Annotated in this window: 65 protein-coding genes and 1 tRNA gene (2 of these 66 running past the window's edge); 43 read left to right on the forward strand and 23 right to left on the reverse strand. The window is 39.3% G+C overall.

The window, feature by feature from the left end; all coding sequences use genetic code 11:
* Positions 1–1,557: the 5' portion of a PAS domain-containing sensor histidine kinase gene (locus HCO57_RS06985; protein WP_167988418.1), read on the reverse strand. It extends 627 nt beyond the left edge of the window; only the first 1,557 of its 2,184 coding nucleotides appear in the window; the start codon lies at positions 1,555–1,557; its stop codon lies beyond the left edge, outside the window.
* A 214-nt stretch (positions 1,558–1,771) separates the two neighbouring features.
* Between HCO57_RS06985 and HCO57_RS06990 the strand changes: the two genes are divergently transcribed.
* A complete protein-coding gene (locus tag HCO57_RS06990; RefSeq protein WP_167988419.1) occupies positions 1,772–2,767 on the forward strand; it encodes an App1 family protein in 996 nt (331 codons plus the stop codon).
* Positions 2,768–2,810: 43 nt separating this feature from the next.
* Here the strand turns inward: HCO57_RS06990 and HCO57_RS06995 are convergent.
* The 5 genes from HCO57_RS06995 to HCO57_RS07015 all read right to left on the reverse strand — a co-directional run bounded on the left by HCO57_RS06995 (position 2,811) and on the right by HCO57_RS07015 (position 9,408).
* Positions 2,811–2,884: transfer RNA gene (locus HCO57_RS06995), tRNA-Asp, on the reverse strand.
* A gap of 123 nt (positions 2,885–3,007) precedes the next feature.
* Positions 3,008–3,937 (reverse strand): DUF58 domain-containing protein, encoded by a 930-nt coding sequence (locus tag HCO57_RS07000; protein WP_167988420.1) that lies wholly within the window; start codon positions 3,935–3,937, stop codon positions 3,008–3,010.
* 68 nt (positions 3,938–4,005) lie between these two features.
* Positions 4,006–4,323 (reverse strand): thioredoxin, encoded by a 318-nt coding sequence (gene trxA / locus HCO57_RS07005; protein WP_136949366.1) that lies wholly within the window; start codon positions 4,321–4,323, stop codon positions 4,006–4,008.
* A 100-nt stretch (positions 4,324–4,423) separates the two neighbouring features.
* Entirely contained in the window at positions 4,424–8,812 is a 4,389-nt protein-coding gene (gene dnaE / locus HCO57_RS07010) for a DNA polymerase III subunit alpha (protein WP_167988421.1), read from the reverse strand.
* A 140-nt stretch (positions 8,813–8,952) separates the two neighbouring features.
* Complete coding sequence (locus HCO57_RS07015) at positions 8,953–9,408, reverse strand: ferritin-like domain-containing protein (RefSeq protein WP_167988422.1); 456 nt, start codon at positions 9,406–9,408, stop codon at positions 8,953–8,955.
* Between the two features lie 266 nt (positions 9,409–9,674).
* Between HCO57_RS07015 and HCO57_RS07020 the strand changes: the two genes are divergently transcribed.
* Genes HCO57_RS07020 through HCO57_RS07035 form a run of 4 tightly spaced genes read left to right on the forward strand, consistent with a single transcriptional unit; the run spans position 9,675 to position 12,744 of the window.
* A complete protein-coding gene (locus HCO57_RS07020) occupies positions 9,675–10,259 on the forward strand; it encodes a 30S ribosomal protein S16 (protein ID WP_167988423.1) in 585 nt (194 codons plus the stop codon).
* Positions 10,260–10,269: 10 nt separating this feature from the next.
* Positions 10,270–10,800, forward strand: coding sequence for a ribosome maturation factor RimM (gene rimM, locus HCO57_RS07025; protein WP_167988424.1), 531 nt, complete (start codon positions 10,270–10,272; stop codon positions 10,798–10,800).
* Positions 10,800–11,516 (forward strand): tRNA1(Val) (adenine(37)-N6)-methyltransferase, encoded by a 717-nt coding sequence (locus HCO57_RS07030; RefSeq protein WP_167988425.1) that lies wholly within the window; start codon positions 10,800–10,802, stop codon positions 11,514–11,516. The genes rimM and HCO57_RS07030 overlap by 1 nt, the downstream gene beginning before the upstream one ends.
* 49 nt (positions 11,517–11,565) lie before the next feature.
* Positions 11,566–12,744, forward strand: a complete 1,179-nt coding sequence (locus HCO57_RS07035) for an acyl-CoA dehydrogenase family protein (RefSeq protein ID WP_167988426.1) — start codon at positions 11,566–11,568, stop codon at positions 12,742–12,744.
* A 70-nt stretch (positions 12,745–12,814) separates the two neighbouring features.
* Here the strand turns inward: HCO57_RS07035 and HCO57_RS07040 are convergent, their stop codons facing one another.
* The 4 genes from HCO57_RS07040 to HCO57_RS07055 are packed head-to-tail and all read right to left on the reverse strand — an operon-like array spanning position 12,815 to position 19,219.
* Entirely contained in the window at positions 12,815–14,077 is a 1,263-nt protein-coding gene (locus HCO57_RS07040) for a PQQ-like beta-propeller repeat protein (RefSeq protein WP_167988427.1), read from the reverse strand.
* A gap of 22 nt (positions 14,078–14,099) precedes the next feature.
* On the reverse strand, positions 14,100–14,813 hold the full coding sequence (locus HCO57_RS07045) for an Ig-like domain-containing protein (RefSeq protein ID WP_167988428.1): 714 nt from the start codon (positions 14,811–14,813) through the stop codon (positions 14,100–14,102).
* Entirely contained in the window at positions 14,810–18,790 is a 3,981-nt protein-coding gene (locus tag HCO57_RS07050) for a M4 family metallopeptidase (RefSeq protein WP_167988429.1), read from the reverse strand. Before HCO57_RS07050 ends, HCO57_RS07045 begins: the two co-directional genes overlap by 4 nt.
* Before the next feature lie 6 nt (positions 18,791–18,796).
* Positions 18,797–19,219, reverse strand: a complete 423-nt coding sequence (locus HCO57_RS07055) for a hypothetical protein (protein ID WP_167988430.1) — start codon at positions 19,217–19,219, stop codon at positions 18,797–18,799.
* Between the two features lie 172 nt (positions 19,220–19,391).
* Between HCO57_RS07055 and HCO57_RS07060 the strand changes: the two genes are divergently transcribed.
* Genes HCO57_RS07060 through HCO57_RS07070 form a run of 3 tightly spaced genes read left to right on the forward strand, consistent with a single transcriptional unit; the run spans position 19,392 to position 22,370 of the window.
* Positions 19,392–21,422 carry a sensor histidine kinase gene (locus HCO57_RS07060; protein WP_167988431.1) on the forward strand — a complete coding sequence of 677 codons (2,031 nt, stop codon included), beginning with the start codon at positions 19,392–19,394 and terminating at the stop codon, positions 21,420–21,422.
* On the forward strand, positions 21,412–22,047 hold the full coding sequence (locus HCO57_RS07065; protein ID WP_167988432.1) for a response regulator transcription factor: 636 nt from the start codon (positions 21,412–21,414) through the stop codon (positions 22,045–22,047). The genes HCO57_RS07060 and HCO57_RS07065 overlap by 11 nt, the downstream gene beginning before the upstream one ends.
* A gap of 23 nt (positions 22,048–22,070) precedes the next feature.
* Positions 22,071–22,370: a trehalase family glycosidase gene (locus HCO57_RS07070; RefSeq protein ID WP_317171137.1), complete on the forward strand. Its 300-nt coding sequence runs from the start codon at positions 22,071–22,073 to the stop codon at positions 22,368–22,370.
* 23 nt (positions 22,371–22,393) lie between these two features.
* On the opposite strand, the gene HCO57_RS07075 is transcribed toward HCO57_RS07070, so the two are convergent.
* The 6 genes from HCO57_RS07075 to HCO57_RS16805 form a co-directional block, all read right to left on the reverse strand.
* Positions 22,394–23,071 carry a hypothetical protein gene (locus tag HCO57_RS07075; protein ID WP_167988433.1) on the reverse strand — a complete coding sequence of 226 codons (678 nt, stop codon included), beginning with the start codon at positions 23,069–23,071 and terminating at the stop codon, positions 22,394–22,396.
* 59 nt (positions 23,072–23,130) lie between these two features.
* Positions 23,131–25,422, reverse strand: coding sequence for an FdhF/YdeP family oxidoreductase (locus HCO57_RS07080; RefSeq protein ID WP_167988434.1), 2,292 nt, complete (start codon positions 25,420–25,422; stop codon positions 23,131–23,133).
* A gap of 1 nt (position 25,423) precedes the next feature.
* Complete coding sequence (locus tag HCO57_RS07085) at positions 25,424–25,789, reverse strand: DUF7009 family protein (protein WP_136949351.1); 366 nt, start codon at positions 25,787–25,789, stop codon at positions 25,424–25,426.
* Between the two features lie 290 nt (positions 25,790–26,079).
* Complete coding sequence (locus tag HCO57_RS07090; protein WP_167988681.1) at positions 26,080–29,094, reverse strand: DNA polymerase III subunit alpha; 3,015 nt, start codon at positions 29,092–29,094, stop codon at positions 26,080–26,082.
* 115 nt (positions 29,095–29,209) lie between these two features.
* Positions 29,210–30,424 carry a DNA polymerase IV gene (gene dinB, locus HCO57_RS07095; RefSeq protein WP_080318052.1) on the reverse strand — a complete coding sequence of 405 codons (1,215 nt, stop codon included), beginning with the start codon at positions 30,422–30,424 and terminating at the stop codon, positions 29,210–29,212.
* Positions 30,425–31,157: 733 nt separating this feature from the next.
* Entirely contained in the window at positions 31,158–31,229 is a 72-nt protein-coding gene (locus HCO57_RS16805) for a hypothetical protein (RefSeq protein ID WP_167988682.1), read from the reverse strand.
* A gap of 107 nt (positions 31,230–31,336) precedes the next feature.
* Between HCO57_RS16805 and HCO57_RS07105 the strand changes: the two genes are divergently transcribed.
* Complete coding sequence (locus HCO57_RS07105) at positions 31,337–31,525, forward strand: hypothetical protein (protein ID WP_167988435.1); 189 nt, start codon at positions 31,337–31,339, stop codon at positions 31,523–31,525.
* 407 nt (positions 31,526–31,932) lie between these two features.
* Positions 31,933–32,121 carry a hypothetical protein gene (locus HCO57_RS07110; RefSeq protein ID WP_167988436.1) on the forward strand — a complete coding sequence of 63 codons (189 nt, stop codon included), beginning with the start codon at positions 31,933–31,935 and terminating at the stop codon, positions 32,119–32,121.
* Here the strand turns inward: HCO57_RS07110 and HCO57_RS07115 are convergent.
* Positions 32,118–32,615, reverse strand: coding sequence for a helix-turn-helix domain-containing protein (locus HCO57_RS07115; RefSeq protein WP_167988437.1), 498 nt, complete (start codon positions 32,613–32,615; stop codon positions 32,118–32,120). The two genes, HCO57_RS07110 and HCO57_RS07115, sit on opposite strands and share 4 nt — an antisense overlap.
* A gap of 80 nt (positions 32,616–32,695) precedes the next feature.
* Between HCO57_RS07115 and HCO57_RS07120 the strand changes: the two genes are divergently transcribed.
* The 24 genes from HCO57_RS07120 to HCO57_RS07230 all read left to right on the forward strand — a co-directional run bounded on the left by HCO57_RS07120 (position 32,696) and on the right by HCO57_RS07230 (position 43,885).
* Complete coding sequence (locus HCO57_RS07120; protein WP_167988438.1) at positions 32,696–32,917, forward strand: hypothetical protein; 222 nt, start codon at positions 32,696–32,698, stop codon at positions 32,915–32,917.
* A complete protein-coding gene (locus HCO57_RS07125; RefSeq protein WP_167988439.1) occupies positions 32,917–34,911 on the forward strand; it encodes a kinase in 1,995 nt (664 codons plus the stop codon). The genes HCO57_RS07120 and HCO57_RS07125 overlap by 1 nt, the downstream gene beginning before the upstream one ends.
* Before the next feature lie 12 nt (positions 34,912–34,923).
* Positions 34,924–35,979, forward strand: coding sequence for an ATP-binding protein (locus HCO57_RS07130; RefSeq protein ID WP_167988440.1), 1,056 nt, complete (start codon positions 34,924–34,926; stop codon positions 35,977–35,979).
* 6 nt (positions 35,980–35,985) lie between these two features.
* Positions 35,986–36,612 (forward strand): ATP-dependent serine protease, encoded by a 627-nt coding sequence (locus tag HCO57_RS07135; RefSeq protein ID WP_167988441.1) that lies wholly within the window; start codon positions 35,986–35,988, stop codon positions 36,610–36,612.
* The gene (locus tag HCO57_RS07140) at positions 36,609–36,983 is read left to right on the forward strand and encodes a hypothetical protein (RefSeq protein ID WP_167988442.1); all 375 of its coding nucleotides are present in this window, start codon (positions 36,609–36,611) and stop codon (positions 36,981–36,983) included. The genes HCO57_RS07135 and HCO57_RS07140 overlap by 4 nt, the downstream gene beginning before the upstream one ends.
* Positions 36,983–37,240 (forward strand): hypothetical protein, encoded by a 258-nt coding sequence (locus tag HCO57_RS07145; protein ID WP_167988443.1) that lies wholly within the window; start codon positions 36,983–36,985, stop codon positions 37,238–37,240. The genes HCO57_RS07140 and HCO57_RS07145 overlap by 1 nt, the downstream gene beginning before the upstream one ends.
* Positions 37,231–37,467 (forward strand): hypothetical protein, encoded by a 237-nt coding sequence (locus HCO57_RS16590; RefSeq protein ID WP_209066061.1) that lies wholly within the window; start codon positions 37,231–37,233, stop codon positions 37,465–37,467. Before HCO57_RS07145 ends, HCO57_RS16590 begins: the two co-directional genes overlap by 10 nt.
* Positions 37,403–38,050, forward strand: a complete 648-nt coding sequence (locus HCO57_RS07150; RefSeq protein WP_167988444.1) for a DUF3164 family protein — start codon at positions 37,403–37,405, stop codon at positions 38,048–38,050. The genes HCO57_RS16590 and HCO57_RS07150 overlap by 65 nt, the downstream gene beginning before the upstream one ends.
* Positions 38,050–38,214, forward strand: a complete 165-nt coding sequence (locus tag HCO57_RS07155) for a hypothetical protein (RefSeq protein WP_167988445.1) — start codon at positions 38,050–38,052, stop codon at positions 38,212–38,214. Before HCO57_RS07150 ends, HCO57_RS07155 begins: the two co-directional genes overlap by 1 nt.
* A gap of 2 nt (positions 38,215–38,216) precedes the next feature.
* The gene (locus HCO57_RS07160) at positions 38,217–38,384 is read left to right on the forward strand and encodes a hypothetical protein (RefSeq protein ID WP_167988446.1); all 168 of its coding nucleotides are present in this window, start codon (positions 38,217–38,219) and stop codon (positions 38,382–38,384) included.
* Positions 38,385–38,745: 361 nt separating this feature from the next.
* Positions 38,746–38,904, forward strand: a complete 159-nt coding sequence (locus HCO57_RS07165) for a hypothetical protein (protein WP_167988447.1) — start codon at positions 38,746–38,748, stop codon at positions 38,902–38,904.
* Positions 38,905–38,909: 5 nt separating this feature from the next.
* Complete coding sequence (locus HCO57_RS07170; protein WP_167988448.1) at positions 38,910–39,332, forward strand: hypothetical protein; 423 nt, start codon at positions 38,910–38,912, stop codon at positions 39,330–39,332.
* A 3-nt stretch (positions 39,333–39,335) separates the two neighbouring features.
* On the forward strand, positions 39,336–39,473 hold the full coding sequence (locus tag HCO57_RS07175; protein ID WP_167988449.1) for a hypothetical protein: 138 nt from the start codon (positions 39,336–39,338) through the stop codon (positions 39,471–39,473).
* Entirely contained in the window at positions 39,470–39,643 is a 174-nt protein-coding gene (locus HCO57_RS07180; RefSeq protein WP_167988450.1) for a hypothetical protein, read from the forward strand. The genes HCO57_RS07175 and HCO57_RS07180 overlap by 4 nt, the downstream gene beginning before the upstream one ends.
* Complete coding sequence (locus tag HCO57_RS07185) at positions 39,633–39,908, forward strand: hypothetical protein (protein ID WP_167988451.1); 276 nt, start codon at positions 39,633–39,635, stop codon at positions 39,906–39,908. Before HCO57_RS07180 ends, HCO57_RS07185 begins: the two co-directional genes overlap by 11 nt.
* Entirely contained in the window at positions 39,899–40,222 is a 324-nt protein-coding gene (locus HCO57_RS07190; RefSeq protein WP_167988452.1) for a hypothetical protein, read from the forward strand. Before HCO57_RS07185 ends, HCO57_RS07190 begins: the two co-directional genes overlap by 10 nt.
* Positions 40,222–40,671: a hypothetical protein gene (locus tag HCO57_RS07195; RefSeq protein WP_167988453.1), complete on the forward strand. Its 450-nt coding sequence runs from the start codon at positions 40,222–40,224 to the stop codon at positions 40,669–40,671. Before HCO57_RS07190 ends, HCO57_RS07195 begins: the two co-directional genes overlap by 1 nt.
* 17 nt (positions 40,672–40,688) lie before the next feature.
* A complete protein-coding gene (locus tag HCO57_RS07200; protein WP_167988454.1) occupies positions 40,689–40,898 on the forward strand; it encodes a hypothetical protein in 210 nt (69 codons plus the stop codon).
* Positions 40,895–41,596, forward strand: a complete 702-nt coding sequence (locus HCO57_RS07205; RefSeq protein ID WP_167988455.1) for a hypothetical protein — start codon at positions 40,895–40,897, stop codon at positions 41,594–41,596. Before HCO57_RS07200 ends, HCO57_RS07205 begins: the two co-directional genes overlap by 4 nt.
* Positions 41,597–41,609: 13 nt before the next feature.
* Complete coding sequence (locus tag HCO57_RS07210; protein WP_167988456.1) at positions 41,610–41,966, forward strand: hypothetical protein; 357 nt, start codon at positions 41,610–41,612, stop codon at positions 41,964–41,966.
* 13 nt (positions 41,967–41,979) lie between these two features.
* Positions 41,980–42,312, forward strand: a complete 333-nt coding sequence (locus tag HCO57_RS07215; protein WP_167988457.1) for a hypothetical protein — start codon at positions 41,980–41,982, stop codon at positions 42,310–42,312.
* A gap of 113 nt (positions 42,313–42,425) precedes the next feature.
* Positions 42,426–42,905 (forward strand): hypothetical protein, encoded by a 480-nt coding sequence (locus tag HCO57_RS07220; protein WP_167988458.1) that lies wholly within the window; start codon positions 42,426–42,428, stop codon positions 42,903–42,905.
* Positions 42,906–43,026: 121 nt separating this feature from the next.
* Complete coding sequence (locus tag HCO57_RS07225; protein ID WP_167988459.1) at positions 43,027–43,569, forward strand: hypothetical protein; 543 nt, start codon at positions 43,027–43,029, stop codon at positions 43,567–43,569.
* Between the two features lies 1 nt (position 43,570).
* Entirely contained in the window at positions 43,571–43,885 is a 315-nt protein-coding gene (locus tag HCO57_RS07230) for a hypothetical protein (RefSeq protein ID WP_167988460.1), read from the forward strand.
* Here HCO57_RS07230 and HCO57_RS07235 read toward each other — a convergent pair.
* Genes HCO57_RS07235 through HCO57_RS07260 form a run of 6 tightly spaced genes read right to left on the reverse strand, consistent with a single transcriptional unit; the run spans position 43,882 to position 49,845 of the window.
* Positions 43,882–44,328, reverse strand: a complete 447-nt coding sequence (locus tag HCO57_RS07235) for a hypothetical protein (protein ID WP_167988461.1) — start codon at positions 44,326–44,328, stop codon at positions 43,882–43,884. The genes HCO57_RS07230 and HCO57_RS07235 overlap by 4 nt on opposite strands.
* Positions 44,329–44,844, reverse strand: coding sequence for a phage virion morphogenesis protein (locus tag HCO57_RS07240; protein ID WP_167988462.1), 516 nt, complete (start codon positions 44,842–44,844; stop codon positions 44,329–44,331).
* Positions 44,844–47,453 (reverse strand): DUF935 family protein, encoded by a 2,610-nt coding sequence (locus HCO57_RS07245; protein ID WP_167988463.1) that lies wholly within the window; start codon positions 47,451–47,453, stop codon positions 44,844–44,846. Before HCO57_RS07245 ends, HCO57_RS07240 begins: the two co-directional genes overlap by 1 nt.
* 22 nt (positions 47,454–47,475) lie before the next feature.
* A complete protein-coding gene (locus HCO57_RS07250) occupies positions 47,476–47,886 on the reverse strand; it encodes a phage protein Gp36 family protein (RefSeq protein WP_167988464.1) in 411 nt (136 codons plus the stop codon).
* On the reverse strand, positions 47,880–49,385 hold the full coding sequence (locus HCO57_RS07255; RefSeq protein ID WP_167988465.1) for a hypothetical protein: 1,506 nt from the start codon (positions 49,383–49,385) through the stop codon (positions 47,880–47,882). Before HCO57_RS07255 ends, HCO57_RS07250 begins: the two co-directional genes overlap by 7 nt.
* A gap of 1 nt (position 49,386) precedes the next feature.
* A complete protein-coding gene (locus tag HCO57_RS07260; protein WP_167988466.1) occupies positions 49,387–49,845 on the reverse strand; it encodes a YfeC-like transcriptional regulator in 459 nt (152 codons plus the stop codon).
* Between the two features lie 172 nt (positions 49,846–50,017).
* Here HCO57_RS07260 and HCO57_RS07265 point away from each other — a divergent pair, with 172 nt between their 5' ends.
* From HCO57_RS07265 to HCO57_RS07300, 9 genes are all read left to right on the forward strand, one after another.
* Entirely contained in the window at positions 50,018–51,016 is a 999-nt protein-coding gene (locus tag HCO57_RS07265) for a phage protease (RefSeq protein ID WP_167988467.1), read from the forward strand.
* A 34-nt stretch (positions 51,017–51,050) separates the two neighbouring features.
* Positions 51,051–52,175, forward strand: a complete 1,125-nt coding sequence (locus HCO57_RS07270; RefSeq protein WP_245167554.1) for a hypothetical protein — start codon at positions 51,051–51,053, stop codon at positions 52,173–52,175.
* Between the two features lie 70 nt (positions 52,176–52,245).
* On the forward strand, positions 52,246–52,674 hold the full coding sequence (locus HCO57_RS07275; RefSeq protein ID WP_167988468.1) for an N-acetylmuramoyl-L-alanine amidase: 429 nt from the start codon (positions 52,246–52,248) through the stop codon (positions 52,672–52,674).
* A complete protein-coding gene (locus HCO57_RS07280; RefSeq protein ID WP_167988469.1) occupies positions 52,664–52,984 on the forward strand; it encodes a hypothetical protein in 321 nt (106 codons plus the stop codon). The genes HCO57_RS07275 and HCO57_RS07280 overlap by 11 nt, the downstream gene beginning before the upstream one ends.
* A 3-nt stretch (positions 52,985–52,987) precedes the next feature.
* Positions 52,988–53,365, forward strand: coding sequence for a hypothetical protein (locus HCO57_RS07285; RefSeq protein ID WP_167988470.1), 378 nt, complete (start codon positions 52,988–52,990; stop codon positions 53,363–53,365).
* A gap of 28 nt (positions 53,366–53,393) precedes the next feature.
* Entirely contained in the window at positions 53,394–53,915 is a 522-nt protein-coding gene (locus HCO57_RS07290; protein ID WP_167988471.1) for a hypothetical protein, read from the forward strand.
* The gene (locus tag HCO57_RS07295) at positions 53,915–54,406 is read left to right on the forward strand and encodes a hypothetical protein (protein ID WP_167988472.1); all 492 of its coding nucleotides are present in this window, start codon (positions 53,915–53,917) and stop codon (positions 54,404–54,406) included. Before HCO57_RS07290 ends, HCO57_RS07295 begins: the two co-directional genes overlap by 1 nt.
* Positions 54,407–54,510: 104 nt before the next feature.
* On the forward strand, positions 54,511–54,633 hold the full coding sequence (locus HCO57_RS16740) for a hypothetical protein (RefSeq protein WP_262887813.1): 123 nt from the start codon (positions 54,511–54,513) through the stop codon (positions 54,631–54,633).
* A protein-coding gene (locus HCO57_RS07300; RefSeq protein WP_167988473.1) for a hypothetical protein crosses the window boundary here: on the forward strand, positions 54,633–55,686 show its 5' portion. Its footprint extends 2,225 nt past the window's final position; only the first 1,054 of its 3,279 coding nucleotides appear in the window; the start codon lies at positions 54,633–54,635; the stop codon falls past the right edge of the window. Before HCO57_RS16740 ends, HCO57_RS07300 begins: the two co-directional genes overlap by 1 nt.

The raw sequence follows: 55,686 nt of genomic DNA on the forward strand, positions 1-55,686 counted from the left end.
ACGTAAATTGTGCGATACAATATGAGCAAAATTGAGTAAACTTTCATTCTGTTTAGAACTAATATCTAAAAGACCTTCTAATTTTTTCTTTGTTTCTTTTAGATTAGTGATGTCTACTAGTTGCACCACTAGATGGGTTACATTGTCGTTAAAATTTTTATAGGGAGTTACATTTAAAATTACATTAATGGTACCCCCCTCTTTATTTAAAAACCTTGTTTCTTCTTGATAGTTATCTAGGCGACCATTTACAACTTGCTTAATGCTTTCTCTTCTTTTTAAATATTCATCCGGATGTACAAAAGTTCTAATGTTTTTACCTATTAAGTAGTTTTCTATATAACCAAAGCTCTTACAAAATGCGGTATTTACTTGTTTTATTACACCTTCCGTTTCTACTAAAGCCATACCTACTGTAGAGTTATAAAAAGTAGTTTCCATACTTTTTTCTACGGTACTCAACTTTAATTGAGTACGCCTAATTTCAGTAATGTCTTCAGAAACGCCAATTACCTTTATTTTTTCTCCTAGAGAATTAAATAGAATAGTCCCTACCGCTTTAATCCATCTAATACCTTCACCAGGCTTATCAAACATGTAGGTTGCATTGTATTTATTATTTTCTGGAGTGGCCTTGTCTACTGCTTCATATATTTTTTTTAATTCGTTTTTAGAAATATTTTTTTTCCAATATTCAAAAATATTAACATAATCTTCCTTTTGATAACCAAATATTTTGCAAAGCGTTTCATCCCAAAAAACTTCTTGAGATTTTAAATCGAACTCCCAAATGCCAATACCTGTTTTAGCAGTTGCCAACGTTAATCTATTGGCCATTTTTTGATATTCTAATTCGGCTCTCTTTTGTGCATCTATATCTTGAAAAGTACCAAACAAACGTACACATCTACCGTTTTCCCTTTCTGCATCGCCTTTTGCATGCACCCATAAAACTCTACCTTTTTGCGTAACAATTTGCAGTTCTACATCCCATGGTTTCCCTGTTAAAATACCTTCTTCAACACATTGAGTAATGACATCTCTACTACGCCCGGCTTTATAAAAGTTAATTCCAGTTTCTAAGCTAGGAACATAATCTAGTGGAACTTCATGAATAATCTTGGTCATGTCTGACCAATACAAGGTATTGTTTATCAAATCTGCTTCCCAGCTACCTGTACGTGATACTTGTTCAGAAGTTTTATAGAGTTCCTCTGCAATTTTAGATTTAGTATGGTTCTCTATAGTAATCAATAGGGTAATATCTTCTTCCTTTACGGTAGTAATTTCCCATTTATACCATTGCAATTTACCTTCCTTAGATACTAATTTCCCTTCACCATATATTACATTCTTAGACCATAGCGCTCCCTCTACATCCTTAATTAAATTTTCTGGTAGATTAGAAGATAGATTTTTTAATGACAATCCTAAAATTGCGGCCTCGGCACTAAATTCTTTAAGAAAACCATCTGAAAATCCTTGTATCACAAAGTTTTCATCTAATAAAAGAAAAGGTACAGATAGTTTGGTGAAAATCGATAGACTTTTAACCATGGTGTGGGACGTTATAGGATGTGTAGCAATATTTTAACCTACAATATACAATATATTAAGTTTTTCCGTAAGTTTATTCTTAAAAAGAACAATATTTTCCTACATAAAAAGCTACTTTTTAATGTCTAAAAAACAATCCAATACAATAGCATCCGTTTTAAATGGAATACCGTTACTCATGCCTTATCATTACAGCTAAATTGCAATAAAAAATATGTTTCAGTTTATCTCTCGCCTCATAGACGACCCAGATCCAGTAATCATTATCCCATTTGGAGGTTACGCTAATAATGATAGAATTTATGGTCAGGCTAGAGTTTTAGAGGACGAAGGTATTACGCACGAAGAAGACGATGGCTTTTTAAAGAATTTATATAACAGCTATAAACGTTATGAAAGCGATGAGAAAGAAGGCGTTGTAGTTACGGTAACCGCTAACAACTTTAATACTATTCTTACATCAGATGCAGAAGGCTATGTATATTTAGACGAAGCATTTAAAACAAATTCTTTTGATAGGGAGTGGCATTCTATACACTATTCGTTAAGTTACGGAGGCAAACCCTTTACGATAAAAGACGAAATTCTTAAACCTCTATCTTCTGCACAATACGGTATTATTTCTGATATGGATGACACCGTAATACGTACGGGCATATCTTCGGCATTTAAATGGAAAGTTATTGTTAACTCCTTTTTTACCCACACAAACCAGCGAATGCCTTTAGAGGGCGCTCAAGAATTTTATCAAATGTTGCGCAAGGGTATAAGTGGACAAGATGACAACCCCTTCTTTTACCTATCTAACAGCCCTTGGAATTTATATGAATATCTTGCAGAGTTTTTAAACTATCAGAAATTTCCTAAAGGTGTACTCTTGTTAAGAGACATGGGGTTGGAAAACAAGAAGAAATCCAACTTTAAAGAAGAGAACAAATACGTAAAAATAACACATCTATTAAATTCCTATCCCAATCTACCATTTGTTTTGATTGGTGATGCAGCAGATATTGATCATGATATTTACATGGCCATCGCAAAACAATTTCCTAACCGCATTAAAGCCATTTACATACGCACCGTCACGGACCAAAATAAGATGAAAGACATTAAAAAGCGAATAGAAGCAACCACCGATATTAATATTCAGCTGATTAGCCACACAGACGAAGCTGTAGTACATGCCAGAGCAAACGGATTTGTTAGATAACATACAGAAACAAAAAAGCCTCAACTTACATTGAGGCTTTTTGCGGTCTGGACGGGACTCGAACCCGCGACCCCCTGCGTGACAGGCAGGTATTCTAACCAACTGAACTACCAGACCAAGAATTTTATCTTATTTAACTAAGACTCCTGCATCAGCGGGATTCAAATCTTGTTACATTTGCTTTTCAAAAGCGAGTGCAAATATACACGCTGTTTTTAATTACACAAAATTTTTTTTCATTTAAACAAAATTTCTTCGCTCTACTAAAAATGTATTTAACACGGTTGCAAAATCTGAATCCACGTCAACTGCCACATACTTAATCTTATACTGCATACATTTTAACTTTATCGCTTCCGTATAGGCAGCAATTTCTTTTTTGTAATTTTCTTTGACTCCTTCTGCATACACATCTATTTTTTGCCCAGTTTCAACATCAACAAATTGCTTTGGTCCATCTTCAAAATCAAATTGCTGTTCTAACTTTTTATTTAATACGTGGAATAAAACCACATCATGCTTATTATATTTTAAATGTCTTAAGCCCTCAAATAATTTTTCTTGCGTTACCTGTATCTGCAACATATCTGTAAACAAGAAAACTAAACTTCTACGATGTAGTTTTTCGGCAATTTGATGCAGATAAACATAGGTTTGCGTTTCTCTATCTCCTTCTATGGTATTAACTACGGTATTCAATTGGTCTAAGAGCATGTGCATATGTCGTTCACTGCTTTTTTCTGGAGCATAATAATTATAACCTTGGCCATATATACTTAAGCCTACTGCATCACGCTGTTTTTTAAGCAGGTTCATTAGTGCTGCAATAGCCAACACCGAAAATCCCATCTTATTTAAATTTCCTATCTGTTGTTGCTTTAATTTTGGAAAATACATAGAGGCTGAATTGTCCAAAATCATATGACAACGTAAGTTGGTCTCTTCCTCATAGCGCTTGGTGTACAGCTTATCTGTACGTGCAAACAGCTTCCAATCTATATGCTTGGTACTTTCGCCATTATTATAAATTTTATGCTCCGCAAACTCGGAAGAAAAGCCGTGAAAAGGACTTTTATGCATGCCATTTATAAACCCTTCTACCACATACTTGGCAAGTAGCTCTAGGTTTTTAAATAATTTTGCGCCTTGTAATTGATTTTTAATATCCATTTAACCCCAAGATAAAAAGAAAAGGCCCGGTTTACACCAGGCCTCTTTAAAAATCTTATTGCTTTGTTTTATAACAAACCATCAATAGCATCTGTGTATACTTTTTTAGGAGAAACACCTACTTGTCTATTTACAATTTCACCATCTTTAAATACTAATACGGTTGGGATGTTTCTTACCCCATATTTAGCAGCAAATTCTTGGTTAGCATCTACATCTACCTTACCAACTACAGCTTTACCGTCGTATTCTTGGCTTACCTCTTCTATTATAGGGCCTACCATTCTACAAGGTCCGCACCATGCAGCCCAAAAATCTACCATTACTGGCTTATCACTTTTTAAAACAACTTCTTCAAACGTTGCATCTGTTATCTCTAGTGCCATGTGTATTTATTTATATTAACGCAAAGTTAGTCAAATATAACTCGCATTCCTTACTCTTATTGTATTTGTTTTCATTATCAGGCAATTGAGAAAAACTATACTAATTAAGTTTGTAATGCACCTCTTGCGCTTCTAGTGTATTTAATAGTGCTGTGGTAATGTTTACTTTTTGTTTTCTACTGGATAGATTAAGTTTTATTTTTTCTTCTTGCTCATACACCACAAAATTTAACGTATGGCTCCCAGCATGCTCTAGTATTGCTTCTTTTAAATTCTTTATACGTTGCTCCTGAAGCGCTGCTACATCTAATTTTATGGTAAGTTTTTTAGCATAGCTCTCCATTACATCTTGCAACTGTTTAAACTCATTAAACTGCATTCTAGGATCACCTTTTTTACCAGTATCTTTATTAATCCAACCTTCTTTGATGAATACTTTTATGTAGATAAAACTGTTTATCATTAAAAAGTGACGGTATTTTAAGTATTCCTCACCAAACATTCTAAACTCGTAGGATTCATTGTAATCCTCCACCGTAAATAGCGCCCAACCTTTTCCATTTTTAGACACCCTGTGCTGCACATCTGTGATAACACCTGCAAAAGATAATTCCCTATTTACAACCTGGTTTAAATCACCATTAAAGTAAGAGAGGTCTGCATTACAAAATGCCCCAATTTCTTTTTTAAAGTCGTCTAAAGGGTGGCCAGATAAATAGATGCCTACTACGTCTCTTTCTCTACGTAATTTTTCCATGGTACCCCAATCGTCACAAGGTGGTACAATGGGTTCAGGAATTTGCACTTCACTAGCATCACCAAATAAACTTACTTGAGAAGAGTTTTCGTTTTCTTGAAATTTAGCTCCGTATTTTATCACCTTTTCTAAAAATACAATACCATCCCCTTCTTGATGAAAATATTGTGCGCGGTGAGCACTCCCAAAAGAATCGAACCCACCCGCTAAAGCTAAATTTTCAAATGCTTTTTTGTTTGCTGCGCGAAGGTCTATACGCTTGGCCATATCAAAGACGGATTTGTAAGCGCCATTTTCCGTACGCTCCTTTACGATAGTCTCTACGGCTGCCCTACCAACCCCCTTAATCGCTCCCAATCCAAAACGAACTGCATAATCCTTATTAACCGCAAATTTGTAGAACGATTCGTTAACATCTGGACCCAATACCTGCAAGCCCATCTGCTTACACTCTTCCATAAAAAAGGTAACTTGCTTAATGTCATTCATGTTATTGGACAGAACCGCAGCCATATATTCTGCCGGATAGTGTGCTTTTAAATAGGCCGTTTGGTAAGCAATGTATGCATAGCAGGTAGAGTGACTTTTATTAAAGGCATAGGATGCAAAAGCTTCCCAGTCTTTCCAAATCTTTGCTAAGACGTCTCTAGGATGACCATTTTTTTCGCCCCCATCTAAGAACTGTGGTTTTAACTTTTCTAGTAGGGCAAAAATCTTTTTACCCATAGCCTTCCGCAACACATCGGCATCACCCTTAGAAAAGCTCGCCAGTTTCTGAGACAAACGCATCACCTGCTCTTGATACACCGTAATACCGTAGGTATCTTGCAGGTACTCTTCCATCTCTGGCAAATCGTACGTAATCTCTTCATCGCCATGTTTACGGGCAATAAAACTTGGTATGTATTCCATTGGCCCCGGACGGTACAAAGCGTTCATGGCAATTAAATCGTCAAAAACCGTAGGCTTAAGACTCTTCATGTGTTTTTGCATCCCGGGCGATTCGTACTGGAACACCCCAATGGTTTCTCCGCGTTGAAAAAGCTCATACGTCTTTTCATCATCTAGCGGAAAATCATCTGGAATCAATTCTACCCCCGTTCTAGCTTTTACAATTTTTACCGTATCCTTAATAAGGGTTAGCGTTTTTAACCCCAAGAAATCCATTTTTAGCAACCCCGCACTTTCTACCACAGAGTTATCAAACTGGGTCACATACAAATCGGAATCCTTTGCGGTAGAAACAGGTACAAACTTGGTAATATCATCTGGAGTAATGATTACCCCACAAGCATGTATACCGGTATTACGCACAGAACCTTCTAAAATACGCGCCATGTTCACGGTACGGCCTTCCAAATCGTCTGTTTCAGAGATATTCAACAACTCGTTGATTTTCTCTAAATCTTCTGCTCTAAACTTCTTTTTTAAGGTAGCCTCGTCTACCCCAAATATTTTACCTAGCTTACTCATTTGCGGAATAAGCTTGGCAATACGGTCGGCATCACTAAGTGGTAAATCTAAAACCCTAGCCGTATCACGAATAGAAGATTTGGCCGCCATTGTACCATAGGTAATAATTTGCGCTACTTGATTGGCACCATATTTTTTAATTACATAATCCATCACACGCCCACGACCCTCATCATCAAAGTCAATATCAATATCCGGCATGGACACCCTATCCGGATTTAAGAAACGCTCAAAAAGTAAATCGTACTTAATAGGATCTATATTGGTAATGGTTAAGCAATAAGCTACCACAGAACCTGCGGCAGAACCCCTACCAGGACCTACGGAAACCCCCATGTTACGGGCCTCACGGATAAAATCTTCTACAATCAAAAAATAACCCGGATAACCAGAATTTTCTATGGTAGCAAGCTCAAAATCTATCCGCTCCGTAATTTCTGGGGTAATTTCGCCATAACGTACCTTAGCGCCCTCGTAGGTAATATGCCTTAGATACGCATTCTCTCCCCGTTTACCACCGTCAACCTCGTCCTCCGCTACTTTAAACTCGTCTGGTATATCAAATTTAGGAAGTAGTACGTCTCGCGCTAAATCATACGGCTCTACTTTGGCAACAATCTCATGCAAGTTTTGTATCGCCTCTGGCAAATCCGTAAAAAGCTCACGCATTTCTTCGGACGATTTAAAATAATATTCTTGATTGGGCAATCCATAACGGTAGCCACGACCACGACCAATAGGTGTTGTTACCTTTTCTCCATCTTTAACACATAATAAAATATCATGCGCTTCTGCATCCTCTTTTTTGCCGTAATAGGTATTATTGGTGGCCACCAACTTTACATCATGCTTTTTGGCCAACTCTAACAACACCATGTTTACACGGTCTTCATCTTCTTGGCCATGACGCATTATTTCCAGGTAAAAATCGTCCCCAAACTGCTCTTTCCACCATAGTAAGGCTTCTTCCGCTTGGTTTTGACCTACATTTAATATTTTGTTTGGTATTTCACCATACAGGTTACCAGAGAGCACCATTACATTTTCCTTGTATTGGGCTACAATTTTGCGGTCTATCCTTGGTACGTAGTAAAATCCATCAGTATAAGCCAAAGAGGCCATTTTGATTAGGTTTTGATACCCAGCCTTGTTCTTTGCTAAAAACACGATTTGGTAACCGTTGTCTTTAACGGATTTATTGGTGTGGTCTTCACAAACCTGAAATTCACAACCTATGATTGGTGTTATTTCTACCTCAGTAGGTTGTTCGCCATTGGCAATGAGCTCTTCATTTTTATCTTTAGCGGCTTTGTTATGCCCTTTTACTTCTTTTACAAAGTGAAAAGCCCCCATCATATTTGCATGGTCCGTTATGGCTACCGCAGGCATTTTAGCTTTTGCCGCTTGTGAGACCAATTCTTTGGTACTCATGGTAGATTGCAAAATGGAATACTGGGTATGGTTGTGCAAGTGCACAAAATCTACCGCTGCTAATTCGGCTGCATTTTGCTTAAGCTCCTTATCGCTTACACCCCCTGTATCTTTTTCCCAAAGTGCATCTGCAATCTTTTTAGAAGCTGCCTTTAGGTTGATGTGTTTTAGACCAATTAGCTGTATTTCTTGCGGATTAGCCTCTGAAAAGCGCTCAAAATAATCTGGCGCAACGTCTAATTGCTCTAGCGTATATTGTTTTTTACGTACCAGTTCTAAAAAGCAACGCGTGGTTGCTTCCACATCTGCAGTTGCATTATGTGCCTCTGCAAAAGGTTCGCCAAACAAATATTGATGTAATTCTGTTAACGTGGGCAATTTAAATTTACCCCCTCTACCTCCGGGAATTTGGCATAGTTCTGCCGTATGTTCCGTACAAGTATCCAATACTGGGAGTTCCTGTAACGGATTGGCTACGGATTCCCTGTAAAATTCGGAGCCCATAACATTGACATCAAATCCCACGTTTTGCCCAACAATAAATTTTGTTTTGGCCATTGCGGCATTAAACTTCTCTAACACCTCCTTTAGCGACACACCTTCTACTTCTGCCAAGGCGGTGGATATTCCGTGAATCTGTTCTGCCTCATAAGGAATATTAAAGCCTTCTGGCCTTACCAAATAATCCTGACTTTCAATAAGCCTACCCATCTCATCATGCAATTGCCATGCAATCTGTATACATCGTGGCCAGTTATCAGTGTCAGAAATAGGAGCGTCCCAACGTTTAGGTAAACCCGTTGTTTCTGTATCAAAAATCAAGTACATAAGCAGAAAATTGTAACCCCCAAAATTAGCTAAAGATGCTGGTTTATTAAAACCAAGGGGACCCAATTTTTCAGTAGTTATGAACCATAAAAAAAGCCAAGCGAACACTTGGCTTTTCTAAAAACTATGTTGAACCTAAATTAGGAAACGGCTCTTTCATAAATCTTTGCCGTATCCAAAGTCTTCTTTATGGCATTACGCTGCCTCATTAATATCGATTCTGTAGAAGGAGGCAGTACAAAATCTTTATCATTCAAAATATCATCATAGGTGTTCACAGCTTCCTTTTCGCCGCGCTCCACCTCGCTCAACATAGCTTCATCATTATTAGAATTGAAGTAGGATTTTAAGTTCATCCAATTTCTATGTAGTGTTCCCATGGCGCTCCCTCCTTTATCTGGGTTTTGCCCAAAGGTTTTTATTTCACTTTTCAACTCATGGCCAAACTCATAACGTTGCTTAGCGCGAGTCATAAAAAACTTTTCAAAAATTGGATTGTCTACATGTTCTGCAGCTTCTTTAAAACCTTTCTCCGCATCGTATGTACGGGTTAACAATTCATTCAACTTATTACTCATTTCTACGGAATATTCCATAATCTCTTATCATTTTAAATTCAACATTATACGTTATTGACTATCAACAACACTTAATAATTTAAAAGAATAACTCCCAATATCAAGTATTTAACAGTGTTTATAAGCGATTTAACAGCTACTGAACCAGCTGTTAAGAGATTTAACTTTTTAACCCTAAATAATTGGCATATGGGAAAATAAGGCTATATTTGCACCCGCTTTTCGGGTAAAAGCAAAAAATGAATTAATAATCAAGGGTCGGGCACCCAACAAATTAATGTGATATGCCAGTAAAAATTAGATTACAACGCCACGGTAAAAAAGGAAAACCATTCTATTGGGTAGTAGCAGCGGATAGCCGCTCTAAAAGAGATGGTAAATTTTTAGAAAAATTAGGTACTTACAATCCTAATACCAATCCTGCTAGTATTGACTTAAATGTTGATGGCGCTGTAAAATGGTTGAACAATGGAGCGCAACCAACTGATACTGCTAGAGCTATCCTTTCTTACAAAGGTGCACTTTTAAAGCATCACTTATTAGGCGGTGTAAGAAAAGGTGCTTTTTCTGAGGAAGAAGCGGAAAAGCGTTTTAATGCATGGTTAGAAGAGAAAGAAAAAGCTGTACAAGCTAAGGTAGAAGGTCTAGACCAAGCAAAAGAAGATGCTAAAGCCAAAGCATTAGCAGCAGAAAAAGAAGTTAACGAAGCGCGTATCGCTGCACAGCAACCTGTTGTAGAAGAAACTCCAGAAACTGAAGTAGCTGGTGATGCATCTGCAGAAGTAGAAGCTGTTGAAGCTGCACCAGAGATGCCAGAAGAGGCTCCTGCAGCTCCAGAAATGAAAGAAGGCGAAGCTGATAAAGAATAATTTGTAGACGATGCGCAAGGAAGATTGTTTCTACCTAGGCAAAATCGTTTCAAAATATAGCTTCAAGGGTGAAGTTCTAGTAAAACTAGATACCGATGAACCCGAAATCTACGAAAACATGGAATCAGTATTTGTCCTTTTAGGGCGAAATCTGGTTCCATTTTTTATTGAAAAGTGCCGCTTACACAAATCGGCCCTACTCCGTATAGACTTTGAGGATGTAAAAGACGAAGCTGCCGCAGACCGAATCATGGGAAGCGAACTGTATTTACCGCTTTCCTTTTTACCCAAACTTAGTGGGGACCAGTTCTACTATCATGAGGTCATAGGATTTAGAATGATAGATGCCGTTCATGGCGATATAGGCGCCGTTGTTTCCATTAACGACAGTGCTAGTCAAGTTTTGTTTGAGGTAGAAAAAGAAGGCAAAGAATTATTGATTCCCCTGAATGACGACATCATCACCAAACTAGACCGCCAACAAAAGGAAATACATGTATCCACCCCTGATGGATTGGTAGAACTGTATTTAGGCGAATAATGGCAGAACCTTTTACCTTTAAACAATTTACGGTGCACCAAGACCGCTGCGCCATGAAAATTGGCACAGATGGGGTACTACTTGGCGCTTGGGCACCCTTGCACAACCAACCCGATTCCATTTTAGACGTGGGTACCGGAACGGGCGTAATTGCTCTGCAATTGGCCCAACGCAGTTCCGCAGAACTTATAGACGCTTTGGAGTTAGACGATGCCGCCTATGAACAATGCGTTTCCAATTTTGAAGCATCGGATTGGGCAGACCGCTTATTTTGCTACCACGCAGAATTCTCTGAATTTGTAACCGAAATGGATGCAGAGGAGTACGACCTAATTGTTGCCAACCCTCCTTTTTATACGGAACAGGTAAACAGCGGTTCTTTAGAAAGAGATGCAGCCCGGCAAGAATCTTCATTACCCTTTCCAAATTTATTGGAAGGCGTTGCCAAACTTTTGACTCCAGAAGGCGGGTTCGCTTGCATTATTCCGTTTAGCGAAGAAAAATCTTTTTTGGTTACAGCAAGAACTTACGGCCTTTATGCTACCAAAATAACCCATGTAAAAGGTAACTTTACGGCTCCCATAAAACGCAGTTTACTGTATTTAACTTTTGAAGAAAAGCAGCCCATGGTGAACGACTTGGTAATAGAAAAAGAGCGCCACCAATACACCGAAGATTACATTAATCTTACCCAGGATTTTTATTTAAAAATGTAAAGACCTCCTCAGTGCTTCTTATCTTTGAAGAGAGACTAAACTGAAGCATATGGACCCAAAGGATTTTTCTGCACCCGATTATTATTTATTAGACGATGTTTTGAGTAGTGAACATAAAATGGTTCGTGATGCTGCGCGTTCATGGGTAAACAAAGCTATTATCCCTATTATTGATGAGCACGCACAAAATGCTACTTTTCCCAAACTTGTAATAGGCGGCTTAGCAGAAATTGGCGCTTTTGGCCCTATGATACCAGAAGATTATGGCGGCGCTGGTTTAGATTACATCAGCTACGGTTTGTTAATGCAAGAAATTGAACGTGGCGACAGTGGCATCCGCTCTACCGCTTCCGTACAATCTTCTTTAGTCATGTACCCCATTTATGCTTTTGGTTCCGAAGCACAAAAACAACAATTTTTACCCAAACTGGCATCTGGGGAATTTATGGGCGCCTTTGGACTAACGGAACCCAACCACGGTTCTAACCCCGGAGGTATGGAAACCAAGTTCAAAGACCAAGGAGACCATTACTTATTAAACGGGGCCAAAATGTGGATTTCCAATGCCCCATTTGCAGACGTGGCCGTGGTATGGGCCAAGGATGAAAATGGTAGAATCCATGGTCTTTTGGTAGAACGAGGAATGGAAGGCTTTACCACACCAGAAACCCACAACAAATGGTCCTTACGCGCATCTGCCACGGGAGAACTTCATTTTGACAATGTAAAAGTTCCAAAGGAAAATCTATTACCCGGTAAAAGTGGGCTATCTGCCCCTCTACATTGCTTAGATTCTGCACGGTACGGCATTTCTTGGGGCGCAATAGGAGCCGCAATGGATTGTTATGATACCGCTCTACGCTATGCCAAGGAACGTATGCAGTTTGGCAAACCTATTGCCGCTTTTCAACTACAACAAAAAAAGTTAGCCGAAATGGTCACAGAAATCACCAAAGCACAATTGTTAGCATATCGGCTGGGACAATTAAAGAATGAAGGTAAAGCCAGTTCCGCCATGATTTCCATGGCAAAACGAAACAATGTTGCCATGGCATTACAAGTAGCCAGGGAATCTAGGCAAATTTTGGGCGCTATGGGAATTTCTGGGGAATTTAGCATCATGCGACATATGATGAATTTAGAAAGTGTAGTAACCTATGAAGGTACCCACGATATTCATCTTTTAATTACAGGGGCTGATATTACTGGTATACAGGCTTTTAAATAAAAAAAGCCCCTTTAATGGGGCTTAACCAACTAAAATAAACTAACTCAAACTTTCTTTTAAAGGTTGCATATTAATTACCTTGAAAATAACCAGGCCCAAAAATTCCGTTTTGGGCAACTACTATTGGGGTACTTATATAATCATATCTAAAGGTGTTGTTTAGCCATAAAATTTCTCCTGTGCTGGCATTCATGCTAAAAAAGCCGACGTTTTCATCTATATCCGCAGTTCCGGTGATATTATGACCATGAAAAAATAATCTTCCGTTTGCGTAGACTGGACTGGTATCGATTGAAATATCTTCTTTGTACCAAATTTGACTCCCATCATTTAGATTTACGGCAAATGGTCTACCATTTCTTGCAAAGGCAAAGCTGCTTGCTTTTTCATACACACCAAAGACAACATCATTAACAATTGTTGGTGTCCACATAGTATCAAAGCCGGTCTCTATTATCCATGAGGGGGTGCCTGTATTCACATCCAAACAATAGAGTCTGGAATAAATAGTATCATCAACAGGGATTCCATGAAACACAATCTTATCAGCACTTATTTGTGGTGTACTTACAGCATCTGCTGCAAAGCTCCATATAACTTCTAAAGAGTTGAGGTCAATAGCATACATGTTTTTTGCTGGCAAGTATATTATATCATTGCAAATTACGGGTTCCCCTGTTGTTTCATAGGGCAATTCAATCTTGTTAATTAACTTACCTGTATTTTTATCTAAAATATGCATGTAAGGTGGTATACTTGATGCAAAAGGTATTTCTGAAAATAGGTACACTTTATCTTTGTGTACTATCGGAATTCTATTTTCTGTAAGAAGATTATCTAATTCACCATTAATATTTGAAGAATAATACCATAACAATTCACCGGAAATTGCATCTACCGCAACCATTACACCAAAACTACCTGAAGCATAACAAACACCATTTTTAATATTTATACTTGTAAATCCTAGACTACCAAAGTCGTAATCTAACATAGGCACATCCCAGAGCAAGCTCTTGGTTTCCAAACTTATTGCATTAATGGCGTTATCATCCGTACTAACATAAATGACCCCATTGTAATAATTGGCAACTCCTTCTGGATATATAAAATCATCAAAAGTATATACTATTTCTTCCGAGCCAGTTTCTGGATTTACAATTACAACGCTTTCATCCCATCTAGTAATTACAAAATTATTCAGGCTAGGGTCTGCATTAAAAAGGTCATTTGGATTATTGGTTTTAATATCCTCAAATAGAGACTCTTCATTTGTTTCACTACTACAAGAAGCTATTACTAGTAAAACGAGAAGAAGAATAAAATATAGCATAGATTTACTTAAATACCTCATCTTATTCTACTGAAAAATTAAAGACCTCTGATTCTGATGTGTTATCCTTGGTATCAATAGTTTTTACCTTCCAATAATACGTTTGACCAGCTTGTACTGTGACGTTTACGGAATTTTGAGTTGTGGTACCTAAACTATTGGATGGTGTTTCATTGGTGTCTAAATACACTTGGTATTCAACAATATCATTATCAGCATCGCTACCATTCCATTGTAAGTTTACAGAAGTGGTATTGCTAATTGTTGCTCCGTTTACAGGTTGCGTTATTAATGCAGGAAAAGGTGCATAGTGCGTTTCTCCAACACCTTCATTAAAAAATCGCCAGGTTTCACTTCTGGTATCATCGTTGGTATCGTTAGATTTGGATACTACAAACCAACTATAACTTTTACCTCTTTCTAGTGTAATTGTTGCTTCTGTTGTTGTACTGGTTTGTTTAACGGTAACCCCACTTTCAACATAACTTACATTAACTTCGTACGAGTCGGTGTCAGAAGCTTCTTGCCATTGAAAAGTAATAGTATTCTCTAAATCATTAATTATAGTTCCTTGAGTACAAAGTTTATTGTTTTCTGGAAAAACTAGAGTGGCTACACCTGGAACTGTACCGTTATTGTTGTTATTATCATCAGTGTCATCTGTCGGCTCTTCTGAGGTTGAACAAGAAAACATGAAAACAAGAGGTAATGCAAAGGCATAAATTATCTTTTTCATTTTCTTATAATTTTTTTGGTGATAGTAATATTTTTTGACTCCATTTTTATGATGTAAGTTCCTTTACTTAAATCAGAAATATTTGTTTGAGCTTTTCCGCCAGTAATATCTAATAGTTCTCTTTTTACAAGTTGGCCGTTAACAGAAAAAACGGTTAAGATTAGTTGTTCATCTTGGTTGTGGTTAGGAAATGCTATAAAAAGCTCTTTACCCTCTACCGGGTTAGGATAAACATAACTATTACTGCCTAGAACAATAAGTTCTTCATAAGAACCTTGGCAGTCTTTTGCAGTGGATACGGTTAACGTATTCTTATTTGCGTCTAGGGGTAGTGTAATTGAATTTTCAACTGTTTCGAAAATTTGATTATTAAGTTGAATAAAATATCTTGAACTACCAGATAAGATTAAGGTTACTGATTTTTGGTCTACATCTGTTATCGAATCAACCCCTAATGCCTCAGGTTCTGACAATTGTACTTCAAAGCAAGTTTCTGCATTTTGATTTCCTTGTTGTGATATGCACGCTGAATATTGCCCTGGAGGTAAATTCTCAATGGTTACGGTTTCTAAAAAGTTTACAGATTCATTAATGCCGTTTCCAGTAAACAATACTGTATAATTAGCACTGTTTACAGCAGTAATTTGGACAACACCGTTTGATAAACCAATACATGAAGTATCTGTAATTTGAACCGTAAAATTGTTTTCAGGGTTTGAATTTATTGGACAACCATCTGCATCAACAGGGGTGCCTGTTGGTGTATTTGGGCATTTGTCAAAATCGTTAAGAATGCCATCTCCATCCAAATCATTAGGGTCAGTATTATCATTATTTAATACTACGGTAACTGTATAATTTTGAACTGTATTTGCCGTAGAGGTAATAGTATAGGTTACTGCGTTTGTAAAATTGTTTACCGTTATTCCACTTTGTTGGGTAATCCCATTAACTGTTGCAACAGCACCATCTGATAAAGTGAATGTAGCAATTAGAGCACTTAAATCGGTATCTTCTGGAACGATTGCACTAATCTGATTGCCAGATATGGTTGCATTTACAGTGGGTGTTAAATTATTGAAACTAAAAGACAATATAGCGTTACCGCTATCTGAAGGAGGTTCTTCTGTTTCTCTTTCACCTTGTGTGTACCACGTACCCCATTTTGCTTGGCCAATTAGACCCGTAGCACTTCCTTGGGCAGTTATTTTGTCTGTGTTTAGATTAATGACAGCAATTAGCTCACTGTCATCCGTGGCGTAGGCATCAAAAATTAACTTAGAATCGTCACTTGCATAATTAGGAAACCCAAGTTTTTGATTCACAAATATGGTATTTAATTCACCGGTTTCAATATTAGCAGCCAACACCTCATATTCATCGGATTGAAAATTAAAGTAGTCAAAAGCCACTATGTTACCAGAGGTTTTTGAAAATGAAGGATTACCTATACTAACTCCTTCTGGTAAACTAGAAAATAGTTTTTGAATGCTCCCATCACCAAAGGTGTTGGTGGTGTAATCCCACACTTTAACAAAACCCACGTCCCAATAATCTATTGATACCCCAAAAGGATTTTCCAATGCATTGTATGCGTCATACATAATGTACTCACCAGAATAATCCCATTCCATGGCATCAGGATATAGTACGTCACCTGTAGACACTCCATCGGCAGAAGTTGGATTATACAATGTATATTCTTGAAATTCTCCCGAAACTAAATCAAAAACATAAATAATATTAGTGTCGTCGTTGGTGATTGCCGAAAATTTGGTTCCATCTTTTGAAAGGGCTACCTGAGACCAAATAGGTTGATCAGAAACCACTTCTTCACTAATATTGTTTTCTTCTAAGATGATACCATTAACAGTGTTGTTTTCTGTTACATATAATGCAATGCTACCGTCATCTGTAACGCTCGGTTTTCTAAAAACTCCAGCCTGTGATACGGGTACAAAATTCTCGCCATTAGTATCAGAAATGTAAAGCGTGTTCGGGTCACCAGAATTTACATCAACACTCAAAATAAATTCGTTACCATTGAGTGATGGTAAATCATCATTGGTATCAGTTCCTCCATTGCCATTACCATCGATGATACCCACGGCATCATAGGCATCAATAACAGATTGTACTTCTGCAGAACCAGTGCCATGTAAATCTGTTGCTGCATTAATTACGGCAATTCGTAAATCAATAAATTGAGAAGAGGCCGTTAAATAATCTACAAGTGCTTTGTAATAGATTTGTTCAGCTTTGTCTTTGCCTATAGCTGTTGCTACTAAGTAGTACGCTCTGTTAACTATGCCACTATTAATATGAACACCACCATTGTCTTGTGTACCTGTGTATATTTCATCCATATGAGCGGGTTGCCATCCTGGATCACCAAAAGAGTTACCTCCATTGTTCGGATTTTGCATATCTCGCATTGCTCCAGAGGTATAGTATTGATTGGTTACAATATCTTCTGCAATTAGCCAATCATCACGATCTATCATTGCCCCAAAAATGTCAGCAAAAGATTCGTTTATGGCACCTGATTGGTCTTGGTAAATTAAATTGGCAGTGGTTCCAATAACGCCATGACCCATTTCATGACCTCCAACATCTAAAGCACCAGCTACAGGGTTAAATGCAAAATCCCCGTTGCCGTAAGCCATGAAGGAACCGTTCCAAAAAGCATTGTCAAACCCGCTACCATCCGTATCTGCAACATTGATAATGGAATAAATTGTTCCGCCTTCTCCATTTAATGAATTTCTATTAAATGTATTCTCAAAATAATCATAAGACACACTTGCGTTGTAGTGTGCCGAAACTGCAATAGGGTTGGTGTAATTGCCATTTCCTTCTGACACATAAAAAAAGGAGGGATTTTCTGTGTCATAAGGCTGATTATTAAAATCTAGCGTAACTATTGCTCCTACCAAATTGTCTGGCACTTGGGTTTGTGCTGCGTTGAACATAGATTTAGTAGTGTCGAACATATAGGTTTCCGTACCTTCTATGTAGCCATTAATTTGTCTTTGCACACCATTTAAGTCGGTAAGAATATCTGAGGTTGGTGGTAAAGACTCAGCAGAGCTTGGTGTTGATTTATTGTTATGTTTGTGACCTTCAAAATGTTCATGAGTAAGCGTACAGGTGTGGTAATATTTGGCAACAATAGCCCCCGATTCTGCATTTATAAAATACTCCCATCTATCAACGTAATTTTCAAAGGCCGTTATGTGCCATACCAACACTAGAGATTGTTGGTGATTATACCATACCAACTCCGACTCTGGTCCCGGAATGGTTATTTGGTTTACACTTTTTTTGGTTTCAATGATAGAAGTATTTAAGTCATTCTCAATGATTTCAAAACAATAGGAAGCATTGATTCTGGGATTGGCGGTTTGTATTTCTATACTTGGATAGATTTTACCAGTATAACTCACTTTGTCTTTGTTCTTGCTAATGTGTACATAACTTTCGCCTCCAAAAACCTTTACTCCGTTGAAGATTTGTTGGTATTTTAAATGTGTTTTTCCATTCTTGTCTACATGAGATTCTTTAAGTTGAAGTTCGTCTGTAACAGAATTAATTTTAAGTTGAGGTAATAAGGTTTTTAAATAATTGGTGCTGATTTCGTTAACTGTAGATTTATTTACTTTACTGCCAATAACAGCACTGTTAAATACGGTTCTACCAGATTTTGATAAGACCGTTTTTATAGGCATAAATTCAGAACTCTTGTTAAATGTTTGGGGTTTAGCAAAATGAAAACTTGAGATGGTTTGCTGCTGTGTTTTTTTATTAACTTTTTCTTGAACTTTTTTTTGAAGTAAAGTTGGTTTAAGTTTTTCAACTTTTACATGACCATCTTCAGAAGTGCCTCGCTTTTTATCAGCAAAGGTTTTTTGGGCAAAAAGGCCCCCTAAGCCAATAAAAAACGAAAAAACTAGTAAGACTGTAATTTTCTTTTTCATTAGTAGTTAATTAGTTGTTTTGTATAGCATTTTATATAGTGTTCTTATTTCTTTTGAAACCTGTGGGTTTGCAGTGTCCCAAACCATACGGTAAGTGGACTTACCATCTATGTCTTCTAAAAAAGCAAACATATTACCTGGTTTTTCAATAGGTGTATTGGTTTGTTTTAAATCAGCTAACATTTTAAATAAGAGCTTGACTTTATCTTTGGGAACATTTGGAAGTTCCGTATATTCTTTCGTAATAGAATTGTTCTTAAATAGTTGACCATTGGGTAACAAAGCAAACGTGGTTACCATTCCTGTTACACCGCCACCTGAACCAAATTGAATATATTTTTCAGGTAATTCTTCAAAAGTGTATTGTTGAGACTTACATCCAATAAAGAGTAACACGATTAATAGATTAAAAATATAGGTTGGCTTCATAGTATTCTGTAAGACAAATAGTTGCCAACGAATGTATTTAAAATAGAAACCGTAGTAAATACCCTAAAAGTTGTATTTTTTTCTACTGGTTTCTGGGTATATTTTTAAAAGGTATTTCTTACAACCAAGAGTTGTATTATATTGAGTTAGATTAGTTAATACAAATAATTTTATGCGGATTGCATTATTGTTATTATGTGGACTTTTTTATGGGCTTGCAACTGCTCAATTAAGCACCACCAGTAAAATAGATAGCTTAGAAAATGAGCTAACCACAATTTTTGCAATAGAAAGAGAACAGCCAAGTGCTTTGATTAATGAGAGAAAAATTGATGCGCTATGCGAACTTTCAAGAGCTTATGATGGAACAGACTCAATAAAAACTTTTAGTCTAGCCAATAATGCCCTAGAATTAAGTCTAAAAATTAAATACAGAAAAGGTATTGCAGATGCCAATTATGCTTTGGGAAGGGCATATATGTATATTAATCCAGATACTGCTATAGTTTACCTTAACAAATCAGTATCAATTTTAAATGTTTTACAACATAAAGATGTTTCTGATAGCTTGAAAGCGCTTTGGGCCAATTGTAATTATAATTTAGGTTTAACTTATGGGTATGTAGGTCAACATGAAAAGGAACTGGAAATAACAGAAAAAGTGCTACCTATTGTTAAGGAGCTAAAAGATAGTTTGTTTCTCGCAAACATCTATACCAATTTAGGTGTTAAGAATATAAACTTAGTTAATTACAATGATGCTTACCAAAGTTTGGTAAAAGGTGAAATGGTTTATGCTCAGTTGGGGTATCCAGAACAGGCCACTTTCAATTTAATTCAGTTAGCAATGGTTCAAGAGCGACTAGATTCTTTACCTCAAATGAATCTTACCTTGACTAAAGCTGAAGAGTTATTAGAGCGGTATCCTAATACCTTTGATCAATTCAATTTTAACTTGCAAAAAAGTCAATATGAGCTTAGAATAAAAGAGTACAAGAGCTCATTAAATACGTTGGATAAAGCTTACAATTTTGTTAAAAATTATAAGTCGTCTAATCAATATGGTATGGTTATGCAGCGCTATGCTAAACTGTATGAGCAAACTAAAATGTTCGATTCTGCGAGTAGTTACATGACAAGATATTTAAACCACTCTTTAAAATCTAGTGATGGTATAGGGGTTTTTCAAGCATATTACTCTCGATCAAAAATTAATGCTTCGGCCAAAGACTATAAAAGTGCTTACAAGGATATGTTGGCAGCCGTGGATGTTTATGACAGTATTGAAATACAGGCTTCGGTTAAAAAAACAAAGGAATTAGAACTAAAGTATACGGCTGCAGAAAAAGAGCGGCAGATACTGGCATTAGAAAATGAAAAAAATGAAAATGCACTAGCCTTAGAAAAACAAAAATCAAGAACCTATTTCTATGGGATGGTGATTGGTTTACTAGGCTTATTAATGGTATTGGGTTATGTCTTTTACAGAAATAAACTCAGAAAAACACGCAGAAAACAAAGACTTAAAGAGGCTGAACTTGACCTTTTAAAACAAGAGCAACAGAATAAAATATTTTCTGCTATGATAGAAGGTCAGGAAAAAGAACGTAAACGTCTTGCAATTGATTTGCATGATGGTTTAGGAGGAAGGTTATCTGGTATAAGTTTAAATCTTTCAAAATTAGATAAAGATGAACCTAACGAGTATCCTAAAGATAGGCTATCCAAAGTAATGAAAGATTTAGATGATTCGTTAAGTGAATTACGCGTTATTGCACGTAATTTAATGCCAGAAACGTTAGTGAAATTTGGATTGCAAGCTGCACTTAAAGATTATTGTACAAATATGACGGGTACTGGCACTAAGGTGACCTTGCAGTTTTATGGCGATGAAAAAGGAATTGATTTGAATCATCAAGTAACTATTTTTAGAGTAATCCAAGAGCTCATAAATAATGCAGTTAAACATGCTAAAGCAACCGAGATTTTAATACAGTTTATACGAGAAGGCGACACCATAGATATTACAGTAGAAGATAATGGTGTGGGTATGTCAAAAGAAATTTTAGAAAAAGAACAAAAAGGTATGGGGCTTTCAAACTTAAAAACACGTATTGCTTATTTAAAAGGAGAGTTAGATTTTCATAGCATAAAGGATGAAGGTACTACTGTGAATATACATCTTACCATTAATGCAGCATAAACCAATTGAAATAGTAATAATAGATGACCACCCTATGGTTATTGAAGGTTTAAAAACACTTTTAGAGGGGTTTGAATCGCTTAGTGTAAAAAACTATTTTACCACTGGCAAGGAAGCACTAAAATATTTAAAAGTGAATGCCGTAGATGTAATATTATTGGATGTTAATCTTCCAGATATTAGTGGAATAGATATGGCGAAACTGATTTTAGCAAAAAACTCAAAATCAAAAATATTAGGACTTAGTACATATAATGAAGCAAGTATAATAACACAAATGATTCGTAACGGGGTTAAGGGTTATTTGTTAAAAAATGCAAGTGCCGACGAGTTATGCTTGGCTATTAAACAGGTTTATAATAACAATGTGTATTATGGCCACGAGGTTCAAAAAATTCTTACTGAATCTATTGCACAAGAAGTAGTAGAAATACCACAACTAACAAGAAGAGAAAAACATATTTTACAACTAATAGCAGATGGTAAAAAAACTAACGATATAGCAGAAGAATTATATATTAGTCCATTAACTGTTGAAACACATCGTAGAAATTTAATGCAAAAAATGGATGTTTCTAACGCTGCTGCAATGGTAAGATTTGCAATTCAAAACGGTTTATTGTAGCCTAAACAAATTTCCTTTTTTAAATTAGTTATAGTGGTAATTCTGGACAACAGTGGGATGCACCTAATGGATGGGCTCCGTTACAGTGGATGACCTATGTTGGGTTAAAAAATTATGGCCACCAGGCATTAGCCAAGACTATTGCTACCCGCTGGGTACAATTGAACGAAAAGGTTTATGAGAACACTGGCAAATTTGTAGAAAAATACAACGTAGCGGATTTAACCTTAGAAGCGGGCGGTGGAGAATACCCCGTGCAAGATGGCTTTGGTTGGAGTAACGGAGTATACTTGGCGCTTAAAAAGGAGTTGGAACAACAGTAACTTTTGCTAAAAGATAGTATTCGCTATTCGATAACATACGCTTTGCCCCCTATAAATAACATATCCGTATCTATAACATTATCTCCTTCTGCACCTATGGCAAAGGAAAGTTTTATAGTAGCACCATTATTGTACGACAAACTGATTTCGTTACCCTTAATATGGTATACACCAGATTTTTCATCGTTTTTCCAAGCTGAAGAACCATACGCGGTTACCCCGCCATTTTTTGCATGGGTAAAATGCTTATCATCCAAAAACGTTAGTTTAGAACTAAAAAGAGCCATTAACCCATTACCATAGACACCCCCAGAAACCTTCTCATACGTTCCGATTAATTTAATTTTGGGGTTATAAGGAAATGCCACGAACCAATTACCGGAATCCAAATCATATTGGTAGGACTTGTTCTCCTCGTTGGTCAACGTAAAAATGGTTCCACTTTTTGTCCATTTGCCCCAAAGATTAGCATTGGCAGTTTTTGACTTTGAAATATCAACCTTAGACAACGCTTCTTCTCCTATTTCAAAATAGGTTCCATCCTTAAACAAGACTATAGGTTCAAATGATATGGCTGCTGGATAACCACCTGTAACTCTAAAATACCACCCATCTACATTTTCTAAATTGCTTTCACCTTTTTGAGCCCAAGAATTAGAACAACTAAACAAAACCACTAAAAGATAAAGCGCTGCTTTCATTTTTCACTACGAATTAATTCTCTAACACTTAAAAATAAGAAATTTAAATTCTAAAAAAGCTACAGTTTCTCCACAGTAACCTTTACACTTTTACTTATAGGCGTGTAACTACGGTCTGCATAATGGTTTATGGGCACCAAAACATTGGTTTCTGGAAAGTAGGCTCCCAAATTTCCTTCTGGAATATTATAAGGTATTACCAAGAATTTTTCTGCCGTACGCTTTACACCATCATAATGGCTATGTAAGTTTACCACATCGCGCTTAGCCAAACCTTTAGCGGCCATATCCTTCTTATTCATGAACAAGACCCGTCTTTCATTATAGACCCCACGGTAACGATCGTGCAATCCGTAAATAGTGGTATTAAACTGGTCATGAGAGCGAATGGTCATCAACATAAATTCGTCCTCATTTAAATCGTGATTTGGCAAGTTATTCACCATTAACTGCGCTTTACCATTGGGCAAATGACTAAAATCTTTATCCCTAGCATTATTGGGCAAATAATACCCAGAACCTTTGGCACGTTCCTCCGTATCTTTAAAGCCTTTTGCCACCTTGTCTATCAGCTCGCGGACCATTTCATAATTATCTCCCAGCGTTTTCCAATCTACAGAATGATTCCCCTTAAAATAGGCATTGGCAATATTGGCTATAATTTCGGGTTCGCTTACCAAATCGCCAGAAGCAGGTTTGAGCAAACCTTTGCTATGCCTTACTTTCCCCATACTGTTTTCTACGGTAAAGCTACGCAGTTTGCCATTTTTCATGTCCTTTTCGGAGCGCCCCATAGTAGGCAAAATCAAAGCAGTTTTACCAGTGACTAAATGCGAACGATTCAACTTGGTGCTTATTTGCACGGTTAAATCACAATTCTGAATAGCTTCGGCAGTATATGCCGTGTCTGATGCCGCCATTAAAAAATTGCCCCCCAAACACATAAATACTTTAGCATCGCCCTTATGCATTGCCATTATGGCTTTTACCACATCCACACCTTCTTCCGTAGGCGCTTCAAAACCCAAATGCTCTTTGATGCGCTGGTTCATGGCCTTATCTACAAAATGTTGTATGCCAACGCTACGGTCTCCTTGTACATTGCTATGCCCCCTTACTGGACATGTGCCCGCATGGGGTTTACCTATAGCCCCTTTCAACAGCAATAGATTAATAAATTCCCGTATGGTCTCTACTCCATTTTTATGCTGTGTAAGCCCCATGGCCCAGCAAACAATTATTTTAGAAGATGGCGCCAATAACTGTACCGTCTCGTCTATTTTTGCCTCGGAAACGCCAGTCATTGCAATTAAATCTTGCAAATTGTGCTGGTCCAAATCGTTCATTACTGCTTCATAACCTTCTGTGTATTTCGCAATAAAATCATGGTCAAAAACTGAATTACCTTCCGCATCTAATGCCTTTAACTTTTTTAAGATGGCCTTTACCAAAGGAATATCTTGATTTATGCGTACCTGCAAATGAATGTCTGCCATGTCTTCCCCACTAAGCATTCCTTTTACATGCTGTGGATTCTTAAAATGCACAAGCCCTGATTCTTCTAGCGGATTAATACTAACCACCTTACCCCCATTTTGCTTGCATTTTTCTAAGGCCGATAACATTCTAGGGTGATTGGTACCTGGGTTTTGCCCAGCTATGATAATCACTTCTGCCCCGTACAAATCATCTAAAGTAACAGAACCCTTACCAATACCTAAAGTTTCGCCCAATGCGACCCCACTGCTTTCATGACACATATTGGAGCAATCTGGCATGTTATTGGTACCAAAAGCCCTTGCAAAGGTGCCGTATAAAAAAGCGGCCTCGTTACTAGAACGCCCAGAGGTATAAAAAATAGCTTCATTTGGGTTGCTAAGCTTGTGTAAATGCTCTGCAATAAGCTGATAGGATTCTTCCCAAGAAATAGGCTCGTAGTGGATGCTATTGGGGCGTAATACCAGAGGTGACACCAAACGCCCAAACCTATTTAATTCGTAATCCGTTAGTTGTGATAATTCCTCTACCGAATGCTTAGCAAAAAAAGTAGCGTCTATTTTATCTGTGGTTGCCTCATCTGCTAAGGCTTTTGCCCCATTTTCACAATATTCTGCAATCTTAGAAGGATGTTCTGGGTCTGGCCAAGCACAGCTAGGACAATCGAACCCCTCTAACTGATTCATTTTAAATAAAGCTCGGGTAGAGCGCACCACCCCCATTTCTTTAAATGTATGTTTTAAAGCTTCTTTTACACCGAGCATGCCCGCAGCATGTTGTATAGGGTCACCTAATTTTAAACCCGTAAATTCTGTAGATCCCGTAAAAGAGACATTTCTTTTGTTATGCGCCATTTTATTGCAGTTTAGGATTGGGGTAGTTGTCTGATTGGTCCTCTATGGTATTGTCCATACACGTAAAGTCTTTTTCTAGGAGCAGTCCTAAACTACGCCCAGAGGGCATCAACATTTGATTACTATACCCCACTTGGTCATTGTAAAACCAATTTTCACAAAGGTCTTCTGGCATAAAAAGTGTAATTGTAGTACCCTCAAAAGCAGCCTCTAATTGACTAAGTCCTTTCATGGCTTTGACAGCGTAAGTAAATACTGAAGACTCAAAATGTGTTTGCTCTTCTATATAGCCAGAATCTGAAAGTTGCTTTACTTCGGACTGGGTTAGTCTAAAGCGAATAGCATCTCCTTTTATGCGAATTTTCATGTGTTTGATTTTACGAACCTCTAATGTACGCATTAGCCCTCGAATGAGGGCGCCCAAAACGGTTTATCATTAGCCCTATCACAAAAGCAAATAAAAGCGTTAACTCACCTATTTAGAGCACACTAGAAACACCCATATCATTACTGTTGATAAATTGTCTAGTAGATTAGGCTTTTATTCTTTCTAATTTAAATTTGATTACAACACCAAATAAACCCTTGAGTAGAATTATCCAAGATTGCTATCAAATGCCTTTTTTTTGCACAGTGCTAAGCACATCTATTAAACCATCAAACTTTTTCACCATTCTTTTTCTTGTCTTCCAATGCCTTTTTACCAGCGCGCATATCTGCATAGCGAGGGTCAGAGACATAATCTTGCTTTTGCATCTTAATAACCTCAACACTTAAAAAACCAAATTCGCTCACCACTTTACCATAAAACCTATAAATCCCTTTGCCCCTAAAACTATATTTGGCGGCGACTGGCGGAAAAAGAACCGTATCAAACACCTCTCCGTAACAATCTAAAAGCGTAGCAAAATGCATGCGTTTACCCGTATGTGTTTTGGTATTTTTTACCGTAACCAAATACCCGTAAATATCTATATGCTTGTTTAAATACGCCTGCAAATGCTGTTGCCCGTTGCTGTTTTTAGCAGGCTCTGCCAACAATGCAAAAGGGTTACACAGCGGAAAACCCAATAGCTCCCACTGTTCAAAAGCTGTTTCTAAATCCGTAGTATGTAGTTTGGGAATTTGGAACTTGGGTTGCTTAGGCTTAAAAAGCTTTGGATGTTCTACACGTTTGCCCTTGGCCAACGCAAAATGTGCTTTCCAAAGTAATTCATGTTTATTGATTCCTGTAAACCTAAAAGCATCTATACGTATTAAAATACTCAACTGCTCCATAGCAATAGGCACACGGTCTATAAAATCTTCCAGAGATAAAAAACGTCCTTGGGCCACGCGTTCGTTAACAATGCGTTGCATTACACGCTCTTCCAAATCGCGCAGGTACATAAACCCTAAATAAATATGGGTGCCGTAGATAACATTAGCCGCTATACTTTGATTTACGCAAGGCGGATGTATGGTTGCCCCAAGCATACGCGCATCATGAATGTAAAATTCGGCACTATAAAATCCGCCCCCGTTATTGAGTACCGCCACCATATATTCCAATGGAAAATAGGCCCGCAAAAATAAACTCTGATAGCTCTCTACCGCATAAGAGGCCGAATGTCCCTTGGCGAAAGCATAACCAGCAAAACTAGCCACTTGGTGCCACACCTCATCTATCAACGCTTCTGCATACCCTTTGGCCAAGCAATTGCTTCGGAATTTATCCTTGACTTTTTCAAACTCTTCGCGCGAGCGAAATTTACCACTCATGCCCCTACGGAGCACATCTGCCTCTCCTAAATCCAAATCTGCAAAATGATGCGCCACCTTTATCACATCTTCTTGGTACACCATAACCCCATAGGTTTCTGGCATAATAGATAATAATACCGGATGTCCTTTTTCTTCTGCCCTTCCTGGATTACGATGCCTAAGAATATACTCCCGCATCATACCGCTTTTAGCCACCCCAGGCCTAATTATAGAACTGGCCGCCACCAACCCCAGATAATTATCTACCTCCAATTTTTTAAGCAGCATGCGCATAGCGGGAGACTCCACATAAAAACAACCCATGCATTGTGCTGTTTTTATTAAATTATTGATGGTAGGGTCTTTAAAAAACGTCTTTACATCATGAATATCAAAAGTGAATTTTTCTGGCTGATTGTATTGTACAATACCCAAGGTATCTTTGATTTTACCTAGACCGCGCTGTGCAAGGATATCAAACTTATACAAGCCCACATCTTCTGCAGCTATCATATCAAAATGAACAGTAGCAAAACCTTTTGGCGGCAAAAATGTGGCCGAAAATTGCTGCAACGGGCCCTCGCTTATTAAAATACCGCTAGCATGTACGCTTACATAATTGGGCATTCCATGAATAAGCCTTCCGTATTTGAGCACCAACTGCGCTATAGTATCTAGTTGTTTTAGGTTGGTTTGCCCCGCACTCAAAGCATCTATTTCTTCTTTAGGTAACCCAAACACCTTGCCCAATTCCCGGATTACTCCTCTTTCCTTAAATGTAACATAGGTACCTACCAGCGCTACATGGTTAAACCGATTAAAAATATATTGCGTCATGTGCTCGCGGTCTCGCCACGAAAAATCAATGTCAAAATCTGGCGGGTTGGCGCGATAGAGGTTGATGAACCTTTCAAAATACAAATCCAAATCCATTGGGTCCACATCTGTAATTCGCAATAAATAGGCCACCACACTATTGGCGCCACTACCCCTACCCACATAGAAAAAACCCTGCTTGCGAGCATAACTCACAATATCCCAATTAATGAGAAAGTAAGACACAAAATCCATCTGGATAATTAAATCCAGTTCTTTTGCCATACGGTCTTTTACAGCCTGGGTTACCTCTGGATACCGATACGGCAGCCCTTCTTCTGCCAATTGTTTGAGCAAGGCTACATCTTCTGAGGCATTGCCAGTATAGTGCCGTAAGTTTTGGGTCTTTTTATCGGCAGAAAAATCAAAAAACAGCTCACAGCCATCCAACAGTTTTTGGGTGTTTTCCAAAATAAAACTGTATTCTGAGAACACTTGGGCCAAATTGGCGATAGGATACATTTTCTCTTCTTCGCTGGCCACCTGGTCATCGTCTAGCTTGCTTAACAACACATTATTATCAATGGCACGTAATAGCCTATGCGCATTAAAATCGCGCTTGTTTCTAAAAGTAACCGGCTGCTGCACCACCAGCTTGTCCGTATAATTTTTAAGTCGAGAAAAAGGCAGTCTCCGCAAATCGCGCACAGAAATACCTATAAACTCATGCGGCAGAAATTCATCATACTCATTCAACAATACTTTCTCAAACGGATATACCACAAAGGCATTTTTAAAAACAGGAGCCCGTTCTGGAATAGGAATATGCTGATGTAAAAAACGGGACAAATAAGTATTCAATTCTTGAAACCCCTCATTATTCTGTGCTACACCAACAAAACACTGGTCTACGCCATTTCTAAAATCGATACCCAAAATAGGTTTTACGCCATATTCTGGCGCCTTACGTACAAAATTTAATGCCGCAGAAGTATTATTTATATCTGTTAACACCAATTGCCGCACATGATGCTCTTGTGCCAATTGCAAAAGCGCTACCTCAGAAAAGGTTCCAAAACGCAGGCTGTAATAAGTATGGCAATTTAGATACACGGTGTTTATTTTTCGTTGTTCGTTGTTCGTTGTTCGTTGTTTGTTGTTTGTTGTTTGTTGTTTGTTGTTTGTTGCATGCATTTTTTTTTAAATTGATACTGCTAGCAACTAGGTTTTACTGTTTTCTGTGTGCTAAAACAACAGGTGGTTGCCCATTAAATGGGTTTTGCATTCTACCAATGGTTTTGGCGCCCATAGCAGACGCTCGCAATACGGCCCTGTCCCCAAAGCGCTGCCGCACTTTATCCATGGCTTGGTATAGATTCAAGGTTTCTTCCGTATCCTCGAACAAGTTTATCTGGTAGTTTCCAGATACCAGATGGCTAAACCGCACCCCAACCAAGCGCACCAACATTCTTTTATTGTAAAGTGATTGAAACAACTCCATCACCTTAGGTATTAAAATATGGTCCGCACTGGTGTAGGCAATTCGTTTTTGCTTGGAATAGGTGTTAAAATCTGAATAGCGAATTTTTACCGTAATACAAGCGGTAAGCTTTTCGCCACGCCTTAACTGATAGGCCAAATTCTCTGTCATTGCCGTTAAAATACCCTTGAGCTTGACCACGTCTATCGTGTCTTTATCAAAAGTGCGCTCCGTAGAAATAGATTTACGCTCGTTAAAAGGAACCACTGGCGTATTATCTATGCCTTGTGCCCTTTTCCAAATAAGCACCCCGTTGGCACCCAGCACTTGATGAATAACATCTTTGGGCATTTCTTGCACGGTTTTTACTTGGCGTATTCCCAGATTACGTAGGGTTTGATAGGTTTTATCGCCCACCATGGGTATTTTTTTAATGGACAAAGGAGCCAGAAAAGGTTTTTCGTACCCAAAATCTATTTTTATTTGATTGTTAGGCTTTGCCTCATTGGTAGCAACTTTAGAGACCACTTTATTTACCGAAAGCCCAAAGGAAATGGGTAAACCCGTCTCCTTGATTATTTTTTTCCGCAGCTCCGTAGCGTATTTGTACGAGCCAAAAAAACGGTCCATCCCTGTTAAATCCGCATAAAACTCATCTATACTGGATTTCTCAAAAACAGGCACCTGCTCTTTAATAATCTCGGTAACCACATCTGAATGCTTGCTGTAGGTACCCGCATTGCCTCGAATTACCACCGCCTCTGGACACAACTGTTTGGCCATACGCATGGGCATACCAGAATGCACCCCAAAACCACGAGTTTCATAACTACAGGCCGCCACCACACCACGGTCACTTGTGCCGCCAACCAATAATGGACGGTGCTTTAACGCTGGTTGTATGAGTCGCTCTACAGACACATAAAACGTGTCTAAATCCAAATGTAGAATAGTCTTGTTCATACCACTTAACTCCCCTACTGCTAACTTGTTAGACATCCCTTTTTAACAATCAAAAAGGCAATCCACAAAAAGGGGGAAGCTAAATTATGGAATTATTCCATTTATTTGGATTTTATCCATGTTAAAATATCAACATGAATAATATAGATTCATTTGGGACCTTAGTAGCAATTAAAGACTCTACTAATAAGGGGGTAATAATGAATAGTACAAATAATAAAAAGTCCAAAAAGTCCAAAAAGGCCTTTATTTTCAACACTTCACAGCGTTTTTAGTCTAATACGGTAAAATAATTAAAAAGTACATTTAGTTGAATTTTCTTGAATTCTTATAGACCAATGTTAGTTTATACCTAAAATATTGGTACAACCCTTTAATATAGCGGTCTAAAAAGGTTTTAAATAGCGTTTAAATTCTTTATAAAATGCTCATGTACTTATTTCTATAGTATGAAAAGTACAGTTTGGGCAGTCATTTGGGCAGTCATTTGGGCAGTCATTTTCATGTATAAATATTAACGTAGAAATAGGGATAAAAGCATAAAAAAGGGATAAAAACACTTAAAAACACACGAAACAAGGGGGATAATGTAATGTATTAAAAGTAAAAAAATACCTTATAACATTGACATACAGCAGTTTATAGATTTTTATTGTTTTTTATGTGTGTAAGCGTCAAATACTGATGTGCGATTTGTTTGCTCTATCATAGGGTGTAATTATCGCTTTTTATGTTAAAAAATGGTAATAATCTGCAAAACCATATAAAAATTGTGGTTTTCGTGTACTTCTATGTCGTAATTTATTCACATATTAGCTTTTATTATTGTGAATACCTTCCCCCAAATAATCACAGTATTAAGCAATTAAGGCTTTAAATTTATGTTTTCACTTAATCTTTAAACCTTAGAGTATGAAAACTTTTAAAGCCTTATTAATTGCAACAGTTGTAACAGTATTAACAGCATGCACAGATGACACCACCAGAGAGCAAGAAATTTATCAAGTTGACAAAGACAAAATCGTCAGACCAGGAAATCAAGGGCAAGGAGAGGTTGACAAAGAAAAAGTTGTCAGACCCGGTAATCAAGGAGGTAACTAAAACTTTTGGTAGTTTCTTAATAATCTTGTCAGGGGTAATACTTATCGCTGACAAGATTTACCCAAATCTGCAACTATCTAATAATTATGGGTACCAAGACACTCAAACATTTATATGGGTGTTCTCTCAAACGCTCTCCCCTTTTCTAATCTTAATAGCCGTGTTTTTTAAGCCCTACAGGATTAGCTACATGGTACCTGTTTATCTATACTTCATTCAACTATATTGGGTTTTTGACGCCTCATTAAAATGGGACGATGCGCTCTTACATCTATATGCCTCTGGTGTGGTTATAAGTTTTGTTGCTCTCGCTTTAGGAGGTAGTTATATAATACAAAGGGCGCACAACAGAAAGTCGCAAAAGATACAGTTACTTAATTCTATGTTAGACCTTTATTTTAAAGCAGATGGCAGAGGATAAACTAAAAGTACTACTACTGACAATTAAGCAAGCCAATGCGGACTACGATAGCGGCATTATAGATAGTAATGAATTAAAACGAATTGTAAAACAAGTTCATAATGAATTTAAAGCGCTAGAGGCTGCAGAGTTACAGCAAGTAGGGTCTAGTTTAATTAATTTATTAACGTCTTAGTTAGTTTCTTCTTTCTTACGCTTTAAACGCTTTTTAGATTTCTCAAGCTCTTCCTCAAACTCCCTGCGCTGTTCTCTCTTGTACAGGTAGCTTATCTGTTCGGTAAGGCTTGTCATGGCTGCAGCACTACCAAGATAGTCCTTTATACCCTCTTTAATTAACTTTTTAATATAACCCTCAAAACCTTCTGTAAACATTTGGTCGGGAAAATTTTGCGTCTTGTAGTGTGCATTTTTTTCACGAACAATAGATTTATGCTCACCTAAATCATACTTAGCATGTTTTAAGTCTTTTTTTAACAAATCATCAATAGAAACACTATAAAGGTTTGATATAGTGATAATTGTAGCAAAATCTGGGGTAGACTTACGCCTTAGGTACGCACTTATGCTCGTCCTGTCCTTGCAAATTATATCCGCAAGATGCTGTTGGCTATGCCCTTGCTTATCAAGCAAGTAGCGCAAATTTTCCGCAAAATAGTTAATATCACTCACTTTTTATGTTGAAAATATTTCACAATGTGAAAAATATTCACAATATTTGTTCAAGAATTTAAACAAAGCTAGTCAAAAAAATGGCGTACACAAGAGAAGAGTTAAAAATATTAAACAAAAGCGCAATCGCTAAACAGTTGAATATGAGTAGTGCATATGTGGACTACGTATTGACCGGAGAACGCCCTGCAAATACAGAGAGAGCTAAGCAACTAATTAAGATTGTGGAACCTATGCTAGGTTCTTTTAATAAAGAACCCCAAGAACCCCAAGAAACCAAAGAACCTAAAGAAATAGCATAATGTTCGAGACCTACCAAAATACACTTTGCATACACGGCGGTTGGCTCTACAAGGTAGCTCGCATCATGCCTAAATATAAATATGATAATTATTGCCGCCGTGGCCCATTTAGAGTAATGCGCAAAGGCCGTGGTAAAGGTTCGCCAGCTTTGATTAGTTGGGCATCCATCCACGAACACTACCAGCAAGAGGTTATATCCCTTGTTGGAGACCCAACAAAAACGGATATGCATATCATATTTTGCGATTATCTAGAGCGAGATGTGAAAGCCGCTCGCTATTTTGCAGATTACCTTTTTGATAATGGTACGCCATTGGCAGAAGATGTGCAGAAAAGATACGCTGCAGAGGCCGCTATCCTAAACGGTATTAAAACAGTGATTAATGACCGTATATTGAGAACTAAAGCGCTAGGTAATGGCGGTCTTACCAAAACATGGAATGCCTTGAGCGATATAGTTCAGGAGCTTCCCTACCATCTTTGGCCACATAGCTTGCCAAAAAATGCACGTAGTCTGCAGCGTAAGTACAAAAAGTACCAAGAAATTGGTTTTGAGGCCCTTGTGCACCAAGGACATGGCCATAAGAACAGCGAAAAACTAAATAGCAATAGCAAACAATGGGTAATAGGCCGCTGGGCAGACCAGGTAAACAAAGTTACCAGTTGTGCACAACTGTTAGATGAGTATAATGAGCGGGCCATAGAAAAGAACTGGAGAGTACTAAAAGAAGAAAAGACACTTTATAACTTTTTACACCAGCCAGAAATTAAAAACCAATGGTGGGGCTACCGCTACGGAGAGCTTAAAGCCAAAGAAAAGTACAGCTACCAACACTCTACCAAATTACCAACCATGAGAGATAGCTTATGGTATTCAGATGGTACTAAATTAAACCTTTACTATAAAGACGAAAACGGCAAAATGGCCACCTGCATGGTGTACGAGGTTATGGATGCCTTTAGTGAGGTATTCCTAGGCTATCACATAAGCCCAACAGAAAATTACGAAGCTCAATACTATGCCTATAAAATGGCGGTCAAAAATAGCGGGCATAGACCTTATGAGATAAAATATGATGGTGCTGGTGGGCATAAAAAACTAAAGAACGGCGTATTCTTAGACCGTATAGCCAAGCTGTCCATAAAAACAGAACCGTATAACGGTAAGTCCAAGACTATAGAAAATGCCTTTTACAGATTTCAACACCAGGTAATGAAAAGGCATTGGTACTTCACTGGTCAAAACATTACCGCCCGTGCAGAAGAGAGCCAGGCAAACATGGAATTTATTTTGGCCAATGTAGACAACCTGCCCACTTTAGAAGAGGCCAAAGCCCAGTACGCAGAAATGCGTAAGCAATGGAATCAAATGCCACATTTTAAAACCAAAGAGCCAAGGTTAAGCATGTATTATGATAGTAATAATCCAAAAGCTCCAGCAATAGATGTGTTTGATATGGTAGATATATTCTGGGTACAAAGAGAAAAACCAGTAACTGTAACCGCTTATGGTATAAGCTTTACAGAAGCTAAACAAAAGCACACCTATATGGTGTACGACCAAGATAGGGCACCAGATGTTAAATGGTTGGCCAATAACATAGACCGTAAGGTTACTGTTAAATATGACCCAGAAGATATGCACCTAATATGGTTGTATGAAGATACGCCGCTAGGCCTAAAATTCCTTACAGCCGCAGAAACCAAGATAGAGATTAGCCGTGGCAAGCAAGAACAACAAGACTGGGAAGCTCAATTTATAGCTAAAGTTAAAAAGGCAAATAAAGAGCGCCGCATAGAATCTAGGGATACAATGGATGCCCTAATGCAAAACCTTGGCCTCTCTGCAGAACAGCAAGGCCTAAATGCTCCACACATAAAAGGGTTAGAAAGCAAAAAAAGAAAAACAAAAGAATCCAAGGCACCATCTATAGCACAAGTGCAAAAGCAAGTGAGCAATATGGAATATGGAGACTTATATGATGATTATTAATTAACACTCAATATGGTAACACTACAAGAAAAACAACGCATTACAGAGGCTGTAGGGCTTCACATAGAAAGGTATGGCGGTCTTAACAAAGCCGCTCATAGCCTTAAAAAAGTAAGCCCTGCCACTTTGCATCAGATTACCAAAGAAATATGGGAGCAAATAAGTGATACTATGTGGCGTAACATAGGTACGCAGTTAGGCATATCTGGAAAAGATTGGATAATCTGCCAAACAGCAAACTATAAGCGCATACAGCGCCTTATGGAAGACGCACAGGAAGACGCTAAAGTATTTGGCATGATTGGGGATGCTGGCTGTGGCAAAACAAAGGCATTAGAATCGTATACCCTTCATAATCCAGATGCCTACTACGTATGCTGTAGAGAATATTGGGACCGTAAAACATTCCTAAGAGAGGTATTGCGCATAGTAGGGCATAAAACTAGTGGCAAGAGCATTAGTCAAATGATGGATGAGCTGGTGTTTGCTCTTAAAGTAAAGAACTCCCCGCTATTAATATTTGATGAGGCAGACAAACTGCCAGACCATGTATTATGCTTCTTTATAACACTGTACAACCTGTTAGAAGACCATTGCGGTATAGTCCTGGCAGCTACCGAGCACCTGCAGAACCGCATAGACCGTGGCCGAAGATTAAACAGAAAAGGGTATGAAGAAATGTATAGCCGTCTAGGGCGCAAATTCATCTTTATAGCGGAACCATCAACAGAAGATGTAGCACACATCTGTATGGCCAATGGTGTGGAGCACAAAGACTTTATAAAAGAAGTAATAGAAGATAGCAAAGCAGACCTACGTAGAGTAAGCCGCAAAGTGTATGCTATAAAAAAGAAACTAGAGCGCAACCAAAACCTAGCTCAAGAGGCTATAGCATTATTGTCAGAAGCACTGGTAAAACAACAAGTAGATAAGTATACAGATGCGGTAGCTATACTAGAAGAGGATAGCAGATTTAATTGGAAGGGCTTAGCCCCATTGTTAGATAAGTGGAGCAAACTAAGAGAGCAAGCAGAGAAAGATTTTAAAAACAAGTTAGAAACGGTATAGCCAACTATGGCCAAACTAAAGAAAGCAATTTCGATTACACAATTATACGCAACCAAAAGAGATGTACTACCCTTTACTAATGAATGGCAAGAACATATTGGCAGACCAGAAAAGTCCGCAAACTGGATTATTTACGGTCACTCCGGAAATGGTAAAACAAGCTACTCCTTACGTCTTGCTAAACTCCTTGCTAAGTATGGAAAAGTCTGGTACTTGGGCTTGGAAGAGGGGAATAGTGAAAGTTTTGAGCTGGCTTGTAAAAGAACAGGCATGGAGGCTTGTGGTTCTAATTTTCAGTTGCTTACTGATGAGTTTGAGGAGCTGTACGCCAGATTATCCAGGAGAAATGCAGCCGACTTTGTGTTTATCGACAGTTACCAGTACTACGGCATTAGCTACAAGCAATACCAAGAGTTCACTAGAAAATTTAAAAACACCTCCTTTATCTGGCTTAGCCATGCGGAGGGTAAGAAACCAGAGGGCCGTGTGGCCAAAAAAATTGAATACGATGTATCCGTTAAAATCTGGGTGGAGGGTTTTATGGCCTTTCCAAAGTCAAGATATGGCGGTAAAGAACCCTACAACATTTATCCAGCACGGGCAGCCGAGTACTGGGAAAAATTAACAAAATGAGCACAAGAAACCATCTAATACGCAAAGCCCTGGGCAGTACCTATTTGGTGTACGATAATTGCCGGGTAAACCACTACGCTGTATGGTGTAGTAAGTATGCCATAAACCTAGGCTTACCGCTAATGCACATGTTGCAAAACAAGGCCTTGTACAATTGGTACGCCACCCAATGGCAACTATTTGTAGAAGAGCCATTTTTTAACGACCACAAAGAGTACCTAGAGGCGGGTATTGTAGACCCAGAAAACTTTCAAGATTTGTTTCTGCAGTATGCAGAGGCCATTCAAAGCAATTACCCAAAAGCCTTGCTAGACTTAATTAAATCAGATTTAAAAACCCACAGAAATAGCATTAAACACCCATTTAATTAATGAACAAAGCCCAGATAATAATAAGATTAGACCTTCTTATAGCCGTGCAGCGCTATACTAAATTAAATGGTACCCTAAGTGCCGGTAAACGCATCTGCATAAGCATGGAACGTGCAAGCCTTATGCATTGTCTAGACCAATTGGCAGAAACCCCCAACGTATTAGTAACCCCCAAATACGTTCTGCCAAAGGCTCTAGATAGAGAAGTGCAACAAGTGTATGATTATTTAACTAAAAAGAAACCAGAATGCCCATAACACCTAAAGGCCATTTAACCAATGTAGAGCTAATTAACAGAGCAGCTAGCTTAAGCCATTGGTTAGAAAACAAAGGCCCAGACCATCCGTACTACATTGGTGTAGTACGCTACAAAGAAAGACTAGAGAACCTATTACATAATCCAAAACCCAGTACAACACATGTCACAAGAAAAGTCTCCAGCAGAAATGACTACGGCAGAGTTAGAGCAGCTGTTAGCCTCTAAGCGTAAAAAAGAACAGAAAGAAAAGGAAAGGCTCAAAGAAAAGTATGAGGCAGAGCGTGAGCACACCATAGAGTATCTATTTACTAATGCAAAAGACCTGCACCTTGCTCTGGCTCGTTTTAAAAAAGAGGCAGAGGCCCACATGCAAGAACAGGCAAAAGCCTTACAGGATTACGGCGCCCTTCGTAGTAATAGCAAAGGCGGATTTAGCATTATCACCAAAGACGGCAACTATAAGATAAAACGCCGTAGAGATACTACACCTACATGGGATGAGCGCAGCACTAAAGCCAGTGAGCTAATCAAAGATTTTTTGGGAGACACCGTAAAAAAGAAAGACAAAGAGCTGTATGAGATTTTGTTGAGTTTCCTAGCCAAGAACGATGCTGGAGACCTGGAATATGCCCGAGTAATGAATTTGTTTCAACACCAAGACAAGTTCAATGACCCAAGATGGATAGAAGGCCTAGGCTTAATCAAAGAAAGCTACAGCACCCATCTAAAGGCCTTTGGGTATGAGTTCCAAGAAAAGCAACCAGATGGCAGTTATAAGACTCTTAGTTTAAACTTTAGCAGCCTCTAATGCCTACAGAAATAGAAGTGCTAGAGTTAGATGTTACCAAAGTCTACGTAAACGGCAAAGAAATAATACAAGACACCAATGGCAATTGGGTGTGCAGAGAAGAGTTAACGCCATCAGAGCAAAAGGCGTTTAGGCAGCATTTAAACAGTATTCAAAAAAAGTAAAAATGGACAACAGCAGACAAGATGTAGCTAACAATCCCAAATTCTTGCGCCAACAAGCACTAAAAGCCCTTGTAATAGCCAAGGAGCAAGATGCCAAAAGAATAAAGAACGGGGCAAAGTTTGTGCCCCTAGCAGGTATGCCCGTGCCTACAATGGTATTGAGTAAGTAAAAAAAACATGGGGGTTGCTTCCCAGTGTAGGTCTCGCTTTTCGGCGGGCAAAAAGGGCTTTCTTAATACCAGCTGCAGACCCCCAGGCAAGTGTATAACTGCAGCAAGGTTAAACGGTGTGGGAGCACGCAAGATTCATGCACCAAGATAGCCAAAGAACGTAGGCCCTACGATACAGGGCAAAAGCCAGGGTGGCGGAACATGGTAGACGCTAAGCCATACCAAATGGTGAGAAAAAACGTGGTAGCCTCTAGTGCACTGGAGGAGTTTATAGAGAAAGTCGCGGTCACTTGCAATGGTAACGCAAGTTTTTCATGCAGGTTCAAATCCTGCCCCTGGCACAAATAAAATTAAAAACAATATGCTATACATCTTTTTAATACTTCTGTTTACCCTCTTTGTAATACTATTAGTCCGTGGCGGCGCAAAAGCATATACCCATGAGCAATGGGAGCAACAGTGTAAAGAAGATTTTAGAAAATATGGGCCGGTACCAGAAGACAAAGACATTTTTAACTAACAGACATGCAAGCAACAAAATCACAAAAAAAGTACATTCATATTAATACCCCTACTAGGGATATTAAAGAAGAGTTTGTGCAGTGGGCAACAGGCAGCGTAGATAAAATAAGCTGTAACGACCTCTCTTTTGAGCAAGCCAATCTAATTATTGAGCAGTTAGGTGGCACTCCGCACAGGGGCCCTTATGATAATTGGGCGGCCTTTAATGTAAAAGACAGTAAACACCGCTACATATTAAGCCTTTGCCAACAATATGGATGGGTAAGTACTAAGAATGGCAGAACCGTTGCCAATTTACAATTACTGGCCCACTGGCTGTATACCAAAAGCCCCGTTAAAAAGCCTTTAAAACAATTGTGTGCCACTACAGAAATGCCCAAAGTAATAAAGGCGCTCGAGCAAATGGTGAATAAAAAATACAAGTAATTAATGAAACTCTATCTAGTTAAAAAGATGCAAAACTTTACGCCTACTACAATTATGGTAAGGGCAAAGAGCATACTAGAGGTAGCTAAAGAACACCCAGAGGCACTATTAATAAAACAAACACCCTACACCGTAGAATGATAACAACCCAAAGACCGGTACAAGAATGGTACCTAAAAATGTGGCAAGAGATGTGCCCGCATAAAAATGATGTTCTCTTAGTAGAAGAGGCCTTTGCTACCCATGAGGTTACTAAAGCCCACTGCCTAGATTGCCGTAAAGATTTTGCAAGTATTACCCATGACGTATAATGAAAAACAAAGCTGGCTTCAAAATTATGAGCTACAACTCATAGCATTTATGGCGAACAATGCCCATGTATTGCCAGTTGCCAAGACAAAAAAAATTATAAGGGAGTTGGCAAAGCTGCAGCAACAGATAAAGGCAATAGAAGCTCTGCCAGATTGGATTAAAGAATTTACCCTGGATCAAACCGCATTGCATTTACCCTCTGCTCTCAACACAGAATTAGGCAAAGTAAATAAAACGAAAAAATTAGAACACACATGGCAATAAAAGTAAAAATAGACTTAAGTAATGACCGTCTTAATGTAGTTAACACAATTTGGCAATACTGCCACCTCCATGCAGATAGCAAGCAGAAACAACTGTTTAATAATATATGGGGTTTGCTGGCAGATAAGTTAAGCACACTAGCCATACGTAAGCGCCAACTTCCACCTAATAAAAGATATACCTTAAAACTACAGTATTGGGAGGCATACTACCTGCAGCTAGCGCTACTACATGGCATTAAATTTATACCCAACTTGTATGAGCAAACGGTATTACAGAATATAAGTAATGAATTAGATAAAGAATTGGCGTAATGGAACTACTAACCACTTACACAGTTACCGCCCGCTCTGGCCTCTTTGTTTGGCAATTTAAATACCATTTAAATGGCGATTTAAAAGCTTTTGAAGTGCTACAAGGCCAGATGCAAGAAAACCAAATTAAATGGCTGTTCAATGCCAAAAACTTTCCATCTCAAGAAGACCGTATGGACTTCTGGACTAAAGATGTAGAGATGCGCAAGTTTTTTGAGGTAGAAAAAGGAACGGTAGACACCAGCTTTGCAACATTTTGGACGGTTTACGATTTAAAACAGAATAAACTAAGGGCAGAAAAGTTATGGATCAAACTATCAGAAGCAGACCGCATTAAAGCGCTAGCAGGTATACGCCGTTATAATGATTGGCTCCGTATGCATTCTGGCATTGCCAAATGTTTACCAGATACCTACCTACGCAACAAGCGATGGGAAGACGCAGAGTAATAATTAAAAACATAAATATGAAAACACTATACACCTTACTTATTATCACGGTACTTGCCAGCTGCAGTACACAAGAACCATGCACCTATTGGGTAGAAGAGTTTACCCATGTACCTGGATCAGATATTTATAAGCTAAAAAGCACCTACAATGCCAAAGAGCCACCCGTAGACTACACGGCAAACGGTCTAGAACATGTACACTTGGTAACAGCTGTATGCCCATGAACAAAGTAGAGAAAGGCAAATATGGTAAAGCAATCTTTAAGCCAGAGCATTTACGTTTTATCAAAGAAAACTACAAATTGCTCACCAATACAGAAATGGCTAAGGCCTTGGGCGTGGGCAATACCAGTGTAAGAGTAATACGTTACCAAATGGGGCTGTACCGCCAACAGTTAGAGTACTGGACCCCAGAGCAAGTTGCTTTTTTAAAAAAATGGTACCAGGTAAAAGGAGACACGGAACTGGCCACGGAATTTGCAGAGCGCTGGCATAAAGATAAAGGCTGGAGCAAAAAACATATAGAAAAAAAACGGCGCTATCTAAAGCTAAAGCGCACTGCGGCACAGATAAAGGCCATTAAAAAACGTAATGTGCAATTGGGTATGTTTAAAGATTGCCCCGTAAAGGCATGGCAAACCCGTGGGGGGGCAACCCCAGTAGGTACTCTAAAAATCTGGAGCGGCCAAGCCGTTATAAAAACCAAAACGGGCTTTGTACACTACAACAGGTGGCTGTTTACCAACACCTATTTTACGCTACCATCTAGTGTGTTGGTAATTACCAAGAGTGGCAACATTATAGCAGACGGGCCAGAAGATTTAAAAATAATCACCAGAGCAGAACATGCCAAACGCAACAGACTACCAAAAGAACTAAGGCCTACAAAAAGCCTTCTATTACAATTACAAAGAGAACTTTAACAACACAAAAATTATGGCAAAGAATTTAGATGATTTAAACGACATTTTGTTTGATACATTAGACAAAATAAGAAATGGCGAAATGAAAAAAGAAGAGGCGCAGACAGTGGTAAACATAGGCAATACCATAGTAAATGCGGGTAAATTACAGCTCCAAGCATTTAAGCTTAGCAAGGGGCAAACGGGCATCTCTTTGTTGGGCAAAAACAATTCTAAAATAAGCCTACCACCAACTACAAGTAAAAGAGAAGGTTACGCCTACCAGGTGGCAATAGATAAAGGCTACAAAAATATTGCAGAGGCCATTGCGGTAATGGGCAAAGAAAAGTTTAACGCCGCAGTTACAGAATACATGAAAGATTATATGTAGTTAAACTCATTATATGGATAAACACGACAGATACATAGATAACGTTTTAATTTCACTAAGAAGAAAATATTCAAGAGACGAGTACATAAATAGCTTAGTAAAAAAGATAGAAAATCAAACCCATAATATCTTAGAATTAAACACTAAACTAGAGATGCTCAAAAAAGAAAATAACTCCATTAGGAAAAGGAATGAGTTACTTGAGCAAGGTGTGGAAAATACTAAAGCATATAAGGATTTACAAAGGGTGCTGTCAGCCAATTTGAGAACATTCAATATAAAAAATAAAATTATTGAAGATTTAAAACTAAAAATAAGTGATTTGGAAAATAAAAATGCGCAATAAATTAATATTAGCCGCTTTTCTAGTGGGCAGTGTAATTGCGTATTACCTGCAGCACGTAGACTATGCGCTTTTCTGCGCTTACATATACATATCATTAGACTACCAGATAAGAGATGAAAACACACGTAATAACACTTTCTAAAACCTTTTTAAAAGGCCATAGCCAGCAAGGGCAATCCACTAATTTTAGAACCAAGGTGCTGCAAGGAACAAAAATACATACCCTAAGAACCAATGTAGGCTATTGGCAGCCAAAGATAGAAGAGGTGGCCGCAGGTAAGGCCATATTAAGTATTAGAGAGTGGCAGGGCATGCCATACCGTTCTAAACAAGAGCAGATTACCTGCCTTACCCAAGAGGATCAGGTGGGTTTTCAAATTATAGATTTAGACTTCTATAATACCTGTTTAAAGATTGGGCCAATATCTTATGATTGCCGTATACCAATGCAACAATTGGCCGCTAATGATGGTCTAGAGCTCTTGCAGTTTAAAGAATGGTTTGGCCTCTGGGCCACCACCCAAAAAAGAGTAACAGCTATTTGCCTGCATTTTACAGCCTTTAGGTATTCTCCAGATGAGGAATATAGATAGACAACGCCCGTCTATCCGTCGTTTTAATGACGGATAAGCCTTGTTGTATTAAAGAAAGCTTAAGCCAAGATTTTAGTGCTAAGCTTTCTTTTTTTGTACATTTATATAAATTAACAACCAGATGTACAGAAAATTAGCTTTAGCATTCTTTTTATGTAGTGGTATGCTTTGCGCCCAATGGCAGCTTACCCCTTACGGCCTCACCCATAAAGACCAAGACTATTTGGTACTTACCACAGACCAAGACGCCCAAACCCTTTACCAGATTACCTTAGATTACCTGCATGGCCTATACACCCATCCAGATCGTGCCATTAGTGTTATACCAGGAGAGCGCATAACTGTTAATGCGCAGGCGCCCAATAGCATACACCGCAATGGACTGCACGTTTTTAACATGGAGTATACCCTTGCCTTTAGGTTTAAAGATGGTAAAGTGCGTGTAGATGCTCCCAGTTTTATACTTACCACCTATACGGATAAGCTACAGCAATTGCATATAGTTTGGGAAAAAATGAGTTTAGATGGTAGTAATCTTGGTATTTACGGCAAAAAAGGTAAGCTAAAAAGTAAAAGGGCAAAAACAGATTTAGAACAGTATTTTAATAACTATATACTGGCGTTTAAAAACCATTTAAATAACCCACAAGACAACAACTGGTAGTATGGTATTAGGTGGTAAGCGCAAGATTTATGATAATCTGGTAAGCAATGCTCTAGAAGAGTTGCCCATAGAACCCCAACAAGACTTAAAAACCAAGCGCACCACATTAATGGTGAGTAGGTATTATTATTATGCGGTATTATGCCGTAAAAGGTATGATGATTGCTTGGCAGACCTTAGCCAAGAGTTCTTTTTAAGCCCCCTAACCATATCTAGGCATATTAATGGACGTTTGGGTTATTTAGAAAACCTAAAAGACCGCAAAACAGACCGTAGCGACCTTAAAAAGAAATACCCTTGGCTTGCATGGCATTAGTCTGCAGCGGTATGGTCTTTAAAACCACTTGCAAAAACCAGTTGTACCGTTTTATACCCATCTGGCCTGGGTATAGGCCTAAAGCTAATTCTATCCAAAGGGTTAAAGCGGCCACTGCTCCAGCCTTGTAGTGCTTTGTATACCGCATCTACAACATCATAATACGCAAGGCTTTTGTCTCGCTCTACAGTTGGTGTTTTGCTATTGGTATTTCCCGAAAAATCAAAACACAAGGTAATGGCCAGCTGCAGCTGTGCAATTTGTTTTTTATCATTAAGACCTTGCGTACCCGGAATACTAAGGGTTACCAAAGCTGCAGGGAATACTAATGGCGGTCGGTCATAAGCTCCTGTATAGTTCATTTGGCCCTTCTCTTCATCTACCCAATTAAGTTCGGCAATGCCGTCTAAACGTTCGGTAATGTCTTTAAATAATTGTTTCATTTAAATGGCTTTATAGGCTGCGGCCAGCCTGTTTTTAATAGCTTGGTTTAGAAAGGCACTACGGCCCATAAATCTACGCTGTGGCATCTGGTAGTTTACCTGCCTGTTGTGGGCTTTGATAGTCACGGCTCTACCCTTGCCCATAAAATTACTATTGGTATAGCTACGCACACTGCGTACGCCGCTAACCCGTAAGCCCTCATTATGTATTCTGGCATAAGGTACTTTACTATTACCTGCGGTGATTACTACTCTTTTTAGGCTTACCGTAGAGGGTCTAATGCTGTTTACCAAAAAACCATTACGGGTTAGTATGCGCCCACGGCCAGCGGTTTTTTTTTGGGCATATTTGGGGTTAAGACTAGGCCAAGGCACATTGTCCCAATTCTCTTCTGTAAAGCGTTGTTTAAAATATTCTGTGGCCGTTTCTGCCACAATGTTGGGTATGGCCGCCACAAAACGTTGGTCAAACTGCGCAAAAAAGCCGTCTATTTTTTTTTGGTTTTTGCTTTTCATTACTTAACATATGTTAGTAAACCACGCCTTACCAGGTCTATGCTTTTACGTGTTTCTTCCAAGGTATACCAATTAAGTATTTGCATGCCTGTTGGGGCAACTTTGGCAACGGTTACAAGGGTTTGGTCTTTGTAGTACTTAACATAGTACACCTCTGTAAGGTCTTTGCCTTGGTACCATACCTCGTCTGGCTGGTGCAATGCTTCTTGCATGCCCAGGTATAAGGCATTTGGGCCTCCAGATTTGTTTACAACCACTGGTCTATTGTTGTAATCTTTTAATTGCGCTTGATCCGGTCTATCGCCATCAAAAGTCTTAACTACACCCTTACCTGCTTTTTTGGCCTGCGAGTACGCTTGCAATCCCCAATCTTGCGGTTTTAATTGGGCCAAGCTCTTCTGTGCCTTGCCTGGGAATTTGCCTGTATACATTTGGTTGGCTAAAAATACCTCACCAGAATTAGCCCTGTTAACGTGCCATCCTTGGTCTTTTTCCATCTGGCCCATAGTACTATCTAAATAGGCTTTGGCCCGCTTTTGCATAGCTCCCAATAAGCTGGCATCTACCTCATGCGCCATTAATGGTACCACCCTGCACCTGCAGCGCCATGCATTTGGCGGAAATAGTTTTTGCCAGATTTTATCTGTTGCGGGTAAAATTAACCCATCTAACAAGCGGTGTGCTGGCCTTACAAGCTCGTCTCCCACCGTGGTATACTTCCAATAAGGAAATAGGTCTATTTGCGCCTTTAGACGCTGGTAGGTGGCCGCTGCCTCGCCTGTTAGTACCGCTGTTGCATATTCCGTCTGTAGCCATGCCGTGTTGTACAATTCTGTACGTGGTTTGGCCATTTGGTAGAATTCTTCAAAGCTTTTGCTTTGCCTAAAAAATTGGTTGAGCTCTTGTATTTGCGCCAAGGTTTTTGCCCCTGCGAATTTAAAGAGGTTCTGTTCAAAAGCGGTGAGCATAGCGGGGTCATCACCACCGTAGGCAAAGCCAGGATTTTCTGTAAGCTGCACGGTGTTTCCTGTGCCCCATCCTTCTTTAAACGCTCTGGTAAGGTTGCTGCTATGGTAATAGAACAGTGTGCTGCTAAAGCTTTTATTTTTGCCCTCCCAGAATTGCCGCAACCAAGTATCACTATTAATGCCATTACTAAGTGTTATGGTGGTATGGTGGTGTGTACAGCTCTGCAGCATTGCCCCGTCTTGCGGGGCTTTCACGAAAAAACCCAATAGCTTTTCTACAAAATTGTTGTACGCCCTTATAATACCAGATTGTGCCTTGGCATCATCTAAAGAAACGTCTTTGTTTTCTTTATTGGTTTTGGCGGCTTTTTTCCCTTCTTGCTCTTCTCTGGTGGCTTTGGTATTCGGTTTTTTAGGTGTTGGTTCTGCTGCCTCTTGTTGCGCTTGCTCCTTTAATAGCTGCTCATAATTATCTGGTTTGGGAATGCCAAAGGTCTCATAAAGATAATCATGGTCTACAGGTAATTTATGTTTCTCCATTAAAGTGCTAACAATATTAAATTGCTGTGTTTTGTCTAGCTGGTGCTCATCGCCTTTAAGGGTAAATTCGCCACCTTTAGTGTCAAAACCGTAAGCGTTAAGTACGCGAATAAAGCGGCTGTTTAAATACCTGCGGGTAAATTGCAAATCACTGTCATGCTTGTCATTGTCTTGCTCATCATGCGTTTTGCTCTGCGCATAGCCAGAAGAGGTAGAGCTTTCCGTGGTCTCTGTGGTGCCCAATAAAGATTTACTAATTTCTTTATTTAAGAACCCGGTAAAAGAACCGTGTGCATCACTGGTGTCTTTTGCCTTGTTTTCTATAATGCTTATCTCTGTGCCATCTGGCCTAATTATAGTGCCACCTGGTCCTAAGCCATTTAAGGCATCTTGGAGTGCTGCCTTTTGGGTTTCATCAAAACCATCCCAAGTGGCGTCTATTAGAGGGCTGCCAAAGGTTTGTATAAAAGCTGCCCAATCTCCTATGCCTCCCCTTTTTAAAATAGCGTATGGCGCTGCTTTTACGTAAAGCCCCATATCGTCTACTTTGCCTACCTCCATTACGGTTTTAAGGTAGCGCCCACTACGTATATCCACGCCATCTTCTCCATACCTTTGGTAGGTAACAATGCCAGCCTCTGGTCTATAATGCAAGCGAGGCAATAGCCCTGCATTCATCTGCCATTTATCATCCAGACCTTTCCAGAATTTTGGTTCAAAAATAGAGTAGCCCCAAAAGCGGGTTTTAACAATCTCCTCTATCATTTCTCCAAAGCCAATAGTATCTATAAGCTGGTTAATCTCTTCTATAGGGCTCCCATCTTTATCTACAAAGTGCCAATCTGCCAAACACACGGCATCTGTACGTTTACTTACAACACTCTCTACATGGCCATCTAGTTCTACATCTGCATACAAATCATATAACAACTGCCTTCTTGGGTTTACCCCTTCTGCAGATTTAATGGCGTTGCGCCATTTGGGTATGTCTTGCTCTGTTCTGGTAGCCTTACGTACCTCTAACTGCTGTATAATTATTTGCTTTGGCTCGTTTGCGGGGTTCTTTGCAGCCGTAGCCGTATGTTTAATTTTATGTGCCATTTAAATGGTGTTTAAATAGTTGTTACCAGTTGGTGGTTCTGCGGGGTCTGGAGCTTACGGCAATAATGGCCTCTCCCTGTTCCTGGGTGGTGGGTACGGGCCAATCTGCATAATATATTTTGCCCCGTTGTATATCTGTAAGCCAACGTATGGCATCTTCATAACGGGTGCGGCGCAGCGCCATATCTGTATTGGGGTTGGCCAGCGGTATAAAATGCCAGACCGCAATATCTTTTAAATACAACAACAATGTTGCATCCCTGTCTTCTCCAGTAGCTGCAAATAGTGCGTCTACATCAAACCGGCTTAAATAGCCTTTAGCCTCGCCCAAGGCTGCATTAATAGCAGTGGTTAGCAAGCTGGTGTCTCCACGGTCTATAGCGGTTAAAATTTCGGCATATAGGTGGGTGTCAAAATCTGTCCTGGTTACCATCTCTTTGGGTTTCGTTTTTTATGTTTATTAACACTAATCTTGCCTACATCACTACTGGTTTTGGCATTAACAATGTATACGCCACCCTCTACGGCATCTGGCCCATCATCATGTGCCTTACTGGTAGGGCTAATGGCTAAAAATTGCGCTTCCATAGCCTTCATATGGTCACTTACCTTTAAGCGCTCTTCAAACCACAACTTTTCGTTGGTGTTCAAAGGCTCTAGGGTACTTTCTATTCTAAAGAATTTGTCTGGCTTGTTCCTTTCATCTGCCTTAAGGGGCAAAGTCATTTTATGCCGCTTGTCTGCCTTTTGCAGCTCTTGTTTTATAGGGTCGTCAATGCTAGGCCATTCTATGTAGTGATAAACGGCGCAATGTGGCGCAATCTCTTTATGTGCTTGGTAATGCCAATCTAACATATTGGCAGTTGTTGTTTGGGCGCAGCGCACAAACTTAACATGGTATTCGTCTTTATACCTACCCACCGCAATAGTAGCTTTATAGTCGTTCTTTTTGCCCGCCTTATAGCTTGGGTCTGTATAGATTACAAAGAACTTGTACCGCTTGTAGGGTAATAACTTCTTGTAGTGCAAGGCATCAAAAACTTTGCCTCTAGTAATGGGGTTATTAAAATATTCGCCCTGTGCAGCATTATAGCTAATTTTACTTAACACACGGTCTATCATCTCTTCCGTGTTCTTTTGGGGCCAAGTACTTTTGCCGTTTTTGTCCCTAATATTAACTAGCTCATACTTATCTGCCACTTTCATGGCAAGCTTGGTGCTGCAGTATTCGGCTATAATATTTCCGTTCCAGATGACCAATAATGGATTACTGATAGAACGGGTGGCGTACAAGGCCCGCTCAAACCAATCCCAATACTTGTCTATGGTTTCTGGATTTCTGCAGTCTTCATCCGTATCAAAATCATCTGGTATAATTAAATCTGGCCTTACGGCCTCGTTACGTGTACCACGGGGAGACTGCCCTTTGCCCAGCGCTAAAAAGGCGGCACCACCACGTGTTATAAAGTAATGGTCTGCCCAGCTACCGTGTTTTTGTTGCGGCCCATAATCATTAATAATACGGTTGTTTTTTTCTAGCAGAATCTTATAGGGCTCTAGCAAACGCATGGCATTCTCCTTATTGTTGCTTACTAGAATCACGTTTTTTTTCTTGCCCGTAAGTACCAGTTTTAGAGTTTCCATCATGGTGCGACCAGATTTTGCTAGCTCACGGGACCAAGGGCGTACCTCAAAAAACTCTGCATTTTCCATTACCCGCTTGGTGCTCTTTAAATGGAAAGGTGCTGGCTCACTAGTGTAGTAGGCGCTAAAGTAGTATTTAAACCAAGCCTCATGGTTTTTTTCTAATTGCGCTACACGTGCCCTTCTTTGTTGTGGACTCTCGTTAAGTTCTACAGGAGCCTCACGGTTCATGTTTTGCACAAACTCATCCCAATCTATAACGGCCCTTTTGTCCTTAGCTGTAATCATACTATTTTATAAGGCTGTTTATAAAGGCGTCTGCCTGTGTGGTAACCAGTTTGGCGGCTTCAAAATCTTCTATACGCACAAAGTTTATAAAGTCTTTGAGCACTTGAATGGCATCTGCTAAAGAGGTATCCATCTCTAGCTGCTTAACTGCGGCTGTAAGTTTTACCAAAGTGTCTGCTTCTTTGCTATTGGCAAAGCGCTGCCCCTCTTCTTTTTTATTGATAAAATCGTTAAGCTCGGTAATCTGCAGGTAAAGCCTTTTTAGTTCTTGGTCCTTGGTTATGATAACATTGCCACGCAGATACTCCCAGTTCTCCTCGTTTACCCACTTGTTAATAGTAGTTTTAGAGACCCCTGTACGCTCTGCCAACTCTTTTTGGTTGGTTACGCCCTGCTGCGTGTAGAGCAGCCTAGCATGCTCTTTTTTGCGCTTAACCGTGTCTTTTGTGTTTACTGCCATGAGCACAAAAATGCTGTATAAGGTGTAGGGCTAAAAATGCGTGTTGCAAACTGGTAACGCTAACTATACCAAGGCGGTACGGTAATTACAACCATTTAAAAACAGCAAATTTTTTACCCCAAAAAAGCCCTATTTATTTGTGCCAACAATTCGCAACAAAACGCAATAGTGCATGAAAAAGAGTAGTAAGAGATTGGTAATAAGTACAGACGCCAAAAACCGCCACGGTTTTAGAGTGCGTACTGCGGGCATAGACCTTGCAGAATTCACGGCCAACCCACTCTTGTTATGGATGCATAAACGCCCCAAAGGAGAAAGCCAAGATGAAATTCTACCCCTAGGCTATTGGGAAGATGTTGAGCTTAACGATGGTAAACTGTCTGGTATACCGGTATTTGATGACAAAGATGCGTTTGCCATGAAAATACATGATAAGGTAGAGGCAAATGTAATACGAATGGCTTCTGCAGGGTTGCGTCCTAGAGAATTTAAGAAAGACCAGGAAGATTTATGGTTGTGGGATAGCTCTTTGTTTGAAGTTAGCCTATGTGATATTGGAAGCAATCCAGAAGCTTTGGCCGTAAGTCTTTACGATGCCAACGGTGAGGAGGTTACGCTCTCTGATGTCTTACCACCAAATTTGAACCCAAAAACAAAAGATAGTAATATGAGGACTTTAGTGCTTTCAGCTTCTACGCTGAATTTATTAAAATTAAAAGACGGCGCAACAGAGGCAGAAGCCCTGCAGGCTATCCAAGACATGAGCACCACATTGGCAGATAAAGAGCAAGAGGTGCTTAATCTTACCCAGAAAAACAAGGATTTGGCCCAAGAGGTCGTAGACCTTAAAAAAGAATCTGCAGAAGACAAAGCTGTAGCATTGGCAGAAAAAGCAGTGGCAGAAAAGAGAATTACTGCAGATCAAAAAGACCATTACGTAAAGTTGGCCAATGCAGATTATGAAACTACAGACGCCCTTTTAAAATCTATGCCGGTACAAGAAGATGTGGCATCTAAAATAGATGGCAAAGAAGATGGCTCTGATGAGTTGTTGAAGCTTAGCTATGATGAGCTAGACAAGAGCAATAAGTTGACTTTGCTAAAGGAAAAGAATATAGAGGCTTTCAAAGAAAAGTTTAAGAAAAAATTTGGCACAGCGTACCAAGGATAATCACAAATAAACCCGAAAAACAGCGTTAGAAAAAATGAAAAATCTACAATTTAAACCCCTAAACTTTTTGTACTTGGTTATTGCCTATGTGGTACTTGGTACCGTGTTATTTGGCCCTAGCCCAATGCTAGTTCCTGCAGCGGCAGCTTTAGCATTTGTAACAGGTACTTTGGTATCTATAATGCCATTTAAAAGTGTTTTAAACGCAATTCAAGTAGAGATATGGCAGAACCATATAGAGGAGGAGTTGTTTAAGGACAATACCTTTTTAAGGTTCTCCCACAATGCAGATGCCAATGTAATTAATAGTAAGGTAGTACATATACCGCAGTCTGCAGGTTCTGGTAATGTGGTTAAGAATAGAAGTACGGTGCCCGCAAGTGTGCGCAAGCGTAATGATACTGATGTAATCTATCTGTTAGACGAGTTTACCACAGACCCAGTATACATACCGCATGCAGACACTAAGGAATTGTCCTATGACAAGAGAGCTTCTGCCCTTGGTGAGGATAGAGACAAACTGGTAGAAGTAGTTGCAGAAGAAACTATCTACAACTGGTTAAACAGCGGCGCTCATGGAACCTATGCGGCTAGCAGCTTTCCAGCGGCCAATATATTAGCAACTACAGGAGCAGACGTAGCCAACGGTGCTACAGCACCAAATGCCACAGGAGCACGTAAGGCCTTTAGCATTAATGATTTGCAAAGAGCGCAAACGTATTTCCGTCAAAATAAGCGTTGGTTTAATGATAAGATGTATGCCATGTTGCCTCCAGATATGTTGGCGCAGGCATTCCCAGCAGATAGCCAGGTAACGGCCACTTACATGCAAAATGTAACAGAAGAGGAGCGCAGAATGGGTGTAATACTTAAAGCGCAAGGCTGGAAGATTTTGAGCCGCTCCACCGTAACTAGCGTTACAGCTGCTAATGCCGTTAACCCAGTGGGTGCTGCAGGTGCTGCAACAGACGATAATTGCGCCTTATTCTGGTATTCAGAAGCGGTAGAGTTTGCCTTTGGCGGCGTAGAAGCTTTTGAGAATATTGGCGACCCACAATACTATGGAGATATCTACTCTTTCTTAGTACGTTCTGGTGGGCGTGCAAGAAGAGCAGATTACAATGGTATTATGTTAATGAAACAGGCTAAGACAGCCTAATTTTTGAGTTGGTTAGTTAATTAAGGGTCTGCCCACTACTGCAGTGGGCAGATTCCCCTACGGGGTTTTTATGAGAAACATACGCTACATAGTATTGCATTGTACAGCAACACCGCAGCATACCAGTATAGCTAGCATAAAAAACTACTGGACCAACTTTTTAGGGTGGAAGAACCCAGGCTATCATTTTATAATTGAGCCAAACGGTGCGGTTACCGAATTATTACCGATACAAGAAGTAGCCAATGGGGTGCGGGGCTACAACCAACAGAGCATCCATATAAGTTATATAGGCGGCATAGACCCAGAAGGGGCCCCTAAAGATACTAGAACACTAGCACAGTGTATAAGCATGGCCCGCCTGGTGGCACAATACCAGAAAACATTCCCAAAAGCCAAAGTGCAAGGCCATAGGGATTTTAAAGGGGTTAATAAAGCCTGCCCCAGTTTTGATGTAGCAAAATGGCTTGCAACTTGGATGTACTGTCATGAGAATTAGTTGGCCAAACGTAATAGAAAATAGCATTTACATTGCCCTTATAGGTGTGCTGGTCATCATAAGCAACCAAGTAACCATTGCCAATTTTGAAGGTATGGTACAGGCCTCCATAGCAAAGGAGACCACAAAAATAGAGAACACCTTTGAGACCGAAATTAAAAAGCTCAAAGCCAAGCATGGTGGTACTGTAGATGTACATGTAAAACCTGCTATAGATAATAAAGCCCAAACAGTTGTTCAAAAAGATAGCGTGCCACATAAGCGCACGTTTTGGCAGAAAATATGGGGTAAAAACAAAGCTAAAAATTAGGATATGTCTAAAGTTATTGAAAAAGCAAAAGCAGTATTGGCCAACAATGGTCTAGAAGAGTGTTATGCCACTAGTGATGGTGTAATATTTATAGAGAAACACCATGCAGATTCTCACGCCCAACGTTTTCCTACAGGGAAAAATAAGGTAGAGACCTTTACGGCGCTAGAGTTATTAGAAAATGCCGAAGCAAGAATTAAGGCGCTTAATAAAGCAACTAAAGATGATGAAGACCTAGAAGCATTAGGTTTTGAAGAGTTGAAAACGCTGGCCACAGAAACGTATCAATTAGATATTACAGGTCTAAACAGTAAAGATAAGCTAAGAGCAGCTATACTAGAAACAAAAGCAAAAGACCTGGAGGTAAACACAGAGGAGTAACCCAAAAAAACCATAAAACATACGCCTTATGAGCAAGTATAAAATTGGCTTTGAAAGCCTTAAAGTTTTTGATATTAATGCCACTACAGGCTTAGCAGAAGCGGGTACAGAGCTAGACTTAACCCAAGATGTGCTAAGAGATACCTTTGATTTTAATGAGGAAGATGGCACGGATACAGAGATTTATTCAGAAATGAATAACACACCTGTAGTGTCTTTTTCAGAGCCCGGCAAGGAAACACTCTCTTTTGGCCAGATGGATTGCTCTGTAGATAAATTGGCGGCCTTTGCAGGGGGTACGGTTACCGATAATGGAGATGGCACTAAGACCTGGGCAAAGCCAGATAACCAAGCGGGTATCTACAAGCGTATGGAGATTACCACTACAGATGGCGCTGTTATGGTAGTTGCTAGAGCTAAGGTAAAGGCGTTAAAAAACCTGCAGTTCCGTAGAAACAATATCTGGACGCTAGACTTAACCTTTACGGTAGTAGCTCCATTGGTAGATGGTGTACAAGCACTTACGGTTACAGACCCTGCAGATGCGTAATGAATAAAGATAAAGATGGCGCCATCACAGAGATGTTGGCCGCCCAAACCATACTACAAAGGGGCGTCAAGTTTAAAATTGCCGCCCCTTTTTTTATAAGGTGGCTTAAAAAGAGTGTTACCATTACCGTAACCGCTCCCTATTACGGCACCTTGTTGCGTATAAGTGCCTACTATTTAAGTACAGGCCTTAAAGATGAAAAACTAGACCAGCTAAGCGTAGAAGAGAGCTTGCAAATTATGGCGGTGCATGGCACCACCATTGCTAAGGCAGTGGCCTGCGCAATGCTTAATGGTAATTGGTCTGGCAGACTATTTACCAAGCCTCTGGCCTGGTATTTAAAATGGCATTGTAAGCCTGCAGAGCTATTGGCCTTAACGTCTGCCCTATTGGTGTACGGGGGCAGTGCGGATTTTATGAGTACTACCAGATTGGTAAGAAGTTTAAAAGTGACAACGCCAAATCTGGGTCAGACACCACAAGGGAGTTAAGGCAATACGGCCTACATAGCCCTTGGGGACTGTTGCACCAATTTATAAAGGAGACAGGGCATACCTGGCACCAAGTGTTGTGGAGGGTAAACCAACCCAACCTTATGCTAATGTTGGCAGATGCCATACGTTTTGAAAGGCCTAATGCAGACCAAGAGCAAGAACCACAAGAAGAGGGGACGCTACAAGATTTAAAAAATAAACTTAAAACCCGTAAGCCCAATTAATGGATTTTGAGCCGGTAGACATAGAGTTTTTAATTAACGAGCCAGAGGTGCGTAAGAACGCCAAAAAGGTTAAAGACCAGATAAAAGGCATTGCGGAAGACAGTGAGGACGCTGTGCGCCAGGTTAACAACCAAGTAGAGCGTCTGCAAAACGCTACTGGAGCTTCAATTACGCAAAATGCAGCTGCGTTACGCAATCAAAGAGCCCAGTATGATGGTTTAGGCAATAGCCTTAACCAAATAACTAGGGAACTACCTGCCTTTACCTTCTCCATGCAAACGGGTTTCTTGGCCATTAGTAACAACTTACCCATTTTAGCAGACGAAATTGGGCGTATAAAGGCACAAAACGACCTTCTTGTTGCTTCTGGTAAAAAAGGCATACCTGTATGGCGCCAAGTAGTTGGTAGCCTTTTCTCCTGGAATACTGCATTAAGTTTAGGCGTTACCTTACTTACCATCTATGGTCCGCAGCTGGTAGATTATTTTACCAAACTTTTTAATGGCGGCAAGGCCATAGACCAGGCCAAGGCCAAACAAGAAGCGCTTAACAAAGCCTTTGAAGATGCCAACTATAAAACAGCTATTAAAGATGTAGTAGAGGTTGGTGCCGCTTTTGCCGGAGCTGCAACAGATGTAGATAAAAAACGTAAGGCTTTAGAGTTGTATAACGATAAGTTTGGCGATGCACTAGGCACTGCCAACAACTACAACCAAGCAGAGCAGTTGTTTAGAGAAAAAAGTGATGCCTATGTAAGAGCACTGCTTTACCGTGCTGCAGCATTAGCTGCTGTTAACGAGGCCAGCGCCAAGCTTATAGAAATAACCAAAGAAGAGGACCGCCTAAGTGAAAAAATAGAAGCCAAAGGCGGCACACGTAGTGCCACCTCTACTTTTGCTACCAAAAAACTTAGAGAGGAACGCAGCGACTTACAACGAGAAGAACAGCAATTAAACACCACATATAACCGTATTATAAATGGTTTAAACCAAAAAGCAGATGCCCTGGTAAAAGCTTTTGATTTAAAGTTAGAGGATGGTTCTGATAAAGACG

Origin of the sequence: Croceivirga sp. JEA036 (assembly GCF_011882165.1) — a bacterium.
Lineage (GTDB): Bacteria > Bacteroidota > Bacteroidia > Flavobacteriales > Flavobacteriaceae > Croceivirga.

What these genes read in the sequence shown, in the direction of transcription:
- HCO57_RS16590 (WP_209066061.1), top strand. Translation starts at nt 37,231, where the DNA reads ATGCCCATAACACCTAAAGGCCATTTAACCAATGTAGAGCTAATTAAC.
- HCO57_RS07045 (WP_167988428.1), bottom strand. Translation starts at nt 14,813, where the DNA reads ATGAAAAAGATAATTTATGCCTTTGCATTACCTCTTGTTTTCATGTTT.
- HCO57_RS07125 (WP_167988439.1), top strand. Translation starts at nt 32,917, where the DNA reads ATGTTCGAGACCTACCAAAATACACTTTGCATACACGGCGGTTGGCTC.
- HCO57_RS07065 (WP_167988432.1), top strand. Translation starts at nt 21,412, where the DNA reads ATGCAGCATAAACCAATTGAAATAGTAATAATAGATGACCACCCTATG.
- HCO57_RS07210 (WP_167988456.1), top strand. Translation starts at nt 41,610, where the DNA reads ATGGCAAAGAATTTAGATGATTTAAACGACATTTTGTTTGATACATTA.
- HCO57_RS07285 (WP_167988470.1), top strand. Translation starts at nt 52,988, where the DNA reads ATGTCTAAAGTTATTGAAAAAGCAAAAGCAGTATTGGCCAACAATGGT.
- HCO57_RS07185 (WP_167988451.1), top strand. Translation starts at nt 39,633, where the DNA reads ATGACGTATAATGAAAAACAAAGCTGGCTTCAAAATTATGAGCTACAA.
- HCO57_RS07105 (WP_167988435.1), top strand. Translation starts at nt 31,337, where the DNA reads ATGAAAACTTTTAAAGCCTTATTAATTGCAACAGTTGTAACAGTATTA.
- HCO57_RS07040 (WP_167988427.1), bottom strand. Translation starts at nt 14,077, where the DNA reads ATGCTATATTTTATTCTTCTTCTCGTTTTACTAGTAATAGCTTCTTGT.
- HCO57_RS07140 (WP_167988442.1), top strand. Translation starts at nt 36,609, where the DNA reads ATGAGCACAAGAAACCATCTAATACGCAAAGCCCTGGGCAGTACCTAT.
- HCO57_RS07280 (WP_167988469.1), top strand. Translation starts at nt 52,664, where the DNA reads ATGAGAATTAGTTGGCCAAACGTAATAGAAAATAGCATTTACATTGCC.
- HCO57_RS07130 (WP_167988440.1), top strand. Translation starts at nt 34,924, where the DNA reads ATGGTAACACTACAAGAAAAACAACGCATTACAGAGGCTGTAGGGCTT.
- HCO57_RS07035 (WP_167988426.1), top strand. Translation starts at nt 11,566, where the DNA reads ATGGACCCAAAGGATTTTTCTGCACCCGATTATTATTTATTAGACGAT.
- HCO57_RS07205 (WP_167988455.1), top strand. Translation starts at nt 40,895, where the DNA reads ATGAACAAAGTAGAGAAAGGCAAATATGGTAAAGCAATCTTTAAGCCA.
- dnaE (WP_167988421.1), bottom strand. Translation starts at nt 8,812, where the DNA reads ATGTACTTGATTTTTGATACAGAAACAACGGGTTTACCTAAACGTTGG.
- HCO57_RS07250 (WP_167988464.1), bottom strand. Translation starts at nt 47,886, where the DNA reads ATGGTAACCAGGACAGATTTTGACACCCACCTATATGCCGAAATTTTA.
- HCO57_RS07290 (WP_167988471.1), top strand. Translation starts at nt 53,394, where the DNA reads ATGAGCAAGTATAAAATTGGCTTTGAAAGCCTTAAAGTTTTTGATATT.
- HCO57_RS07245 (WP_167988463.1), bottom strand. Translation starts at nt 47,453, where the DNA reads ATGGCACATAAAATTAAACATACGGCTACGGCTGCAAAGAACCCCGCA.
- HCO57_RS07020 (WP_167988423.1), top strand. Translation starts at nt 9,675, where the DNA reads ATGCCAGTAAAAATTAGATTACAACGCCACGGTAAAAAAGGAAAACCA.
- HCO57_RS07175 (WP_167988449.1), top strand. Translation starts at nt 39,336, where the DNA reads ATGAAACTCTATCTAGTTAAAAAGATGCAAAACTTTACGCCTACTACA.
- HCO57_RS07265 (WP_167988467.1), top strand. Translation starts at nt 50,018, where the DNA reads ATGAAAAAGAGTAGTAAGAGATTGGTAATAAGTACAGACGCCAAAAAC.
- HCO57_RS07080 (WP_167988434.1), bottom strand. Translation starts at nt 25,422, where the DNA reads ATGGCGCATAACAAAAGAAATGTCTCTTTTACGGGATCTACAGAATTT.
- HCO57_RS07295 (WP_167988472.1), top strand. Translation starts at nt 53,915, where the DNA reads ATGAATAAAGATAAAGATGGCGCCATCACAGAGATGTTGGCCGCCCAA.
- HCO57_RS07170 (WP_167988448.1), top strand. Translation starts at nt 38,910, where the DNA reads ATGCAAGCAACAAAATCACAAAAAAAGTACATTCATATTAATACCCCT.
- HCO57_RS07085 (WP_136949351.1), bottom strand. Translation starts at nt 25,789, where the DNA reads ATGAAAATTCGCATAAAAGGAGATGCTATTCGCTTTAGACTAACCCAG.
- HCO57_RS07255 (WP_167988465.1), bottom strand. Translation starts at nt 49,385, where the DNA reads ATGATTACAGCTAAGGACAAAAGGGCCGTTATAGATTGGGATGAGTTT.
- HCO57_RS07155 (WP_167988445.1), top strand. Translation starts at nt 38,050, where the DNA reads ATGCCTACAGAAATAGAAGTGCTAGAGTTAGATGTTACCAAAGTCTAC.
- trxA (WP_136949366.1), bottom strand. Translation starts at nt 4,323, where the DNA reads ATGGCACTAGAGATAACAGATGCAACGTTTGAAGAAGTTGTTTTAAAA.
- HCO57_RS07235 (WP_167988461.1), bottom strand. Translation starts at nt 44,328, where the DNA reads ATGAAACAATTATTTAAAGACATTACCGAACGTTTAGACGGCATTGCC.
- HCO57_RS07160 (WP_167988446.1), top strand. Translation starts at nt 38,217, where the DNA reads ATGGACAACAGCAGACAAGATGTAGCTAACAATCCCAAATTCTTGCGC.
- HCO57_RS07050 (WP_167988429.1), bottom strand. Translation starts at nt 18,790, where the DNA reads ATGAAAAAGAAAATTACAGTCTTACTAGTTTTTTCGTTTTTTATTGGC.
- HCO57_RS07190 (WP_167988452.1), top strand. Translation starts at nt 39,899, where the DNA reads ATGGCAATAAAAGTAAAAATAGACTTAAGTAATGACCGTCTTAATGTA.
- HCO57_RS07015 (WP_167988422.1), bottom strand. Translation starts at nt 9,408, where the DNA reads ATGGAATATTCCGTAGAAATGAGTAATAAGTTGAATGAATTGTTAACC.
- HCO57_RS07030 (WP_167988425.1), top strand. Translation starts at nt 10,800, where the DNA reads ATGGCAGAACCTTTTACCTTTAAACAATTTACGGTGCACCAAGACCGC.
- HCO57_RS07150 (WP_167988444.1), top strand. Translation starts at nt 37,403, where the DNA reads ATGTCACAAGAAAAGTCTCCAGCAGAAATGACTACGGCAGAGTTAGAG.
- HCO57_RS07275 (WP_167988468.1), top strand. Translation starts at nt 52,246, where the DNA reads ATGAGAAACATACGCTACATAGTATTGCATTGTACAGCAACACCGCAG.
- HCO57_RS07260 (WP_167988466.1), bottom strand. Translation starts at nt 49,845, where the DNA reads ATGGCAGTAAACACAAAAGACACGGTTAAGCGCAAAAAAGAGCATGCT.
- HCO57_RS07270 (WP_245167554.1), top strand. Translation starts at nt 51,051, where the DNA reads ATGAAAAATCTACAATTTAAACCCCTAAACTTTTTGTACTTGGTTATT.
- HCO57_RS06990 (WP_167988419.1), top strand. Translation starts at nt 1,772, where the DNA reads ATGTTTCAGTTTATCTCTCGCCTCATAGACGACCCAGATCCAGTAATC.
- HCO57_RS07240 (WP_167988462.1), bottom strand. Translation starts at nt 44,844, where the DNA reads ATGAAAAGCAAAAACCAAAAAAAAATAGACGGCTTTTTTGCGCAGTTT.
- HCO57_RS07180 (WP_167988450.1), top strand. Translation starts at nt 39,470, where the DNA reads ATGATAACAACCCAAAGACCGGTACAAGAATGGTACCTAAAAATGTGG.
- HCO57_RS07200 (WP_167988454.1), top strand. Translation starts at nt 40,689, where the DNA reads ATGAAAACACTATACACCTTACTTATTATCACGGTACTTGCCAGCTGC.
- HCO57_RS07075 (WP_167988433.1), bottom strand. Translation starts at nt 23,071, where the DNA reads ATGAAAGCAGCGCTTTATCTTTTAGTGGTTTTGTTTAGTTGTTCTAAT.
- HCO57_RS07220 (WP_167988458.1), top strand. Translation starts at nt 42,426, where the DNA reads ATGAAAACACACGTAATAACACTTTCTAAAACCTTTTTAAAAGGCCAT.
- HCO57_RS07215 (WP_167988457.1), top strand. Translation starts at nt 41,980, where the DNA reads ATGGATAAACACGACAGATACATAGATAACGTTTTAATTTCACTAAGA.
- HCO57_RS07225 (WP_167988459.1), top strand. Translation starts at nt 43,027, where the DNA reads ATGTACAGAAAATTAGCTTTAGCATTCTTTTTATGTAGTGGTATGCTT.
- HCO57_RS16740 (WP_262887813.1), top strand. Translation starts at nt 54,511, where the DNA reads ATGCTAATGTTGGCAGATGCCATACGTTTTGAAAGGCCTAATGCAGAC.
- HCO57_RS07000 (WP_167988420.1), bottom strand. Translation starts at nt 3,937, where the DNA reads ATGGATATTAAAAATCAATTACAAGGCGCAAAATTATTTAAAAACCTA.
- HCO57_RS07230 (WP_167988460.1), top strand. Translation starts at nt 43,571, where the DNA reads ATGGTATTAGGTGGTAAGCGCAAGATTTATGATAATCTGGTAAGCAAT.
- HCO57_RS07055 (WP_167988430.1), bottom strand. Translation starts at nt 19,219, where the DNA reads ATGAAGCCAACCTATATTTTTAATCTATTAATCGTGTTACTCTTTATT.
- HCO57_RS07110 (WP_167988436.1), top strand. Translation starts at nt 31,933, where the DNA reads ATGGCAGAGGATAAACTAAAAGTACTACTACTGACAATTAAGCAAGCC.
- HCO57_RS07165 (WP_167988447.1), top strand. Translation starts at nt 38,746, where the DNA reads ATGCTATACATCTTTTTAATACTTCTGTTTACCCTCTTTGTAATACTA.
- rimM (WP_167988424.1), top strand. Translation starts at nt 10,270, where the DNA reads ATGCGCAAGGAAGATTGTTTCTACCTAGGCAAAATCGTTTCAAAATAT.
- HCO57_RS07145 (WP_167988443.1), top strand. Translation starts at nt 36,983, where the DNA reads ATGAACAAAGCCCAGATAATAATAAGATTAGACCTTCTTATAGCCGTG.
- HCO57_RS07060 (WP_167988431.1), top strand. Translation starts at nt 19,392, where the DNA reads ATGCGGATTGCATTATTGTTATTATGTGGACTTTTTTATGGGCTTGCA.
- dinB (WP_080318052.1), bottom strand. Translation starts at nt 30,424, where the DNA reads ATGAACAAGACTATTCTACATTTGGATTTAGACACGTTTTATGTGTCT.
- HCO57_RS07135 (WP_167988441.1), top strand. Translation starts at nt 35,986, where the DNA reads ATGGCCAAACTAAAGAAAGCAATTTCGATTACACAATTATACGCAACC.
- HCO57_RS07120 (WP_167988438.1), top strand. Translation starts at nt 32,696, where the DNA reads ATGGCGTACACAAGAGAAGAGTTAAAAATATTAAACAAAAGCGCAATC.
- HCO57_RS07195 (WP_167988453.1), top strand. Translation starts at nt 40,222, where the DNA reads ATGGAACTACTAACCACTTACACAGTTACCGCCCGCTCTGGCCTCTTT.